At 71.6% G+C, this 55641-nt stretch carries 58 protein-coding genes and 1 pseudogene (2 of these 59 cut by a window edge); 21 read left to right on the top strand and 38 right to left on the bottom strand.

Features of this window, described 5'->3' with window-relative positions; genetic code table 11:
• On the top strand, positions 1-1905 hold the 3' portion of the coding sequence (locus QM779_RS16710; RefSeq protein ID WP_428537592.1) for an RNA degradosome polyphosphate kinase. Its footprint begins 213 nt before the window's first position; 1905 of the gene's 2118 nt are visible here — the last part of the coding sequence; the start codon falls outside the window, past its left edge; its stop codon occupies positions 1903-1905.
• Positions 1906-1908: 3 nt separating this feature from the next.
• Positions 1909-2799, top strand: coding sequence for an NUDIX hydrolase (locus tag QM779_RS16705; protein WP_428537589.1), 891 nt, complete (start codon positions 1909-1911; stop codon positions 2797-2799).
• Between the two features lie 424 nt (positions 2800-3223).
• On the opposite strand, the gene QM779_RS16700 is transcribed toward QM779_RS16705, so the two are convergent.
• On the bottom strand, positions 3224-4255 hold the full coding sequence (locus tag QM779_RS16700) for a LacI family DNA-binding transcriptional regulator (RefSeq protein WP_428537586.1): 1032 nt from the start codon (positions 4253-4255) through the stop codon (positions 3224-3226).
• A 171-nt stretch (positions 4256-4426) separates the two neighbouring features.
• Between QM779_RS16700 and pstS the strand changes: the two genes are divergently transcribed.
• The 5 genes from pstS to QM779_RS16675 all read left to right on the top strand — a co-directional run bounded on the left by pstS (position 4427) and on the right by QM779_RS16675 (position 9564).
• A complete protein-coding gene (pstS, locus tag QM779_RS16695; protein WP_428537583.1) occupies positions 4427-5515 on the top strand; it encodes a phosphate ABC transporter substrate-binding protein PstS in 1089 nt (362 codons plus the stop codon).
• A 100-nt stretch (positions 5516-5615) separates the two neighbouring features.
• Positions 5616-6602, top strand: a complete 987-nt coding sequence (pstC, locus tag QM779_RS16690; protein ID WP_428537580.1) for a phosphate ABC transporter permease subunit PstC — start codon at positions 5616-5618, stop codon at positions 6600-6602.
• Complete coding sequence (gene pstA / locus QM779_RS16685) at positions 6602-7666, top strand: phosphate ABC transporter permease PstA (RefSeq protein ID WP_428537577.1); 1065 nt, start codon at positions 6602-6604, stop codon at positions 7664-7666. The genes pstC and pstA overlap by 1 nt, the downstream gene beginning before the upstream one ends.
• A gap of 12 nt (positions 7667-7678) precedes the next feature.
• The gene (gene pstB, locus QM779_RS16680) at positions 7679-8458 is read left to right on the top strand and encodes a phosphate ABC transporter ATP-binding protein PstB (RefSeq protein ID WP_428537574.1); all 780 of its coding nucleotides are present in this window, start codon (positions 7679-7681) and stop codon (positions 8456-8458) included.
• 149 nt (positions 8459-8607) lie between these two features.
• A complete protein-coding gene (locus tag QM779_RS16675) occupies positions 8608-9564 on the top strand; it encodes a DUF2510 domain-containing protein (RefSeq protein WP_428537571.1) in 957 nt (318 codons plus the stop codon).
• Between the two features lie 442 nt (positions 9565-10006).
• Here QM779_RS16675 and QM779_RS16670 read toward each other — a convergent pair whose 3' ends face one another.
• From QM779_RS16670 to QM779_RS16625, 10 genes are all read right to left on the bottom strand, one after another.
• Positions 10007-11191: a glycoside hydrolase family 3 N-terminal domain-containing protein gene (locus QM779_RS16670; protein ID WP_428537568.1), complete on the bottom strand. Its 1185-nt coding sequence runs from the start codon at positions 11189-11191 to the stop codon at positions 10007-10009.
• A complete protein-coding gene (locus tag QM779_RS16665; RefSeq protein WP_428537565.1) occupies positions 11188-12576 on the bottom strand; it encodes a mycothione reductase in 1389 nt (462 codons plus the stop codon). The genes QM779_RS16670 and QM779_RS16665 overlap by 4 nt, the downstream gene beginning before the upstream one ends.
• A gap of 51 nt (positions 12577-12627) precedes the next feature.
• Positions 12628-13551, bottom strand: coding sequence for a c-type cytochrome biogenesis protein CcsB (gene ccsB, locus QM779_RS16660; RefSeq protein ID WP_428538483.1), 924 nt, complete (start codon positions 13549-13551; stop codon positions 12628-12630).
• Between the two features lie 23 nt (positions 13552-13574).
• Positions 13575-15182, bottom strand: coding sequence for a cytochrome c biogenesis protein ResB (gene resB / locus QM779_RS16655; RefSeq protein WP_428537562.1), 1608 nt, complete (start codon positions 15180-15182; stop codon positions 13575-13577).
• Entirely contained in the window at positions 15182-15937 is a 756-nt protein-coding gene (locus QM779_RS16650; protein WP_428537559.1) for a cytochrome c biogenesis CcdA family protein, read from the bottom strand. Before QM779_RS16650 ends, resB begins: the two co-directional genes overlap by 1 nt.
• Positions 15934-16506 carry a TlpA family protein disulfide reductase gene (locus tag QM779_RS16645; protein ID WP_428537556.1) on the bottom strand — a complete coding sequence of 191 codons (573 nt, stop codon included), beginning with the start codon at positions 16504-16506 and terminating at the stop codon, positions 15934-15936. The genes QM779_RS16650 and QM779_RS16645 overlap by 4 nt, the downstream gene beginning before the upstream one ends.
• Positions 16506-17147, bottom strand: a complete 642-nt coding sequence (locus tag QM779_RS16640) for a histidine phosphatase family protein (protein ID WP_428537553.1) — start codon at positions 17145-17147, stop codon at positions 16506-16508. The genes QM779_RS16645 and QM779_RS16640 overlap by 1 nt, the downstream gene beginning before the upstream one ends.
• Before the next feature lie 49 nt (positions 17148-17196).
• A complete protein-coding gene (locus QM779_RS16635; protein WP_428537550.1) occupies positions 17197-17451 on the bottom strand; it encodes a glutaredoxin family protein in 255 nt (84 codons plus the stop codon).
• A 20-nt stretch (positions 17452-17471) separates the two neighbouring features.
• Complete coding sequence (locus QM779_RS16630; protein ID WP_042842924.1) at positions 17472-17573, bottom strand: 30S ribosomal protein bS22; 102 nt, start codon at positions 17571-17573, stop codon at positions 17472-17474.
• 143 nt (positions 17574-17716) lie between these two features.
• Positions 17717-17920, bottom strand: a complete 204-nt coding sequence (locus tag QM779_RS16625; RefSeq protein ID WP_415154241.1) for a helix-turn-helix domain-containing protein — start codon at positions 17918-17920, stop codon at positions 17717-17719.
• Positions 17921-18150: 230 nt separating this feature from the next.
• Here QM779_RS16625 and QM779_RS16620 point away from each other — a divergent pair, with 230 nt between their 5' ends.
• The 4 genes from QM779_RS16620 to QM779_RS16605 are packed head-to-tail and all read left to right on the top strand — an operon-like array spanning position 18151 to position 21316.
• On the top strand, positions 18151-18906 hold the full coding sequence (locus QM779_RS16620; protein WP_428537544.1) for a LamB/YcsF family protein: 756 nt from the start codon (positions 18151-18153) through the stop codon (positions 18904-18906).
• A 54-nt stretch (positions 18907-18960) separates the two neighbouring features.
• The gene (locus QM779_RS16615) at positions 18961-19845 is read left to right on the top strand and encodes a DNA-3-methyladenine glycosylase family protein (RefSeq protein ID WP_428537541.1); all 885 of its coding nucleotides are present in this window, start codon (positions 18961-18963) and stop codon (positions 19843-19845) included.
• Positions 19842-20465 carry a 5-oxoprolinase subunit B family protein gene (locus QM779_RS16610; protein ID WP_428537538.1) on the top strand — a complete coding sequence of 208 codons (624 nt, stop codon included), beginning with the start codon at positions 19842-19844 and terminating at the stop codon, positions 20463-20465. Before QM779_RS16615 ends, QM779_RS16610 begins: the two co-directional genes overlap by 4 nt.
• Complete coding sequence (locus tag QM779_RS16605; RefSeq protein WP_428537535.1) at positions 20462-21316, top strand: biotin-dependent carboxyltransferase family protein; 855 nt, start codon at positions 20462-20464, stop codon at positions 21314-21316. Before QM779_RS16610 ends, QM779_RS16605 begins: the two co-directional genes overlap by 4 nt.
• Before the next feature lie 91 nt (positions 21317-21407).
• On the opposite strand, the gene QM779_RS16600 is transcribed toward QM779_RS16605, so the two are convergent.
• The 6 genes from QM779_RS16600 to QM779_RS16575 all read right to left on the bottom strand — a co-directional run bounded on the left by QM779_RS16600 (position 21408) and on the right by QM779_RS16575 (position 26690).
• Positions 21408-22334 carry a PfkB family carbohydrate kinase gene (locus QM779_RS16600; protein ID WP_428537532.1) on the bottom strand — a complete coding sequence of 309 codons (927 nt, stop codon included), beginning with the start codon at positions 22332-22334 and terminating at the stop codon, positions 21408-21410.
• Positions 22331-23050: a VOC family protein gene (locus tag QM779_RS16595; RefSeq protein ID WP_428537529.1), complete on the bottom strand. Its 720-nt coding sequence runs from the start codon at positions 23048-23050 to the stop codon at positions 22331-22333. The genes QM779_RS16600 and QM779_RS16595 overlap by 4 nt, the downstream gene beginning before the upstream one ends.
• Before the next feature lie 40 nt (positions 23051-23090).
• Positions 23091-23888: a pyrroline-5-carboxylate reductase gene (gene proC / locus QM779_RS16590; protein WP_428537526.1), complete on the bottom strand. Its 798-nt coding sequence runs from the start codon at positions 23886-23888 to the stop codon at positions 23091-23093.
• Positions 23885-24916, bottom strand: coding sequence for an aspartate-semialdehyde dehydrogenase (locus QM779_RS16585; RefSeq protein ID WP_428537523.1), 1032 nt, complete (start codon positions 24914-24916; stop codon positions 23885-23887). Before QM779_RS16585 ends, proC begins: the two co-directional genes overlap by 4 nt.
• 161 nt (positions 24917-25077) lie before the next feature.
• Positions 25078-25875 (bottom strand): CPBP family intramembrane glutamic endopeptidase, encoded by a 798-nt coding sequence (locus QM779_RS16580; RefSeq protein WP_428537520.1) that lies wholly within the window; start codon positions 25873-25875, stop codon positions 25078-25080.
• Positions 25875-26690: a sugar phosphate isomerase/epimerase family protein gene (locus QM779_RS16575; protein WP_428537517.1), complete on the bottom strand. Its 816-nt coding sequence runs from the start codon at positions 26688-26690 to the stop codon at positions 25875-25877. The genes QM779_RS16580 and QM779_RS16575 overlap by 1 nt, the downstream gene beginning before the upstream one ends.
• Before the next feature lie 100 nt (positions 26691-26790).
• Between QM779_RS16575 and QM779_RS16570 the strand changes: the two genes are divergently transcribed.
• From QM779_RS16570 to radA, 3 genes are all read left to right on the top strand, one after another.
• The gene (locus QM779_RS16570) at positions 26791-27426 is read left to right on the top strand and encodes a VOC family protein (RefSeq protein WP_428537514.1); all 636 of its coding nucleotides are present in this window, start codon (positions 26791-26793) and stop codon (positions 27424-27426) included.
• Positions 27427-27493: 67 nt separating this feature from the next.
• Positions 27494-28126, top strand: a complete 633-nt coding sequence (locus QM779_RS16565) for a DUF998 domain-containing protein (protein WP_428537507.1) — start codon at positions 27494-27496, stop codon at positions 28124-28126.
• Positions 28127-28168: 42 nt separating this feature from the next.
• Complete coding sequence (radA, locus tag QM779_RS16560; protein ID WP_428537504.1) at positions 28169-29605, top strand: DNA repair protein RadA; 1437 nt, start codon at positions 28169-28171, stop codon at positions 29603-29605.
• 9 nt (positions 29606-29614) lie between these two features.
• Here the strand turns inward: radA and QM779_RS16555 are convergent, their stop codons facing one another.
• Positions 29615-30250 (bottom strand): hypothetical protein, encoded by a 636-nt coding sequence (locus tag QM779_RS16555; protein WP_428537501.1) that lies wholly within the window; start codon positions 30248-30250, stop codon positions 29615-29617.
• 123 nt (positions 30251-30373) lie between these two features.
• Here QM779_RS16555 and QM779_RS16550 point away from each other — a divergent pair, with 123 nt between their 5' ends.
• The gene (locus QM779_RS16550; RefSeq protein ID WP_428537498.1) at positions 30374-31237 is read left to right on the top strand and encodes a DUF4190 domain-containing protein; all 864 of its coding nucleotides are present in this window, start codon (positions 30374-30376) and stop codon (positions 31235-31237) included.
• Positions 31238-31294: 57 nt separating this feature from the next.
• Here the strand turns inward: QM779_RS16550 and QM779_RS16545 are convergent, their stop codons facing one another.
• From QM779_RS16545 to folP, 7 genes are all read right to left on the bottom strand, one after another.
• Positions 31295-33793 carry an ATP-dependent Clp protease ATP-binding subunit gene (locus QM779_RS16545; protein WP_428537495.1) on the bottom strand — a complete coding sequence of 833 codons (2499 nt, stop codon included), beginning with the start codon at positions 33791-33793 and terminating at the stop codon, positions 31295-31297.
• A 208-nt stretch (positions 33794-34001) separates the two neighbouring features.
• Entirely contained in the window at positions 34002-34331 is a 330-nt protein-coding gene (locus QM779_RS16540; RefSeq protein WP_428537492.1) for a histone-like nucleoid-structuring protein Lsr2, read from the bottom strand.
• Between the two features lie 270 nt (positions 34332-34601).
• On the bottom strand, positions 34602-35186 hold the full coding sequence (locus QM779_RS16535; RefSeq protein ID WP_428537488.1) for a hypothetical protein: 585 nt from the start codon (positions 35184-35186) through the stop codon (positions 34602-34604).
• Between the two features lie 10 nt (positions 35187-35196).
• Positions 35197-35718: a DUF3180 domain-containing protein gene (locus tag QM779_RS16530; protein WP_428537485.1), complete on the bottom strand. Its 522-nt coding sequence runs from the start codon at positions 35716-35718 to the stop codon at positions 35197-35199.
• The gene (folK, locus tag QM779_RS16525) at positions 35718-36254 is read right to left on the bottom strand and encodes a 2-amino-4-hydroxy-6-hydroxymethyldihydropteridine diphosphokinase (protein WP_428537482.1); all 537 of its coding nucleotides are present in this window, start codon (positions 36252-36254) and stop codon (positions 35718-35720) included. The genes QM779_RS16530 and folK overlap by 1 nt, the downstream gene beginning before the upstream one ends.
• Positions 36251-36646, bottom strand: a complete 396-nt coding sequence (gene folB, locus QM779_RS16520; protein WP_428537479.1) for a dihydroneopterin aldolase — start codon at positions 36644-36646, stop codon at positions 36251-36253. Before folB ends, folK begins: the two co-directional genes overlap by 4 nt.
• Positions 36647-36670: 24 nt before the next feature.
• Positions 36671-37480: a dihydropteroate synthase gene (gene folP, locus QM779_RS16515; RefSeq protein WP_428538480.1), complete on the bottom strand. Its 810-nt coding sequence runs from the start codon at positions 37478-37480 to the stop codon at positions 36671-36673.
• A gap of 866 nt (positions 37481-38346) precedes the next feature.
• On the opposite strand from folP, the gene QM779_RS16510 reads away from it, so the two are divergent.
• On the top strand, positions 38347-39273 hold the full coding sequence (locus tag QM779_RS16510) for a hypothetical protein (RefSeq protein ID WP_428537476.1): 927 nt from the start codon (positions 38347-38349) through the stop codon (positions 39271-39273).
• 111 nt (positions 39274-39384) lie between these two features.
• Here QM779_RS16510 and folE read toward each other — a convergent pair whose 3' ends face one another.
• The 6 genes and pseudogenes from folE to dacB all read right to left on the bottom strand — a co-directional run bounded on the left by folE (position 39385) and on the right by dacB (position 46378).
• Positions 39385-39945, bottom strand: coding sequence for a GTP cyclohydrolase I FolE (gene folE, locus QM779_RS16505; RefSeq protein WP_428537473.1), 561 nt, complete (start codon positions 39943-39945; stop codon positions 39385-39387).
• 144 nt (positions 39946-40089) lie between these two features.
• Positions 40090-42207, bottom strand: a pseudogene (gene ftsH / locus QM779_RS16500) (ATP-dependent zinc metalloprotease FtsH); the annotation flags it as partial.
• Positions 42208-42362: 155 nt separating this feature from the next.
• A complete protein-coding gene (gene hpt / locus QM779_RS16495; RefSeq protein WP_428537470.1) occupies positions 42363-42914 on the bottom strand; it encodes a hypoxanthine phosphoribosyltransferase in 552 nt (183 codons plus the stop codon).
• Between the two features lie 11 nt (positions 42915-42925).
• Entirely contained in the window at positions 42926-43903 is a 978-nt protein-coding gene (gene tilS / locus QM779_RS16490; RefSeq protein ID WP_428537467.1) for a tRNA lysidine(34) synthetase TilS, read from the bottom strand.
• A 5-nt stretch (positions 43904-43908) separates the two neighbouring features.
• Positions 43909-44880, bottom strand: coding sequence for a zinc-dependent metalloprotease (locus QM779_RS16485; protein ID WP_428537464.1), 972 nt, complete (start codon positions 44878-44880; stop codon positions 43909-43911).
• 253 nt (positions 44881-45133) lie between these two features.
• A complete protein-coding gene (gene dacB, locus QM779_RS16480) occupies positions 45134-46378 on the bottom strand; it encodes a D-alanyl-D-alanine carboxypeptidase/D-alanyl-D-alanine endopeptidase (protein ID WP_428537461.1) in 1245 nt (414 codons plus the stop codon).
• Positions 46379-46569: 191 nt separating this feature from the next.
• Here dacB and QM779_RS16475 point away from each other — a divergent pair, with 191 nt between their 5' ends.
• Genes QM779_RS16475 through QM779_RS16465 form a run of 3 tightly spaced genes read left to right on the top strand, consistent with a single transcriptional unit; the run spans position 46570 to position 48564 of the window.
• Positions 46570-47130: an inorganic diphosphatase gene (locus QM779_RS16475; RefSeq protein WP_428537458.1), complete on the top strand. Its 561-nt coding sequence runs from the start codon at positions 46570-46572 to the stop codon at positions 47128-47130.
• A 37-nt stretch (positions 47131-47167) separates the two neighbouring features.
• Positions 47168-47674 (top strand): SixA phosphatase family protein, encoded by a 507-nt coding sequence (locus QM779_RS16470; protein ID WP_428537455.1) that lies wholly within the window; start codon positions 47168-47170, stop codon positions 47672-47674.
• A 23-nt stretch (positions 47675-47697) separates the two neighbouring features.
• On the top strand, positions 47698-48564 hold the full coding sequence (locus QM779_RS16465) for a metallophosphoesterase (protein WP_428537452.1): 867 nt from the start codon (positions 47698-47700) through the stop codon (positions 48562-48564).
• Positions 48565-48579: 15 nt separating this feature from the next.
• Here the strand turns inward: QM779_RS16465 and QM779_RS16460 are convergent, their stop codons facing one another.
• The 4 genes from QM779_RS16460 to QM779_RS16445 form a co-directional block, all read right to left on the bottom strand.
• On the bottom strand, positions 48580-48843 hold the full coding sequence (locus QM779_RS16460; protein WP_428537449.1) for a metal-sensitive transcriptional regulator: 264 nt from the start codon (positions 48841-48843) through the stop codon (positions 48580-48582).
• Between the two features lie 65 nt (positions 48844-48908).
• Positions 48909-49286 (bottom strand): thioredoxin, encoded by a 378-nt coding sequence (gene trxA, locus QM779_RS16455; RefSeq protein WP_428537446.1) that lies wholly within the window; start codon positions 49284-49286, stop codon positions 48909-48911.
• 55 nt (positions 49287-49341) lie between these two features.
• A complete protein-coding gene (locus QM779_RS16450) occupies positions 49342-50706 on the bottom strand; it encodes a sensor histidine kinase (protein ID WP_428537443.1) in 1365 nt (454 codons plus the stop codon).
• Between the two features lie 28 nt (positions 50707-50734).
• Positions 50735-51427 carry a response regulator transcription factor gene (locus QM779_RS16445; RefSeq protein ID WP_428537440.1) on the bottom strand — a complete coding sequence of 231 codons (693 nt, stop codon included), beginning with the start codon at positions 51425-51427 and terminating at the stop codon, positions 50735-50737.
• Positions 51428-51565: 138 nt separating this feature from the next.
• On the opposite strand from QM779_RS16445, the gene QM779_RS16440 reads away from it, so the two are divergent.
• Positions 51566-52051 (top strand): hypothetical protein, encoded by a 486-nt coding sequence (locus tag QM779_RS16440; protein WP_428537437.1) that lies wholly within the window; start codon positions 51566-51568, stop codon positions 52049-52051.
• A 366-nt stretch (positions 52052-52417) separates the two neighbouring features.
• Here QM779_RS16440 and QM779_RS16435 read toward each other — a convergent pair whose 3' ends face one another.
• Genes QM779_RS16435 through QM779_RS16425 form a run of 3 tightly spaced genes read right to left on the bottom strand, consistent with a single transcriptional unit; the run spans position 52418 to position 55209 of the window.
• On the bottom strand, positions 52418-53350 hold the full coding sequence (locus QM779_RS16435; protein ID WP_428537434.1) for a sugar phosphate isomerase/epimerase family protein: 933 nt from the start codon (positions 53348-53350) through the stop codon (positions 52418-52420).
• A 30-nt stretch (positions 53351-53380) separates the two neighbouring features.
• Positions 53381-54481, bottom strand: coding sequence for a Gfo/Idh/MocA family protein (locus QM779_RS16430; RefSeq protein ID WP_428537431.1), 1101 nt, complete (start codon positions 54479-54481; stop codon positions 53381-53383).
• Complete coding sequence (locus QM779_RS16425; protein WP_428537428.1) at positions 54478-55209, bottom strand: sugar phosphate isomerase/epimerase family protein; 732 nt, start codon at positions 55207-55209, stop codon at positions 54478-54480. Before QM779_RS16425 ends, QM779_RS16430 begins: the two co-directional genes overlap by 4 nt.
• A gap of 130 nt (positions 55210-55339) precedes the next feature.
• On the opposite strand from QM779_RS16425, the gene QM779_RS16420 reads away from it, so the two are divergent.
• A protein-coding gene (locus QM779_RS16420) for a Gfo/Idh/MocA family protein (protein ID WP_428537425.1) crosses the window boundary here: on the top strand, positions 55340-55641 show its beginning. 778 nt of this gene lie beyond the right edge of the window; only the first 302 of its 1080 coding nucleotides appear in the window; its start codon is at positions 55340-55342; the stop codon falls past the right edge of the window.

Genomic DNA, 55641 nt, shown 5'->3' with positions numbered 1-55641 from the left:
GCCGGTCTCAAGCGACGCCTCGCCGCCGGTGTGGCCGTGGCCAGCAGTTCCGGCCTGCTGCCCAGGGAGCTGCACGACGCGATCCTCTCCCGCACCCGCGAGCTGGTCACCGAGCAGGCACGCGTGTTCGCGGACGAGATCCGGCCGGCACTGGCCGAGCACGACATCCGGATCCTGCGCTGGGACGAGCTCACCGAGGACGAACGCCGGCAGATGACCGACCTGTTCGAGAACCGGATCTTCCCCGTCCTCACCCCGCTGGCCGTCGACCCGTCGCACCCCTTCCCGTACATCTCCGGCCTGAGCGTGAACCTCGCCGTCCTGCTGCGGAACCCGGTCACGGGGGTGCGACAGTTCGCCAGGGTGAAGGTGCCCACGATCCTGTCCCGGTTCGTGCCGCTGGGCGGGGGCCGGTTCGTCCCGCTCGAGGACGTGATCGCGCGCCACCTCGACCAGCTGTTCTCCGGCATGCAGATCCTCGGCCACAGCACCTTCCGCGTCACCCGCAACGAGGACGTGGAGGTCGAGGAGGACGACGCGGAGAACCTGCTCTTCGCCCTCGAGAAGGAGCTGCTCCGCCGCAAGATCGGACGCCCTCCGGTGCGCCTCGAGGTCGAGGACGACATCGACGAGGTGATGCTCGACCTGCTGGTCAGCGAGCTCGACATCAGCGAGAAGGAGGTCTTCCGGCTGCCCAGCCCGCTCGACCTGCGCGGGCTGTTCTCGATCGCCGACCTGGACCGGGAAGCGCTGCTGTACCCGTCGTTCCTGCCCAAGACCCATCCCGAACTGGCCGAGGTCGAGACCGCCCAGCCCGCGGACCTGTTCGCCGCACTGAAGAACCGCGAGGTGCTGCTGCACCACCCGTACGACTCGTTCGCGACCTCCGTCCAGCGGTTCATCGAGCAGGCTGCCGCCGATCCCGCGGTGCTGGCGATCAAGCAGACGCTGTACCGCACGTCCGGCGACAGTCCGATCATCGACGCCCTGATCGAGGCCTCGCAGGCGGGCAAGCAGGTGCTGGCCCTGGTCGAGATCAAGGCCCGTTTCGACGAGCAGGCCAACATCGCGTGGGCGCGCAAGCTGGAGAAGGCCGGCTGCCACGTGGTCTACGGCATGCTCGGGCTGAAGACCCACTGCAAGCTGTCCCTGGTCGTCCGCGAGGAGCCGGCGGGGCTGCGCCGCTACGCCCACATCGGCACCGGCAACTACAACCCCAAGACCGCCCGGATGTACGAGGACATGGGCCTGCTCACCTCGAACACCGTGATCACCGACGACGTCGCCCGGCTGTTCAACCACCTGTCCGGGATGGCGCAGGAGACCCACTACAAGCGGCTGCTGGTGGCGCCGCACGGCGTCCGGCGCGGGCTGGTCGAGAACATCAACACCGAGATCCTCAACCACAGGAAGGGTCTGCCTGCCGGCGTCCGGATCAAGGTCAACTCGGTCGTCGACGAGGCGGTGACGGACGCGCTGTACCGGGCGTCCCAGGCCGGCGTGCCGGTCGACCTGTGGGTGCGCGGCATCTGCTCGGTGCGTCCGGGCGTGCCGGGGCTCAGCGAGAACATCCGGGTACGCAGCATCCTGGGCCGCTTCCTCGAGCACAGCAGGCTGTTCTGGTTCGCGAACGGCGGCGACCCACGGGTCGGGATCGGCTCGTCCGACCTCATGCACCGCAACCTCGACCGCCGGGTCGAAGTGGTCGTGGGGCTGAACAACCCCAAGCACATCGCCCAGATCGAGGGCCTGTTCGACCTCGCCTTCGACGAGGGCACCGCGTCGTGGTGGCTCGAGGGCGACACGTGGACGCAGCGCACGCTGGACGCCGGGGGCGAGCCGCTGCTGGACATCCAGGAGCACCTGATCGCCACCATGGGCCAGCGCCGGGCCGTCGAGCGGTAGGCGATGGCGAGCACTCCGACGAAGCGGATCACCGCCGCCGGCACGGTCACGCTGCGCACCGGTGCGGACGGCGGGCAGGAAGTGCTGCTCGTGCACCGTCCGCAGTACCGCGACTGGAGCCTGCCCAAGGGCAAGATCATGGCCGACGAGTACCTGCCGGGCTGCGCGGTGCGGGAGACCCGCGAGGAGACCGCGGTCTCGGTCGACCTCGGCGTGCCGCTGGACCCGATCAGCTATCCCGTCGACAGCGGAGCCAAGAAGGTCTACTACTGGCGGGCGTCCGCGGTGAAGGAGCGTCCGCACACCCCCGACGACGAGGTCGACGAGGTCGCCTGGCTGCCGGTCGCACTCGCCATGGACGTGATCACCTACCACGACGAGCGGCCGGTGCTGCAGCAGGCGCTGGAGCTGCCGACATCCACGCCGCTGATCGTGGTGCGGCACGCGAAGGCGATGCTGCGTTCGAACTGGTCGGGACGCGACCAGGCCCGTCCGCTGGACGAGCGGGGACGGCGACAGAGCCGGCTGCTCGTCCCGCTGCTGGAGGCCTACGGGGTGCGCAAGCTTGCGTCCTCGACCTCGGTGCGGTGCCAGAAGACGCTGCAGCCGTACGCGAAGGCGCAGCGGCTCGAGGTCGACGGCTGGACGACGCTGTCGGAGGAACAAGCGGCCAAGGACGCCAAGGCCGTCTCGACGCTGATGAAGCGGCTGGTGAAGCAGACCGCGACCGGCGGCGTGCCGACGGCGATCTGCGGCCACCGTCCGGTGCTCCCGCTGATGCTGGAGGCGATCGGGGTGCCCTGGCGCTCGCTCCAGCCCGGGGCGGCCGTCGTCGCGCACCTCGGCCCCGACGCCGACGTCGTCGCCGTGGAGTTCCACAAGCCCCGGATCTGAGGTTCCCCCACTCGGTGGGTGGAGTTGCACGGTCCCTGAGGAGCGGTGGGGCGAGGAACGAGCCCCGCCGCGTCACGAAGGGCCGCCGCCGGGATGACGCCCCTCCCTGTCATCCCGGGCTTGACCCGGTATCCCCGGAAGAACACCGTCCGCACCCGACAACGAGATCCCGGCCTTCGCCGGGATGACGGGGTGGAGGTCGTTGCGGGATCCCGGCCGCCGCCGGGATGACGTCCCCTCCCTGTCATCCCGGGCTTGACCCGGGATCCCCGGAAGAGCACCGTCCGCACACACCACGAGATCCCGGCCTTCGCCGGGATGACGGGGTGAAAGTCGTTGCGGGATCCCGGCCGCCGCCCGGATGACGTCCCCTCCCTGTCATCCCGGGCTTGACCCGGGATCTCCGCGTCCGGGCCGAGCGTCCTCAGGCGGACGGAGCGGCGGCGCTGGCCCGGACGACCAGGCGGGGCTCCAGGACCAGGTGTTGCGTGGACGGGGCCCCGGTCTCGATGAGGTCGAGGAGCAGGCCGACGCTGAGCCGTCCGATCTCGTCGAAGTCCTGGCGGATCGTGGTCAGGCCCGGGCTGAAGAACTCCGCCTCGGGGTCGTCGTCGAAGCCGACCAGGCTGACGTCCTCCGGGCAGCGCAGGCCGAGTTCGTGCATCGCGTGCAGCGTCCCCAGCGCCATCGCGTCGTTCGCGACGAAGATCGCGGTCACACCGGGGTGGGCCAGCACCTCGCGCGCCGCGGCGTACCCGGACGCGGCGGACCAGTCGCCGGCGACCACCGGCGTCTCGGACGCCCCCGCGGCGACCAGCGCCTCCCGCCAGCCAGCGACGCGTTCCGCGCTCTCGTACCAGTCCTCGGGACCGGAGATGTGCCACACCGTCCGGTGCCCCAGCTCGAGCAGGTGCGCGGTCGCCTGGCGCGCACCCCTGCGGTTGTCGACCGTCACCAGCGGGTACTGCCCCGGGACGCCGGCATGGATCGCCACCAGCGGCAGGTCAGGTGAGCGGTCGAACAGGGCCGCCTCCGACATCAGCGGCTGGAGCAGGATCACGCCGTCCGTCGAGCGCGATCGCAGCAGGCTCACCCCGGTCTCCACCGCGGTCCGGTCAGGGTGGGTCAGGTGGGTGATCGTGACCGAGTAGTCCCGGGCGCTCGCAGCCTTCTCGATCCCGCCCAGCGCCGCCCTCGGCCCGTACAGCGTCGTGTCGACCGTGAGGACGCCGATGCTGCGGGACCGACCGCTCGCCAGGCCGCGCGCCAGCATGTTCGGCCGGTAGTCGAGGGCTGCCATCGCCTCGTGGACGCGGGCCCGCGTCTCGGCGGCCACCTTCGCGTGCCCGTTGATCACGCGGGAGACCGTCATCGTGGAAACCCCGGCCATGCGTGCGACGTCCGTGAGCGTCGCTGCCCGGTTCCCCGAAACGCCGCCCGCAACGACGTCGTTCATGGGTGTTAGCGTATTACACCGCGTCGCCGACCACCCGGGACCGGCGCGCACGGAACCCTCCTCCTGCGTTCACCCTGCGTTCACCCGGCAGTACCGGTCAGGTCAGTTTGCGTCCCTACCCTCGGCCCCAGAGCAACCGCTCGTGTGTGTACTCGAACGCGAAGGAAAAGCGTGAACATCAAGTCGATCGCCGCTGCCGCCCTGGTCACGGCCACCGCCCTGGCATTCGCCGGCTGTGCAAGCAACGAGACCCCGGCCGCCGCCGGCGGCGGGTCCGCCTCCGGCGGCGCCCAGACCCTCACCGCTGTCGGCGCCAGCTCGCAGAAGGCCGCCCAGGAGAAGTGGGTCGCCGAGTTCCAGACCAAGAACCCGAACATCACCGTGAACTACTCCCCCGACGGCTCCGGCGCCGGACGCTCGGCCTTCAGCGCCGGCGCGGCGGCCTTCGCAGGCTCGGACCGTCCGTTCAAGGACGAGGAGATGGGCGCAGGCAAGTTCGCCGGCTGCGCCGCGGACTCCAACGCGCTGAACCTCCCGGTCTACATCTCCCCGATCGCGGTCATCTTCAACATCGACGGCGTGAAGGAGCTCACGCTCGACCCCGACACGCTGGCCGGCATCTTCGCGGGCAAGATCACGAAGTGGAACGACCCGGCGATCGCCAAGACCAACCCGGACGCCTCCCTGCCGGACGCAGCGATCACCGCCGTGCACCGCGCTGACGACTCGGGCACCACCAACAACTTCACCGACACGCTGAACAAGATCGCCCCGACGGTGTGGACGCAGGCCGCGGCCGACACCTTCCCCGGCGACTTCGGTGGCGAGGCGGCGAACGGCACCTCCGGCGTCGTCCAGGCCGTGACCAGTGGCAAGAACACGATCGGCTACGCGGACGAGTCGGCCGCAGGGGACCTCGGCAAGGCCGGCATCCTGATCGGTGGCAAGACGCTCCTGCCCACCGCAGAAGCGGGCACGGCGATCCTCGACCACTCCAAGACCATCGCCGGCCGCGACGCCAACGACCTGGCGTACACCCTCGACCGCAACGTCGACGGTGTCTACCCGGCCGTCCTCGTCTCCTACGCGATCGTCTGCCAGACCTACAAGGACTCCGCCACCGCCCAGCTGGTGAAGGACTACGTGGGCTACATCGCCTCCGCCGACGGCCAGTCCGCCGCGGCCTCCGCCGCCGGCTCCGCGCCGCTGTCGGCGGACCTGCAGGCCAAGGTGAAGACCGCCATCGACTCCATCAAGTGAGTCGGGACACGTGACGGTATCCGTGGGCGGCGCCGGTGACTCCACCGGCGCCGCCCCGCCGCGTAGCCTGTCCGCACCCGGCAGAAAGCAGGACTCCCCGATGACCGAGAAGCTCGACCGGGACCCCGTGACCGCGCCCGGCCAACCCGAGGGCCCGGACGCCCCGCGTCCCGACCCGCGCCGACCGGGCGAGGCTGTGTTCCGCGGGTTCGCCGTCGGCGCCGGCATCCTGATCCTGCTCATCCTGGCCGCGGTGGCCGCGTTCCTGCTGATCCAGGGCGCCCCGGCACTGTTCGCGGACCCTGCCAAGCTGATCAGCCAGGGCTACGGCGAGTTCCTCCCGTGGGTGCTGCCCTACGCGTTCGGCACGATCTGGTCCGCGGTACTCGCCCTGCTGATGGCCGTCCCGGTCTCGATCGGGATCGCCCTGTTCATCTCGCACTACGCGCCCCGACGGCTCGCCCAGCCCCTCGGCTACGTGATCGACCTGCTGGCCGCCGTCCCGTCCGTCGTCTTCGGCCTGTGGGGCTCAATGGTCCTCGCCACCGCCGTCCAGTCGCTCTATGCGTGGCTGAACGCCCACCTCGGCTTCATCCCGCTGTTCTCCGGCCAGGTCTCAGGCACCGGCCGTACGATCCTCACCGCCGCCATGGTGCTCGCCACGATGGTGCTGCCGATCATCACCAGCCTCTGCCGCGAGGTGTTCCTCCAAGCGCCCAAGCTGCACGAGGAGGCCGCGCTCGCCCTCGGCGCCACCCGCTGGGAGATGATCAAGATGGCCGTCTTCCCGTTCGCCCGCCCCGGGATCATCGCCGCGGTGATGCTGGGACTGGGCCGCGCGCTCGGCGAGACGATGGCGGTCTCGATGGTGCTCTCCGGCGGACGCAACATCACCTTCCAGGTGCTCACGTCCGAGAACCCCAACTCCATCGCCGCACAGATCGCCCAGAACTTCGCCGAGGCGTACGGGCTGAAGAACAACCAGCTCATCGCCGCCGGCCTGGTGCTGTTCCTGATCACCCTGGTGGTGAACATGATCGCCCGCTGGATCGTGGCCCGCCGCGCCGAGTACTCAGGAGCCAACTGATGACCACGCTCACCCAGACCCTGCCCGCCGAGGCCCTGACCTCCGGACGGCTGCCCCGCTACACGGTTCCGGTCGCCGCCGTGGCCGGCGTCCTGGTCGGCCTGGCCGTCGCGACGCTGGCGGCCGGCGGCAACATCGGCCTGGCCGCCGCGCTCGCCTTCGTCCTCTACCTGGTGATCATGGAAGTGGCCGCCCGCGTGGTCGAGGGGGCGCGCCAGGCGTCGGACCGTCGCGCCACCAACCTCGTCACCGGCGCGTTCCTGCTGGCGCTCCTCCCGCTGGTCTCCGTCTCGTGGGAGGCCGTCAGCAAGGGCCTGGCCCGGTTCGACGCCACCTTCTTCAGCTCGTCGATGCGCAACATCGTCGGCGCCGGCGGCGGCGCCGTCCATGCCATCTACGGGACGTTGTGGGTCACCGGCATCGCGAGCCTGATCTCGGTCCCGATCGGCCTGCTCACCTCCATCTACCTCTCCGAGTACGGACGCGGCGGACGCCTGGCGAAGGCGATCACGTTCTTCGTGGACGTGATGACCGGCATCCCTTCCATCGTCGCCGGCCTGGCCGCGTACTCCCTGATGGGCATCCTGGCCGGCCCCGGCTGGAAGTCGGGCCTCTCCGGAAGCCTGGCGCTGTCGATCCTGATGATCCCGGTGGTGGTGCGCTCCAGCGAGGAGATCCTGCGGCTGGTGCCGAACGAGCTCCGCGAGGCCTCGCTCGCCCTCGGCGTCCCGAAGTGGCTGACGATCGCGAGGGTCGTCATCCCGACGGCGATCTCGGGTCTGGTCTCCGCCGTGATCCTCGCCGTGGCGCGGGTGATCGGAGAGACGGCCCCCCTGCTGATCGCGGCCGGCTTCACGGCGTCCCTGAACAACAACCCGCTCGCCAACCCGATGATGACCCTCCCAGTCTTCGTCTACGACTCCTACGCGCGCCCCGGCACCGAGGTGCAGGCGTACTGGGACCGCGCGTGGGCGGGCGCGCTGACCCTCATCCTGATCGTGATGATCCTGAACCTGATCGGACGGCTGGTCGCCCGCCGCTTCGCTCCCAAGACCGGACGCTGAGAAAAGAGCACGATGTCCAAGCGCATTGAAACCACCGACCTGAACGTCTACTACGGCACCTTCCGTGCCGTGGAGGACGTCACCATCACCATCGAGCCGCGCTCGGTGACCGCCTTCATCGGCCCGTCCGGCTGCGGGAAGTCGACCTTCCTGCGGACGCTGAACCGCATGCACGAGGTGATCCCCGGCGCACACGTGGAGGGCGAGGTGCTGCTGGACGGGGAGAACCTGTACGGCCCGGGCGTCGACCCGGTGCGGGTGCGGCGGCAGGTCGGGATGGTGTTCCAGCGTCCGAACCCGTTCCCGACGATGTCGATCAAGGAGAACGTGCTGGCCGGCATCAACCTGAACAACAAGCGGATGCCTGCCTCGGAGAAGGACGACCTCGCCGAGCGCGCCCTGCGCGGCGCCAACCTGTGGGAGGAGGTCAAGAACCGGCTCAGCCTCCCCGGCTCCGGACTGTCCGGCGGCCAGCAGCAGCGGCTCTGCATCGCCCGCGCGATCGCCATGCAGCCGCAGGTGCTGCTGATGGACGAGCCGTGCTCCGCCCTCGATCCGATCTCGACGCTGGCCATCGAGGACCTGATCAGCCAGCTCAAGGAGCAGTACACGATCGTGATCGTGACCCACAACATGCAGCAGGCGGCCCGTGTCTCCGACGTGACCGCGTTCTTCAACATCGCCGGCACCGGGTCGCCGGGCAAGCTGATCGAGTCGGGCCCGACCGACAAGATCTTCTCCGCCCCCGATGTGCAGGCGACCGAGGACTACATCTCCGGCCGCTTCGGCTGAGCCGACGCTCCGGCTGGTCACCCGTCAGGGCGGCACGATAGGAACCGTCCCCATCGTTCCCCCGGCACGATGGGGACGGTTCCTATCGTGCCGTTTCCCTCGCGGGTGCGCTGGTGAGGGCTCACAAGGACGTCGCCTAAGATCGGCGCGTGAGCAGCAGCGCAGGGTGGTATCCGGATCCGGGCGGCCAGCCCGGCCTGTACCGGTGGTGGACGGGAAGCGCGTGGACGGCGTCCGTCACCCCCAACCCACAGGGGACGCCGCCTCCGGACGCGACGGGCGCGACGCCGCCCGGCGCGCCGATGTCGGGGCAGCAGAACCCGTACCTGGCGGGCCAGCAGAACCCGTACCAGGCGACCGGTGCGCAGAGCTCGTACCAGGCGACCGGCACCCAGACCCGTCGTCGGGCCACCGGTTGGTGGGTGGCCGGCGGGGCGGCGCTCCTCGCTGTCGTCGTCGCGATTGTCCTGGTCATCCAGAGCATGGGCGGCAGCGTCCCCGGGATCCCCGACATCACCGGCAACAACCCGACCAGCACGAGCTCGCCCAACATCTGCCCGCCCGCGTCCGACAGCACCCCGACCGCGACGGCGGACCCTGACTCCGGCTGGATCTCCGGCGGAAAGCTCGCCTACCCCGCGCTCGGCTCGCCGTGGGAGACCGGGTGGGACGACCGGGTCCCGTGGGGCTCGCTGGCGACGATCCAGCAGGTCACCGACCAGGACAACTACGACGGGCAGGGCCACAGCTGGGTCGCCAGCATCCTGGTCAGCGACCTGTACGTCGGTGACGGCTTCGCCAGCACGAAGGTGGCGGCCGAGACGGTGCTCAAGTGCGTTCTCGGCACCTACTACGCCGACACCGTCGTGACCTCGAAGCCGGTCAGCAGCGCCCAGCACGACGTCGACGGCCACACCGGCTGGCTGATCGAGACCCAGCTCAGCTTCGACATCAAGGGCCTGAACGCGAAGGGTGAGCGGGTGCTCCTCCTGGTCGTCCAGACCGGCGACGACGACTACAGCCTGTTCTACGCCTCCGTCCCGGACACGCTCCCCGAGCTCGTCCCGGACGCCAGGCAGGCGCTGTCCGAGTTGCGGGTGCAGTAGCTCCGAGCCCCACCGACGACCACACGGCACCAACACGGAGATCCCGGGTCAAGCCCGGGATGACAACCTGACGGCCCTGTCATCCCGGCGAAAGCCGGGATCTCGGCCCACCGCCGACCGCACCGACCCCACCCCTCGCCCCTGTCATCCCAGCGAAAGCCGGGATCTCGGCCCACCGCCGACCCCACCAACACGGAGATCCCGGGTCAAGCCCGGGATGACAACGTGACGGCCCTGTCATCCCGGCGAAAGCCGGGATCCCGGGACACAACCGACCCCACCAACGCGGAGATCCCGGGTCAAGCCCGGGATGACAACCTGACGGCCCTGTCATCCCGGCGAAAGCCGGGATCTCGGAGACACCGCCGACCGCATCGACGCGGAGGTCCCGGGTCGGGCCCGGGATGACAAGGGGTGGTTGAGCTGCCAACCGCCGCAAGGCTCAGGCGCAGGTGGTGAGGCCGAGGGACGCCTTCAGGGCGAGGACGCGGGCGGCCGACTCGGTGACGCGGGCGGCGAGGTCGGGATCGGCGGCCGCGGCCTTGCGCAGGCCGACGGCCATCGGTCCCGCGGTCGACGCGTCGACCGTCAGCGCGAGGTCACCGCCGGCCCTCACGAAGCGGACGGCGCGCTCGCCGACCGGGACGCTGCTCAACGCCGCGGCCGCGCCCACGTCGTCGCTGACCACCACGCCCTCGAACCCCCAGTCCCGCAGGAGCCCGACGACCGTCGGCGAGAACATCGCGGGCCGCTTCGCGTCCAGCTTCGTGTAGTACGCGGAGGAGACCATCACGGCGGACGCTCCGCCGGAGACGGCGTCCTCGAACGGTTGCAGCAGCGGGCTGTCGGCGGTCGTGGTCGAGTCGACGACCTTCGTGGCGAAGTCGGTGTTCCCCGTCACGGCGCCCAGGCCAGGGAAGTGCTTGACCGCGACCGCGACGCCCGCCGCCTCCATCCCCTCGCTGAACGCCGCAACCTTCGCCGAGACGACCTCCGGGTCGGAGCCGTACCCGCGCCCGAGCCGGGCGATCGGCTGGTTGGTGGAGCGGTACTTCGCCGGGACGACGTCCGCGACCGGCGCGAGGTTCAGGCGCACCCCCGCCCTCGCCATCTCCTTCCCCCACGACCTCGCACGGGCGGTCAGTTCCTCGGTGCCCATCCGGGCCTGCTGCGCGGCGGAGGGGATGGTCCGGAACCCCTCGCCCTGGAGCCGCTGGACGAGCCCGCCCTCCTGGTCCGCGGCAACCAGCATCCCGGTGTCGCCGCCCAACTTCGTCAGCCGCGCGCTCAGGGACGCGACCTTCGCGACGCCGCCGGTGGTGGTGGATCCCATCACGATCGCGGACCCGAGGTGGTACTTCGTGATCGCGGAACGCTGCGCAGCCGTCAGGTCGACACCCACCCCGACCATCACGAGCTGCCCGACCTGCTCCGAGAGCGACAGCGCCGCCGCCTCGGCCGTGCACGGCGCCGCGACGGCCGTCTCCGTCGGAGCGGGCGTGGGGTCGGAGGCGGAGGCCGTCGCCACCGGGGAGAGGGTCGGCGTCGGCGAGGTCGGGACGGACGGCGCCACCGCGCTGCACCCCGACAGCAGGAGCGCGACGGCGAGGCCGGCGAGACGCCTCACGCGTCCAGCTCCACGGCGAGCAGGGCGTTCTCGACGACCTCTGCCAGCGCGGGGTGGATCCAGTACTGGCCGCGGGCCATCGCCCGCACGTCGAGGCCGAAGCTCATCGCCTGGATCAGCGGCTGGATGAGGTTCGGCGCGTCCGGGCCGATGATGTGCGCACCGAGGAGCTGTCCTGTCGCCGGATCGGCGATCACCTTGGCGAAGTGGTCGGTGTCCTCCAGCGCCCAGCCGTAGGCCACCGCGCCGTAGTCCCGGACGCCGACCGCGTGGCGAAGACCCCGCCCGCGGCACTCCTGCTCGGTGAGCCCGACGGTCGCCACCTGCGGTCCGCTGAACACGGCCTGCGGGACGAACCGGTGGTCGCTGGCGACGAGGTCATCGGGGTGCAGCAGGTTGTGCTGGACGACCCTCGCCTCGTGGTTCGCCACGTGCTTGAGCTGCCAGCGGCCCGACAGGTCGCCGAGCGCCCAGATGCCGTCGGCGGTGGTGCGCTGGAACTCGTCGACGACCACCACGCCGTCCTCATCCACGTCCACACCGGTGGCCGCCAGGTCGAGGGTGTCGGAGTTGGGGACGCGCCCGGTGGCGATCAGCACCTGCTCGGCCTCGAAGAAGTACTCGATGCCGTCGTCGTCGGTCGTCCCGACCTCGACCCGGCCGCCGGACTCCCCCACGGACGCGAGGTGCTGGCCGAGCCGCAGGACGACCCGGCGGCTGAGCAGGTCGGTGAACCGCGAGGAGACGTCGTCGTCCATGTACTTCAGCAGGCGCGACCCCCGGTGGAGCACGGTGACCTGGGTGCCGTAGGCGGCGAAGATGTGCGCGAACTCGACCGCGACCAGTCCGCCGCCGACGATGATCAGCGAGGCGGGCAGGGCGTCCAGCCGCATGATCGAGTCGGAGGTGTGGACGCGACCGGCCAGCGCGGGATCGTCCATCCCCGGCACGTCGGGCAGCCGGGGACGCGAACCGGCGGCCAGCACGAACCGGTCCGCGGTGAACTGCTCGTCGCCGACGCGCAGCATCTTCGGCGCGACGAAGTGCCCGTAGTCGCGGTACAACGCCACGTTCGCGCTGTCGCGACGCCACGCCTCGCCGCCGACCGCGATCGGGTCGATCCGCCCGAACACCCGGTCGCGGATGTCCTGCCACCGGACCTGTACGTCACCGACGTCGACACCGAGCCGCCCGGCGTGCCGGGCGTCCTCGACGACATCGGCGGGGTGGGCGAACATCTTGGTCGGGATGCAGCCGACGTTCAGGCACGTGCCGCCGAACCACTCCTGGCCATCGACCATCGCCACCGACCAGTCCGCGAACCGCTCGTCGACGATGGAGTTCCCGCTGCCGGAGCCGATCACGCACAGGTCGAAGTGCCGCATGCCCCGATTGTGGCACGGCGAGGTGACGCGTCCGTGCGCAGCCGCCCCGGCTCAGATGCCCGCGTAGGAGTGCAGGCCCGAGACCAGCAGGTTGATCCCCACGAAGTTGAACCAGAAGCTGGCCAGGCCGATCACGGCGACGACGGCGGCGCGGCGTCCCTTCCAGCCGGCGGTCGCCCGGGCGTGCAGGTAGCCGGCGTAGATGATCCAGGTCACCAGCGACCAGGTCTCCTTGGGGTCCCAGCCCCAGAACCGTCCCCACGCGTACTGCGCCCAGATCGCGCCGGCGGCGATCGTGAACGTCCACAGCGGGAAGGCGAACGCGTGGAACCGGTAGCTGACCCGGTCGAGGGTCTCCGAGGCCGGGATCCGCGCGAGGTAGCCGCGGACGCGGCCGCGCTCCTCCGCCCGGGAGCGGATCAGGTAGAGGATCGCCGCGATGCCGCCGATGTTGAGCGCCGCGCCGGCGGTGGCCGCCGCGATGATGTGGATGACGAACCAGACCGAGTGCAGCGCGGGCATCAGGTCGGACACCGCCACGTAGAAGACGGTGACCGCCAGACCCTGCCCGATCGTCAGCAGCAGCGTGACCGGCAGTCCCAGCCAGCGCATGCCGTACCTCAGCGCGAGCACGAGGTAGGCGATCGCAGCGATCGCCAGTGAGGTCGTGATGAACTCGTACATGTTGCCCCACGGGGCCCTACCGGCGGCGATCCCGCGCAGCACGACCCCCGTGACGTGGGTGAGGACGGCGACCACGGTGATCGCCAGTCCCGCGCGGCCGAGCGCGTCGGTGCGGCGGCTGGGCACGGGACGCTCCACCGGGGGCACCGCTTCGGTCGGCCCGGCGGACGCGGCGCCGCCCGCGCCGACGGTCGCCAGCTCCGGTTCGGCCACCTTCACCGTCCGGGCGCTGGCCCATTCCGCGGCGTGCAGGGTCATCGCGAGCAGGTACAGGACTGCCGAGGTGACCATGGCCAGGCTGGAGTAGTAGGCGATCACTGCTGCTCCTCGTCTTCGGTCGTCGTCAGCGTAGCCCCGATCCCGCAGGCCTCCGCCAGTGCGGACACCTCGGCGGTGAGACCGCCGCGTCCGTCGACCCGGTCGAGGCCGGCGACGGAGACGGTGGTGGGCGGACGTTCCGGCGGCCCTTCGTGACCCGGCAGGGCTGGTTCCCCGCCCTTCCGCTCCTCAGGGACCGTGGGCTCCCCGCCTTCGGTGGAGACGCGGACGTAGAGGCGCCGCGGACGGACGGTCAGCGAGACGGCCATGCCGATCACGGCAAGCATCACCGAGCCGAGCACCATCCAGCCGCCGGGGGTGTTGGAGATCTGGAGCTTGGTCCAGCGCTTCCAGCCGTCGAACGTGATCGAGCCCTGCCCGTCCGGCAGCTTGTAGCCGGTGCCCATCGTCAGGCCCACGCTCACCGGCGAGCCGTCGTCGGTGGTGAGCTGGGTGAGGCCGGTCTTGTCGAGGGAGTAGACGTTCTCCGGCACCCCCGTCTCCACCTTGGGGTCGCCCGTCCACACGTTCAGCAGCAGTTCGGGGTTCAGGGCGTCCGGGAACGCGGAGACCATGCCGTTGGCGCCGTCCGCGGTGGCCGTGGGCAGGAAGACACCCTCGAACGCGAGCCGCTTCGGCCGGGCGTCCGGCGCCTTGATCACCCCGCTGGAGCGGAAGTTGGCGTCCTCGGGCAGGAACACGACCGGCCCGGAGAACACCACGTCGCCGTTCCCGTCGCGCACGGTGACGACCGGCGCGTAGCCGTGGCCGAGCAGGTGGACGCTGTCGCCGCCGATCTGGAGGGGCGCGTTCACCTGCAGGCTCTCCGTGACGTCCGCCTGGCCCGGCCGGCTGACCGTGACGTGGGCGTTGAACTCGCGCGCGGCGCCGGTCTGGACGGGTCCGGTCTCGAAGCGGACGTCGAAGGAGTTCAGCGTGATCGTGAACGGCGACAGCTGGGACGAGCTGAACGCCGCCCCGGACCCGAACTCGTCGTACTGGGTGAGGGTGTTCGAGAACGCCTGGCCCTCCACAACCACCGCCGTCCCCTTGAAGCTGAACAGCGACCCCCACGCCAGCCCGACCAGGGTGGCGACGAGGCAGATGTGGAAGACGAGGTTGCCGGCCTCGCGGAGCCGGCCGCGCTCTGCGGAGATCGAGTCGGCCTCGCGCCGGACGAGATAGCGCCGCGACCGCAGGTGGGCCTCGGCCGCGTCCAGCACCTCGGTCGGCGTGCGTCCGACGGTCGCCGTGGTGTGGCCGGCGAGCCGCGACAGCCGCCCGGGAGCGCGAGGGGGCTGCGCCCTCAACTCGCGGGCGAAGGTCGCCGTGCGCGGGATGATGCAGCCGATCAGGCTGATGAACAGCAGCAGGTAGATGGCGGCGAACCAGGCCGAGCCGAACACGTCGAAGAAGCCGAGCCGGTCGAGCCACGGGCCGTAGTCGGGGTGTGCGGTGAGGTAGGTGGCCACGCCCACCGGGTTGGTCGGACGCTGCGGCAGCAGCGACCCGGGGATGGCCGCGACCCCGAGCACGAACAGCAGGATCAGCGCCGTGCGCATGGACGTGAGGGTGCTCCAGAAGAAGCGCAGCCAGCCGATCATCAGATCACCGCCGTGAAGCCGGCGCCCCAGGCGACGAGTTGCGCCATCAGCGCGTCCCACCAGCCGCTGACCAGCAGCACGCCGACGACGATCATCGCGACCCCTCCGACGACCTGGATCGCCCGGTGGTGGCGCTGCGCCCAGGCCACGGTGCCGGAGAACCGGTCGAACGCGAGGCCTGCGACCACGAACGGCAGGCCCAGGCCCAGTGCATAGGCGAGGGCGAGGACGCCGCCACGCAGCGCGGTCGCCTCGTTCAGGGCCAGGGACAGGACGACGGAGAGGGCCGGGCCGATGCACGGCGTCCAGCCCAGGGCGAAGACGATCCCGAGCAGCGGAGACGCGGCGACGCCCAGGCGGGGCGTGAGGTTCGGCCGCCACGACGGCTGAAAGGGCAGCCAGCCGGTGAACAGCAGCCCGAGGAGGATGGCGAGCAGTCCTGCGACGACCGACAGCGGACGCCGCCACTCCAGCAGGGCGCCGCCGATGCCTCCGGCGAGCGCTCCCGTGGTCACGAACACCAGCGCGAGGCCGGCGACGAACCCGAGCGTCCCGGCCAGCACCCGCCGGCGGTTGCGTCCCCCGTCCTGCCCCGCGGTGATCTCCGCCGCGCCCAGCCCGGTGGCGTACGAGAGGTAGCCCGGGAGCAGCGGCAGCACGCACGGGGAGAAGAAGGAGACGAGCCCCGCGAGGAGGGCCACCGGCAGCGCCAGCAGCACCGAGCCACCGACCGCCTGCTGCACCCAATCGCTCACTTGCCGGCCGCCAGGTCCTGGACGAGGCCGACCAGGGTGGCCTCGGTGGTCTCGCCGATCACGCGGGCGGCGACGCGGCCCTGCGGGTCGACCAGCAGGGTGCTGGGGATCGCGCTGGCCGGCAGCTGGCCGGAGAACTTCAGCAGCAGCGCGCCGTCGGGGTCGTACAGGTTGGTGTACGGCACGTCGAACGCGCGGACGAAGGCCTGCGGCGCTGCGGTGTCGAGGTCGCGGGTGTTCAGGCCGATGAACACCGCCTTGCCCTGCGTCGCCCTGCTGGCCGCGACCAGGCCGGGCGCCTCCGCCCGGCAGGGCGCGCACCAGGAGCCCCACACGTTGTAGACGATGACGGTCCCGGCGGCGCCCTCGCTGCTCCAGGCCTTGCCGTCGAGGGTGGTGCCGGAGATCACCGGGGCGGGCTGCCGCTGGTCGACGGGGATCTGCGTGAGCGTCCCGTCCCCTCCGACGAACCCGGACGTGCTGGTCGCCCCCGAGCTGCACCCGGCCAGAGCGAGCGCCAGCACCATCGCAGCGAGCACCCCGACGACCCGCATCGCACCGGCGCGCATCAGGCTCCCGGACGGAACTTCTTCACCTTGACCGGCACGAGGTCTGCACACGGTTCGGCGTAGTCGACACGGACGAGGCGGCGGCCGTCGAACGTGAAGGTGGTCACGCTGGCCAACCGAGCCTGCCGCTTGCGGGGATCGTGGACGAGGGAGCGCCCCTCCGCCCAGCTCCGGGCCATCCAGATCGGGAGCTCGTGGGAGACGATCAGGGACTCCCCGTCGATCGCGTGGACGGCCGCGTCCTCCAGGGCGGCCCGCATCCGGGCGACGATGGAGGTGTACGCCTCGCCCCAGGACGGCTTGAGCGGGTTGCGCAGGTGCCACCAGCTGCCGGGCTTCAGCAGGATCTCGTTGCGCGCACCGAAGGACTTGCCCTCGAAGACGTTCGCGGCCTCGATGACCCGGTCGTCGATGTGGACCTCGAGGTCGGGGTGCCGGGCGGCGATCGGCGCCATCGTCTCCTGCGCGCGCTGGAGCGGCGAACTGACCAGGTGCACGAGCGGGGCGTCGGCGAAGTACTCGCCGAGGCGATCGGCCATCCGCCGGCCGAGGTCGGAGAGCCCGAAGCCGGGCACCCGCCCGTAGAGGACGCCCTCGGGGTTGTGCACCTGCCCGTGGCGCACCACGTGGACGACGTTCATCGGCCTCCCTCTCTCCTCGCCTGCGACTATACGCAGCGCACCTGTCGGATCAGCCCGCGGACCCGGCCGAGAGCGCACGGCGCAGCGCGGTCCCGTCCACGAACCAGATGGCGTGGCGGACCCCGTCCACGAAGGTCACGGGGACGTGGTCGGAATACTCCGCATGCAGGGCCGGATCGGCGTCCACGTCCTGGACGGCCCAGGTGTCGCCGGTCTCCGTGCAGACAGCACGGACGACGGCCACCGCCTCTTCACAGAGGTGGCAGCCGTCTCGGACCAACAGCACGACCCGGGCGTCCGTCATCGGCTCGGGCGGACGGTGGCTTACTTGCCGGCGCGGCGACGCTGGATGCGCGTGCGCTTCAGCAGCTTGCGGTGCTTCTTCTTCGCCATCCGCTTGCGACGCTTCTTGATGACCGAACCCACGAATCAGACCTCTCGACGACCGTCCCCACCGGACGGCAGGCACGTAGTTCGGGCTGGTGCCAGCCCGGAAGGACACGGCTGGTCAGCCCAGCCGAAGCACGCCGATCCTACCGGCCCCGCCCGCGCTGGGCGAAATCAGCCGGTCAGCCCGCGTGGTAGAAGGACTCCCGCAGGTAGGCGTTCACCGCGTGCTCGGGCACCCGGAAGTTGCGTCCGAACCGGACGGCCTCCAGGTCGCCGGAGTGGATCAGCCGGTAGACCGACATCCGCGACACCCGCAGCGCTGCTGCGACCTCGGCAACCTTCAGAAACCGGACCGTTCCCAACGGTGTGACCGGGTCGCTCATGCTGTTGTTCCTGCCCGCCCTGAGGGCTGCCCCTGCGGCAGCCGCTTCTGGCTACCTTAGTGCCCGGAAGCGTCTCGCGGGACCACCGGGACGAAGTTGTCAACGCGACTCGCCGGATGACCCCTCACTCACCGAATCGGCGACGGCGATCTCGACCGGAGGTCGAGCGGTGGGTGCCCGATCGGCCCAGGGGGCTCGACCCGCGCCCGCCGATCGGCCAGCCTTGGTCCGTGCGCATCGACCTGAATGCCGACCTCGGCGAGTCCTACGGGGCGTGGTCGATGGGGGACGACGCCGCGCTGCTGGAGGTGGTCACCAGCGCCAACATCGCCTGCGGTTTCCACGCCGGCGATCCGCTCACGATGGCCCGTACCGTCGCCCTCGCCGCCGAGCGAGGGGTCGTGGTCGGGGCGCACGTCGGCTACCGCGACCGGGACGGGTTCGGACGCCGCTTCATCGACGTCGACCCCGAGGAACTGCGCGCCGAGACCGTCTACCAGCTGGGTGCCCTGGCCGGCGCGTGCCGGGCCGCCGGTACCACGTTGAACTACGTCAAGCCGCACGGCGCGCTGTACCACGCGATCGCCACCCACGCCGGACAGGCCCAGGCCGTGGTGTCCGCGATCATCTCGTTCGATCCATCGCTCGCACTGCTCGGCCTCCCCGACACCATCGCGACCCGGCTCGCCAGGGAGGCCGGCCTGCGCACGGTCGCGGAGGCCTTCGCCGACCGCGCCTACGCCGCCGACGGCGGCCTGGTGCCGCGCGGTGTGCCGGGGGCGGTGCTGCACGACCCTGCCCAGGTCGCGTCCCGGATCGTCGGGCTGGTTACCACGGGGACGATCGAGGCGGTGGACGGGACCCGCGTCGCGGTGGCGGCCGACTCGGTCTGCGTGCACGGTGACTCCCCCGGCGCCGTCGACATGGCCCGCGCTGTCCGGGCCGCCCTCGAGCAGGCGGGAGTGGAGCTGCGCCCGTTCGCGTGAGACGGGACGGGGCCGGGCTTGCCGCCCGCTCCGGCGCGGTCGACGATGGGTGCCGTGACCGAGGTCGAGATCCAGCTCCCCACCCGCGGACCGTTCTCCCTGCGCGAGCTCGCGCTGTTCGGCTTCGGCCACAGGGCCGAGTCCGACTTCGACGGCGTGATGCGGCTCGCCTTCTGCCTCGACGACGACTTCGCCACGCCGGTCGCGGCCGCGGTCACGCAGTCCGGCGAGGAACTCAGCGTGCGGTTCCAGGGCGTCGACGACGATGCCGGAGTGGAAGCCGCCGCCGCACAGGTGGCGCGCGTCCTCTCCGTCGACCACGACGGCCTCGCGTTCCTCGAGGTCGGGCGCCGCGACCCCGTGATCGGACGGCTCCAGGCGGTCGCGCCCGGCCTGCGTCCCCCGCTGTTCTACTCCCCCTACGAGGCTGCGGTCTGGTCCGTGCTCAGCTTCCGGCGTCCACGCGCCCAGGGGATCCGGCTGCGTGAGGCACTCAACGCCGCGCACGGCACCACCTTCGACGTCGCGGGGCGGGCCACCAGCGCGCTCCCCACCCCGACCGCCCTCCTGGAAGTGGACCGTCTCCCCGGGCTGCCCGCCGACCGCATCCCACGCCTGCACGCGGTCGCGCAAGCCGCGCTCGAGGGCCGGCTCTCCGTCCCGCACCTCACCGCCCTCACGCCGGAGGAGGCGATGGCGGAGGTGCAGGAGCTGCCGGGGATCGGGCCGTTCTACAGCGCCCTGATCGTGATCAGGGCGTGCGGACTCGCCGACGTGCTGGCGCTGGGCGAGCCCCGCGCCCGCGAGCTCGTCGGGGAGCTGTACGGGATCGCCGGGCCGCTGGACGACCGACGCTACGCCGAGCTCGCCGAGCAGTGGCGTCCGTTCCGGACGTGGGCGACGGTGCTGATCCGCGCGGCCGCCGGGCGCCTCCCGTGACGGCGACGCCTGAGGCGCCGCGGTTCCTTCCCTGCGGCGAGCGGGCGTTCCTGATCGAGTACCACGACCCCGGCGCGGTGCGGGCGGCGCTGGAGGCCGCCGACCTCCGTGCCGAGCTGGTGCCGGCGGCCCGGACCGTGCTGGTCCGGGTCGCTCACCCCGGGGCACTCGACGGCGTGCGCGGACAGGCGGAGCGGCTCCTCGCCGGACCGCCGGCACCCGTGCCCGCGGAGGCCTCGCGGACGGTGGTCGTCCCCGTCCGCTACACCGGCGAGGACCTCGCGAACGTCGCCGAACTCACCGGCCTGACCACGGCGGAGGTCGTCGCGGCCCACACCGCCCGCCCGTGGCGGGTGGCGTTCGGTGGCTTCGCGCCCGGGTTCGCCTACCTCGACGGCGGCGACCCCCGGCTGGCCGTCCCGCGGAGGGCATCGCCGCGCACGGAGGTGCCGGCCGGGTCGGTCGGACTCGCCGGGGAGTACTCCGGCGTCTACCCGCGGGCCTCCCCGGGCGGCTGGCAGCTGATCGGCCGCACCGAGGTGGTGCTGTGGGATGCGGCGCGCACGCCGCCGGCGCTGCTGCGTCCGGGTTGCTGGGTGCGGTTCGAGGAGGTCCGGTGAGCCTGGTGGTCGTGCGTCCCGGGCCGCTGTCGCTGGTCGAGGACCTCGGGCGGCCGGGCTACGCCGCGGTCGGCGTCAGCGCATCGGGCGCCTTCGACAGGGCTGCCCACCGGACGGCTGCCGGTCTGGTCGGCAACGACCCTCGGCTGGCCGGGGTCGAGGTCACGCTCGGCGGACTGGCTGTGCGCACCACCGCCGAGGTGATGGTCGCCCTCGCCGGCGCGGAGTGCCCGGCCTCCACCCCCGACGGCAGCGCCCCCTGGGACGCGGCGTTCGTGCTCCCCGCCGGCGCCGAACTGCGGCTCGGGCTGCCGGTGGCCGGCCTGCGCAGCTACCTGGCCGTGGCGGGCGGGCTGGTCGTGCCCGCCACGCTCGGTTCGGCGTCCGCCGACCTGCTGTCCGGACTGGGTCCGGCCCGGCTGGCAGCGGGCGACGTCCTGGCCGTGGGCCGCGCCGACTACTCCCGCTGGGAACCCGCTCCGGTACCCACCGACCACCGCAGCATCACCCTCGACCTGCTGCCGGGGCCGCGTACCGACTGGCTGTTCGACCCTCGGCTCGTCGCGGGCGAGTGGACGGTGTCTCCGGACAGCAACCGGATCGGCGTCCGCCTCATCGGGCCGGCACTGCTCCGCGTACCGCAACGCGAGGGGTCCGAGCTCCCCAGCGAGCCGCTGGTCCGTGGTGCCGTCCAGCTGCCGCCGTCGGGCCAGCCCGTCCTGTTCGGCCCCGACCACCCCACGACCGGTGGCTACCCCGTGGTCGCCGTCCTCACCGAGGAGAGTTCGGACCGCCTCGCCCAGTGCCGTCCGGGAGCGGCCGTCACCCTGCGCTGGGTGCCCGAAGCCTGACCCCACCGGGCACCCGTGAGAGGAATCGCACTGTCTGTGCCCGTTCCGTCGGCGTATCGAGCCGATCCGGCCATCTACGGGGCAATTCCGCTCAGCCCTGCGCGAGCGAACTCCGCCAGGCGAACGGGCCGAGGTGGCGAACGCGCTCGGTCGCCACGCCCACAGCGGCCTCGAGGGCTTCGAGCCGGGGCAGCCCGGACGCCAGCCCGTAGCAGTACGCGCCGTGCAGGACATCCCCTGCGCCGACGGTGTCGACGACCTCCACTGATTTGGGCGTGATCGCTCCGTGCGAGGAGGGCGTCCACCAGGCGAGCGGATCGCCGCCGTGGCTCACCGCCACCAGTTCGGGGCCGAGCGCGAGCAACTCCGCGGGGCCGAGGCCCCCTGGGTGGACGTAGTCGGCCGAGCAGATGACGTCCGTGGCGAACGGAAGGATGTCGTCGAACACCGGCTTGTGGGAGCCCGCGTCCACGACGACGGGAATCGCCCCACCCACAGCGGACGCGCGAGCGCCACCGGCCACCCCACCCACCCTGTCATCCCGGGCCTGACCCGGGATCCCGCCCTCCACCGCCGCCAGCACCGCCGAGCGGGCCAGCGGCGCGTGGTGGCCGTCCACGAGCACCACGTCGACGCCGGCCAGATCCGGCCCGGCGATCTTCCCGAAGGCGGGGGCGTTCCCGGACCCGCTGACGACGGCCCGCTCCCCCGTCGACGCGTCCAGCAGCACGGTCGAGACCGCCAGTTCGAACCCCGGCGGGGCCACATCCACGACCTCCACCCCCGCACCGGCCAGGTCGGACGCGGCCAGCCGGGCCGCCGGCGAAGGCCCGAGCGCCGTCCACAGCCGGGCCCGTCCCCCCAGCGCCGCGAAGGTGATCGCTGCGACCGCCGCCGGGCCACCGGCGGCGAGCCATGACGACCGCGCGATGGTCTTCTCGTTCGGGGCGGGCAGCCGGTCGACCTGCTGGACCACGTCCAGCGTGGCCAGTCCGACGAACAGCCCGGTCGGGATCACGCGAGGGCCGCAGCCTCGAGCGCGACCACGCACAGCACCATCCCGCCGGGAGACTCCAGGATCGCCTTGCTGGTCCGGACCGCGCGACGCCGCGCACCCAGATCGACCAGCCGGTCGACCTCCGCAGCCAGGTCGTCGGTGATCACGTGCAGGTGCGTGCTGACCTCCGAGGCGAACTCGGCCGGTTGCAGCCGCACGTCGAGAGGCAGCTCACCAGCCGGGCGCAGCGCGGTCTCCGGCTCCGACAGCTCCCTCCAGTCGCCCCCGAGCACCTGCCGGGCGAAGGCCACCTCAGCGGCGTAGCGCTTGCGGGGCACGTCCAGGCAGAACCGGCTCACCCGACTGCGGTGGCCGGACTCCCACCGCGCCACCGGGGGAACGACGGACGCGGGCTGCGAGACCAGGCAGAAGGTGAAGCCGGCCGGGGAGCGCAGCACGACGTAGCTGTGCCGCGTCTCGTCGACCAGCACCGCCCCGGCACGCTCGGCAGCCTCCGCCGCCGCCCACGGGTCGGGGACGTGGACGTCAAGGTGCAGCCGGGTGAGGCCGGCACCCAGCCGCTGCACCTTCAGGTAGTCGTCGCCGCCGGTCGGCACGAGCGTGGCGAACTCCGAGGCCGCGCCGCGGAACGGGGAGAGCCCGTAGCCGGTCGCGGCACGCCAGAAGGCCGTCCCCGCGCCGAACTCGTCGGGGGCGAAATCGAGGAACGCGGTCAACCAGAAAGGCCTGGCCCCGTCCCGGGGCGGGCCAGCCATGTCAGGAGCTGGCCAGCGCCCGGCTGCGGTCGCGGGCCGCCTCCATGGCCGTCATGAACGCCGCCTTCACGCGGTGGTCCTCCAGTTCGCGCAGCGCCGCGGCCGTCGTGCCGCCGGGCGAGGTGACCCGCTCGCGCAGCACGGTCGGGTGCTCCCCCGAGTCGGACAGCAGCTTCGCCGACCCGTACATCGTCTGCACGACGAGGGTGGTCGAGATGTCCCTGGGCAGGCCGAGCATCACGCCGGCGTCGACCATCGCCTCCACGACGAAGAACAGGTACGCCGGGCCGGAACCGGAGATCGCCGTGACCGCGTCCTGGTACTTCTCCGGGACGGTCACCGCCTTGCCCACGGCCGTCATAAGCCCAGTGACGTGCTCGAGATGGGCCGCCGTCGCGGCCGCACCCGCGGAGATGGCGGCCATCCCCTCGTCGACCTGCGCCGGGGTGTTCGGCATCACCCGCACCACCGGGGTGCCCTCGGGCATCGACTCCTCGATCCGGGACGTGCTCAGGCCCGCGCACAGTGACACCACCAGGGTGCCGGGACGGATCGCGCTGCCCACGACCGGCAGCACCTCGCCCGCGTCCTGCGGCTTGACCACCACCACGACCGTGTCGGCCCCGGCCGCGGCCTCCGCCGTCCCGGCGACCCCGATGCCGTGACGGGCCTCCATCTCGGCCAGACGGGGGGCGTGCCGGTCGGCCGCGGTGATGTCCCCGGGAGCCCAGCCGGCGCGCAGCAGCCCGGCGATGAGGGTCTCCCCCATCACGCCGGCGCCGATCACGGCGAGTTTCATCGCCCGGCCACCACCACTTCGGCGATCTGGACGGCGTTGAGCGCCGCGCCCTTGCGCAGGTTGTCGTTGGAGACGAACAGGACCAGCCCGCGTCCGCCCGGCACCGACTGGTCGGAGCGGATCCGGCCGACGTAGCTCGGGTCGGTGCCCGCGGCCTCCCGCGGGGTGGGGACGTCAACGAGCTGGACGCCGGGGGCCGTGGCCAGCAGGCCGGTGGCCCTGGTCACGCTGATCTCCTCCGCGAACTCGGCGTGGATGCTGAGCGAGTGCCCGGTGAAGACGGGGACGCGGACGCAGGTGCCGGCGACCAGCAGGTCGGGGATGTGCAGGATCTTGCGCGACTCGTGGCGCAGCTTCTGCTCCTCGTCGGTCTCGAGCAGGCCGTCGTCGACGATCGAGCCGGCCAGCGGCACGACGTTGAACGCGATCGGCTTCACGTACGGCGCCGGGTCACCGGCGGGCACGGCCGTGCCGTCGAGGGCGAGCTGGGCCGCGTCGTGCGCGACCGCGTCCGCGGCCTGGCCTGCGAGGGCCAGGACGCCCTTGGCCCCCGACCCGGACACGGCCTGGTACGTGGCCACCACGAGGCGCTGCAGGTGGGCGGCGTCGTGCAGCGGCTTCAGCACCGGCATCGCGGCCATCGTCGTGCAGTTCGGGTTGGCGATGATGCCCTTGGGCGGGCTGACCGCGTCCTCGGGGTTCACCTCGGAGACGACCAGCGGCACCTCGGGGTCCTTGCGCCACGCCGAGGAGTTGTCGATGACGATCGCCCCCGCCGCAGCCACCTTCGGCGCGAACTCGCGCGACATCGTCGCGCCCGCAGAGAACAGGGCGAGGTCGAGGCCGGCGAAGTCGGCGGTCGCGGTGTCCTCCACGATCACCTCGCCACCGCCCCAGGCCAGCGCCTGCCCGGCCGACCGGGCCGAGGAGAAGAACCGGATGTCATCCACGGGGAACTGACGCTCGGCGAGCAGCGTCCTCATCACGCCACCGACCTGACCCGTCGCTCCGAACACACCAACACGCATGGCCCGCAGCCTACCGAAGCCCGCCCGTGCCGGGCCGGACGCGTCCCACCGTTGCCCCCGGCCGACCCCTCGAGACGCCCCGACAGCCGGACGGTTCCGCGCCGTTTGCTCCCGAAGGATGGGACGGGTGGGACGGGCCGGCGGCCCGGCTCAGTCCAGCGTCAGGAGCCCTGCAACCAGGGGAGGTACGGCGCGGCCAGCGAGTACCCGACGAACGCGACGAAGTCGATCAGGAAGTGGGTGACCACCAGCGGCCCGATCCGTTTCACCTTCAGGTAGACGAGCCCGAACACCAGACCCATCACGATGTTGCCGAGGAAGCCGCCGAAGCCCTGGTACAGGTGGTAGCTGCCCCGCACCAGCGCGGACGACACCACCACGACCCACACCGGCCAGGCGAGTTGCCGGGCCCTGGTGAACCAGAAGCCGATCATCACGACCTCTTCGAGGATGGCGTTCATCGCCGCGAGCCCGACCAGCACGGGCACCGTCCACCAGTTTTCGGAGAGGTTGGCCGGCGAGACGGTCGTGTTGAAGCCCAGCGCCCGCGCGGCAAGGTAGAACGCCAGTCCGGGGATGCCGATGCCCGCGGCGAGCGCGAACCCCCAGCCGATGTCGAACTGCGGCCTGCGCAGGTCGAAGCCGATCGTCCTGCGGTCTCCCGTGCGCTGCAGGAAGTACAGCGCCAGCATCGCCGGGACGAGCGGGAAGACGATCCCTGCGACCTGGTAGGCGAGGTCGAGCCAGGGTCGGTCGGGCGTCACCGAGTTGTTGATCGTCGTGGTCTGCTGGTTCAGCGGGACGTTGCGGGTGAGCTTCTCGGCGATCGAGAGCACCGAGTAGATCGCCGACTGGCCCAGGGACACCCCGAGGACGAGCAGGAGCTCGATGCCGGGGCGCGCGCGGGACGCGTCCGGAAGTACGGCCTGCGGCACAGGAGCAGGGGACGGGTCCGCCATCAGCCGTGCGGCTCCGCCGGCACCGCCAGGTGCGCGCGGGTGAACGCGAGGCTCGCGGCGAGGGCCTCCGCGCGCTGGGCGCGGGACAGCCCGCGCGTCTTCACCTCGACGCTGACGTGGCCGGTGTAGCCGGTCGCGACGAGTTCCGCGAGCACGCCGGCCGCGTCCTGGTCGCCCTCGCCCGGCAGCAGGTGCTCGTCCGCGAGGCCGTCCGTCCCGTCGGTGAGGTGGACGTGGCGCAGTCGCTCGCCCCAGTCCCTGACCAGCTGCAGCGAGGAGAGCCGGGACGTCGCGGCGTGCGACAGGTCGAGCGTGAGGTGGTCGACGTCCAGCGCCGCGCAGTCCCAACTCGGGGAGTAGGCGCGCACCTCGCCCCCACCGGGCCCGCGCCAGGGGAACATGTTCTCCACGGCGAAGGTGAGGCCCGTCGTCTCCTCGAGCCGGCGAATTCCCTCGGTGAAGCCGGACGCGTAGCTGCGCTGCCAGCGGAACGGCGGGTGCACCACGACGACGTCGGCGCCCAGCTGGTGGGCCGCCATCGCCGCACGGTCGAGCTTCTCCCACGGGTCCGGGCCCCAGACGCGCTGGGTGAGCAGCAGGGTGGGGGCGTGGATCGCGAGCACCGGCACCTCGTGGTACTCGCTGAGCCGTGCCACCGAGTCGACGTCGGCGGACGCGGGGTCGACGCCCACCATGATCTCGATGCCGTCGTAGCCGAGCTCGCGCGTGAGGGCGAACCCGGCGGCCGTCGACTCCGGATAGACCGACGATGTCGAGAGCACCACCCGGGGGGCGACAGCTGGTTGTGGCGGCACGGGACCATGGTAGGCGACACCTTCCGGGGCCCGGCAGTGCGCATTCGTCCGGATGCGGCCCGATTCGCGTCCGTAACACCAGATCGCCACAATGGGGGTCATGCATGTCGATCATCTGACCTTCGCGGTCGGGTCGGCCGGGCTCAAGTCGGAGTCCGACCGGCTCGGAACGCTCCTCGGTGAGCGCTTCCGCGACGGCGGGTTCCACCCCAGGTTCGGCACCCGCAACCACATCCTTCCGCTGGCCGACGAGCGCTACCTGGAGGTCGTCGAGGTGCTCGAGCACCCGGCGGCCGAGAAGGCGCCGTTCGGGCAGGCCGTCCGGGCCCGCTCGGAGATGGGCGGTGGCTGGCTGGGTTGGGTCGTCTCTGTGGACGACCTCGCCCCGTACGAGACGCGGCTCGAGCGCGAGGCCGTCCGCGGCTCCCGACACTTCCCCGACGGACGACTGCTCGAATGGGAGCAGATCGGCGTCAAGGGCCTGATCAGCGATCCGCAATTGCCGTACTTCATCAAGTGGGAATCCGACCCGACGGTGCTGCCCAGCGCGCTGCACGGCGACATCCACCTGGACCGCATCGAGATCGCCGGCACCCGCTCCCGCGTGGAGGACTGGCTCGGCGTCGACCTCGGTGAGGTGTTCGACGGCGTGAAGCTCAAGTTCAGCTCGGAGTACGGGCAGCCCGGCCTGCTCTCGGCGACCTTCTCGACCCCGCGGGGCAAGGTCAAGATCTGATCGGACGCCGTCCGGGGCCACCCGGACGCGCGCGCTCCGCCACGACGACGGTGTCGGGGAGGCAGGGATGTCCACGACGAGGCCAGGCCTGGTCGCCGGCGTGGCCGGACCGTCCCTGTTCGTCGTCGTCCTCCTTCTCGAGGGCTGGCTGAGGCCCGGCTACTCCCCGCTCGCCGAATACGTCAGTGCGCTGTCGCTCGGCCCGCGCGGGTGGATCCAGGTCGTCAGCTTCGTCGTCACCGGCGCGTGCCTGCTCTGGTTCGCGGCCGCCCTCGCCCGGGAGTTCCCGACCGGAGCGGCCTCCCGGGCCGGCCCCGTCCTGGTCGGGATCATCGGGGCGTGCCTGCTGCTGTCCGGGCCGTTCGTGATGGACCCGGCCGGCACCCCGACCGGTGCGATGACGACCCACGGCCTCGTGCACGGCATCCTCGGCGCCATCGTCTTCCTGCTCATGCCGGTCGTCCCGTTCGTCCTCCTGCGCCGGCTCGGACGCGAGCCCACGCTGCACGGGCTGTGGTGGCCCACCCTCGTCCTCGGCGTGTTCATCGCCGTGGCGGACGTCGTCTTCACCGTCGCGACCAAGGTTCCCACGCTGGCCGCGGCCACAGCGCCGTGGGCCGGCCTGCTGCAACGCCTCGTCCTGGTGCCGTTCATGGCCTGGGTGTTGCTGCTGGCGACCGGCCTGCTCCGCCGCGCGTGACCCGCAGGGGGACGTGTCGGAGGCGCCGCGTACGTTGTCGCCATGGCCAGGAACACCGCTGATCCCTACCGCTGCTCCGATTGCGGGTGGACGACACCGCGCTGGGTCGGCCGGTGCGGCGAGTGCCAGGCGTGGGGCAGCGTCGGGCAGTCCGCGACGACGTCCGCGAGGGTGAGTTCCGCCGCGCCGACCGAGCCCGCACTGCCGATCAGCCGGGTGCCGCTCGACTCCGCACGGTCGATCCCGACCCGGATCGGCGAGCTCGACCGCGTCCTCGGCACCGGCATCACCCCCGGCGCGGTGGTCCTGCTGGCCGGTGAGCCGGGGGTGGGCAAGTCCACCCTCCTGCTCGAGGTGGCGAACCGCTGGGCACGCACCGGGCGTCGCACGCTCTACATCAGCGCGGAGGAGTCCGCCGCGCAGGTGCGGCTGCGCGCGGAGCGCACGTCCGCCGTGGTGGAGGGCCTGTACCTGGCCGCGGAGGAGGACCTCGGCACCGTGCTGGGCCACATCGAGCAGCTTGCCCCCGAACTCCTGGTCCTCGACTCGGTGCAGGCCGTGCAGGTGCCGGGGACGAACACGGCCGCCGGCGGGGTCGCGCAGGTGAAGGAGGTCACCGCCGCGCTCGTCAGGGTGGCCAAGCAGCGCGCGATGCCGGTGATGATCATCGGCCACGTCACCAAGGACGGGAACATCGCGGGCCCGCGCACCCTCGAACACCTGGTCGACGTCGTGTTGACCTTCGAGGGCGACCGTGGCAGCGGCTTCCGGATGCTGCGGGCGGCGAAGAACCGGTTCGGCCCTGCCGACGAGGTGGGCTGCTTCGAGATGGTGGAGTCCGGAATCCGCGAGGTCACCGATCCGAGCGGCCTGTTCACCTCCCGCCACGCCGAGCCGACCCCGGGCACCTGCCTGACGATCTCGCTGGCGGGGCGACGCCCGCTGCTGACCGAGGTGCAGGCGCTCGTCGCGCCAAGCCCCGCTCCGGTGCCGCGGCGGGTCACGCACGGCGTCGAGGGCAGCCGGGTCGCCATGGTGCTGGCCGTCCTCCAGCGGCGCGCCGGGCTCCGCCTGCACTCCCGCGAGGTCTATGTCTCCACGGTCGGCGGGGCCCGGATCAGCGATCCCGCCACCGACCTGGCGACCGCGATCGCCGTCGCCTCCGCAGCGGAGGACCGCGCCTTCGCGCGTCCGGTGGTGGCGCTCGGTGAGGTCGGGCTGTCCGGCGAGCTGCGACGCGTCCCCGGCATCGACCGGCGCCTGGCCGAGGCGGCCCGGCTCGGGTTCGAGATCGCCCTCGTTCCTGCCGGCAGCACAACCAAGGTGCGGGACCTGAGGGTGGTCGAGGTCGCGAGCGTCGCCGGCGCGCTCGACGTCCTCCAGCTGCGCAGGAAGAAGCGCCAGGACGAGGACGGACGGGCCCGGCCACGATTCACGGTCGTCGACGGCGGCTGGGAGGTCGACGAGCCGTCCGCCTGAGTTCGGCTCTCAGCCCGCCTTCGTCACCACGAACACCTGGCGCGCCTTGGCGTCCTCGGCGAAGGTGGCGTTCGCGACGTAGGTGCCCTCCCCGAGGACGGACGTCGACGTCTTGCAGCCAGTCGAGGACCGTGCCACCGGCCAGGCGATCGTGAACTCGTACGCCGCGCCGGCCTTCAGCTTCTCCGACGCCGTCGGCACCCACTTCTCGCAGTCGTCGGTGGTCCAGATCCGGTCGGACCCGCTCACCACGGTGAGGCTGAACGTGGACTGCTTCAGGGTCAGCACACAGGTCGCGTCGCCGCGGTTGGTGATGCTGACCTTGAAGGACTGCTTGCCGTCCTGCGCGACCTTCTGGTAGCCGGCCAGCGCGAGGTCGGTGTTGCTCGCGTCACAGGCGAGCGGGCCGGTCGGGGTCGGCGACGCCGAGGGGCTCGCCGAGTCCGTCGGCTCGGCGGACGGGGTCGTGGCGGTCGGTGTGACCGACGCGGACGCGGGCTGGGCGGTGACGACCGGTTCGGGCTGGGGGCGGAAGACGAAGGCGAGCGCTGCGACGACGAGGACGACCGCGAGTACCACGGCACCGCGCCGTGCCCAGTAGACGCCCGGCGGCTGGGAGCCGACCGGATGGAGCAGCGAATCCATGCCCTCAGGCTAGGTCGACGGGGGCGGAGCCCGGACGCACCACGCCGGGCGGGGGGCGGAGCGGTTGCCCACCGGGTAGCGTGGGGTGCCAGACCAGCACGAGCATTTCCCGGAGGCGCAGCCATGACCGACCCCCACGCCGGCCCGACGGTTCCGGGTGCGGCGGACCAGACGATTCCGCTCGTGCCGGAAGCGGGGTTCGCACCGGCCGCGCAGCGTCCGTTCGAGGAGACCCTGGTCGACCCGCTCGGCCTGTCCACCAGCCCGTGGTCCTCCGGGCCCGGGATCGGCGACGCCGACCCCACCGCACTGACCCAGCCGATCGGGCCGGCCCCGACCGTCCCCCTCGTCTCGTCGACCCCCACCGCGCCAGCGCCAGCGGCACCGGTACCGACCGCCCCGATCCCGCAGCCGGACCCGGCGGCGCCGCCGTACCCGTCGGCTCCGATTCCTCAGGCCCGCCCGTACGACCAGCAGGCCTCGACCCACCCCGCGTACGGCGCGGCGCCGACCACCGCCGGGTACCCGGCTCCCGCACCGGCACGACCGGCGCCCGCGCCCGCCCCCCAGCCCGCCGCGCAGCACTACGACCTCTACCCGGAGCCGACGGCGCCGGCGTACGCGCCGGCCTCGCCGTACCAGACCTGGGCGCCGGCCACCGCGCCGAACCAGCAGTGGCCCGCGATCTCCGACCCGGTGGCGTACGACTACGGCTACAGCCTCGCTCCGGCACGGTCCACCCACCCCAACGCCGCGACCTCGATGGTCCTCGGGATCCTGGGCGTCACCGTGTTCCTGCCGCTCGCCCCGGTCGCCTGGTACCTGGCGGCGAAGGGCCGCCGTGAGACCGGTGCCGATCCCTACCGCTGGCAGCCCAGCGGCATGCTCACCGCCGGTCTGGTCCTCGGCATCATCGGGACGGCGATGATCGGCCTGTTCGTGATGTTCATGCTGCTCATGATGATGGTGGCCTTCACGGGGTTCTGACCCGCAGACGCGACGAGGGCCCGACCGGATCGGTCGGGCCCTCGTCGTGTGTTCGGCTCAGGAGGTCTGGTCGAGTGCCGCCGTCGTCTCCGGCAGCGGCGCCTTCGCGACGCCCTCGAAGGTGAACGGCGTCTCGGATCCCTCCGGCGCCACGTCCACCACGACGATCTCGCCGGGGTGGATGTCGGCGAACAGGATCTTCTCCGCCAGGACGTCCTCGATGTCGCGCTGGATCGCCCTCCGCAGCGGGCGGGCCCCCAGCACCGGGTCGAAACCGCGCTTGGCGATCAACGACTTCGCCGCCGGCGTGAGCTCGATGCCCATGTCCCGGTCGCGCAGCCGCACCTCGATCTCGGACACCATCAGGTCGACGATGTGCTCGATGTCGGAACTGGTGAGTTGGTGGAACACGACGATCTCGTCGACGCGATTCAGGAATTCCGGACGGAAGTGCTGCTTCAACTCGTCCGAGACCTTGGCCTTCATCTTTTCGTAGCTGCCGGCCTCGTCGGACGACTGGCTGAAGCCGAGGTTCACCGACTTCGAAATGTCACGCGTGCCGAGGTTGGTGGTCATCACGATCACGGTGTTCTTGAAGTCCACCACTCGACCCTGCGCATCGGTCAACCGGCCCTCGTCGAGGATCTGCAACAGCGAGTTGAAGATGTCCGGGTGCGCCTTTTCGATCTCGTCGAACAGCACCACGCTGAACGGCTTCCTGCGCACCTTCTCGGTGAGCTGGCCGCCCTCCTCGTAACCCACATACCCGGGCGGCGAACCGAACATCCGGGAAGCGGTGTGCTTCTCGGAGTATTCGCTCATGTCGAGCGTGATCAGGGCGTCCTCGTCACCGAACAGGAACTCGGTGAGCGCCTTGGTGAGCTCGGTCTTGCCGACGCCGGACGGGCCGGCGAAGATGAACGAGCCGCTGGGGCGCTTCGGGTCCTTCAGCCCCGCGCGGGTGCGCCGGATCGACCGGGACAGCGCCTTCACGGCGTCGTACTGGCCGATGTAGCGCTTGCCGATCTCCTCCTCCATCCGCATCAGCCGCGAGGACTCCTCCTCGGTGAGCTTGAAGACGGGGATGCCGGTAGAGCTGGACAGCACCTCGGCGATCGCCTCCTCGTCGACCTCGGCCGGCACGTCGGAGTCGCCGACTTTCCAGGCCTCCTCCTTCTCGGCCCGCGCGATCGTGAGCTTGCGCTCGTCATCCCGCAGCCGGGCAGCGAGTTCGAAGTCCTGGGCGTCGATCGCCGCCTCCTTGTTCAGCCGGACGGCGGCGATCCGCTCGTCGAACTCACGCAGGTCGGGCGGCGCGGTCATGCGACGGATCCGCAGCCGGGCGCCCGCCTCGTCGATCAGGTCGATCGCCTTGTCGGGCAGGAACCGGTCGGAGATGTACCGGTCGGCCATCTGGGCGGCGGCGGTCAGCGCGCCGTCGGTGATGGTGATCCGGTGGTGGGCCTCGTACCGGTCGCGCAGGCCGCGCAGGATGTCGATCGTGAGGGCGATGGACGGCTCGGCGACCTGGATGGGCTGGAACCGGCGCTCCAGCGCGGCGTCCTTCTCGATGTACTTGCGGTACTCGTCGAGGGTGGTCGCGCCAATGGTCTGCAGCTCGCCGCGGGCCAGCATCGGCTTCAGGATGGACGCCGCGTCGATCGCGCCCTCGGCGGCACCCGCACCGACCAGGGTGTGGATCTCGTCGATGAACAGGACCACGTCGCCGCGGGTCTTGATCTCCTTGAGCACCTTCTTCAGGCGCTCCTCGAAGTCGCCACGGTAGCGGGAGCCGGCCACGAGCGCGCCCAGGTCGAGCGTGTAGATCTGCTTGTCGCGCAGCGTTTCCGGGACATCGCCCCGGACGATCGCCTGGCTCAGGCCTTCGACGACGGCGGTCTTGCCGACGCCCGGCTCGCCGATCAGGACCGGGTTGTTCTTGGTGCGACGGGACAGGACCGTCATCACCCGCTCGATCTCCTTCTCGCGTCCGATCACCGGGTCGAGCTTGTTCTCCCGGGCGGCCTGGGTGAGGTTGCGGCCGAACTGGTCGAGGATCGTCGCGGCGGCCTGGGCCTGGCCGGACTCCGGCGCACCGGCGGTCGCGGCCTCCTTGCCCTGGTAGCCGCTGAGCAGCTGCAGGACCTGGTTACGGACGCGGTTCAGGTCGGCGCCGAGCTTGATCAGCACCTGGGCGGCCACACCCTCGCCCTCGCGGATCAGGCCGAGCAGGATGTGCTCGGTGCCGATGTAGGGGTGGTTGATCTGCAGCGCCTCGCGCATCGAGAACTCGAGCACCTTCTTCGCGCGGGGCGTGAAGGGGATGTGCCCGGTGGGGGCCTGCTGGCCCTGGCCGATGATCTCCTCGACCTGTTCGCGCACCGCCTCCAGGGAGATCCCCAGCGACTCCAGCGCCTTCGCCGCGACGCCCTCACCCTCGTGGATGAGGCCCAGCAGCAGGTGCTCGGTCCCGATGTAGTTGTGGTTGAGCATGCGCGCCTCGTCCTGCGCGAGCACGATCACTCGCCTGGCGCGGTCGGTGAACCGATCGAACATGCGGGGAACTCCTAACCTCCGACGGCTGCGTTCACGTCCCGGGTGGGCCCGGATTCCCTGAAGCGCTCCTTCAGCTTAGTCAACGCCGCCCGTCCGCCGATCCCTTCCCCTGTTCGCCCGCGGCTCAATCGGGCGCCGCGGACGCAGCACGCCCCCGGGTCCGTGCGGACGCCGGGGGCGCGGGGGTGGCTGCGATGGCTGAGCCGGCTCAGCTGTGCGCGCGCTCGTAGGCCTCGCGCACCTCGGCGGAGACCCGGCCGCGGGAGGACACCTGCATGCCCTCGGCGGCAGCCCACGCGCGGATGTCGGTGGCGGCGGTACCACTCGACTTGCGGCGGGAGGTGGTGGTGCGGCGCGACGTGCTGCGATCACGTTCACCGGCCGCGATGTAGGGCGCGAACGCGTCCCGCAACTTCTTCGCATTGGCACTCGACAGGTCGATCGAGTAGTTGATTCCGTCCAGTGCGAATGCGATCGTCTCGGCAGCTTCGCTGCCGTCGATGTCGTCGGTGTGGATCACCTGAACTCGCTTGGCCATCCTGGTCCTTTCAATGTCGTCGTCGCAGCGCGACAGTATTGGCTCCCCCAATGACTAGGAAGCATATACCCCGGCCTCCGGCCAGCAAACCCGAGAGTTCTTTCGCAATAATGTGCACCCGATTGATGTGGACGCGATCCGGGCGTCGACCACGATTGCCCGGCGAGGGTACCGCCGATTATCCCTGAACGCACGAATCGGGCAGCCCGGCGGGGAACAGTGCATCAGCACTATTGCACCGCGGGACCGCCCGAATCGTGTGCGATCTGGTCAGGCGTGCCGGCGTTCGCTGGCCGGATAAACCGGCGGATTCGCGAGGGCCTGCAACTCGACGACGGTCGGAGCGCCGTCGCCGTCCCACAGGTCGACCCCGTCACCGCGTCCCGAGACCCGGCGCGGCAGCGCCAGCACCTCGGCCTCCGCAGCGGCGGTGTGCTCGGCCAGTTCGACCTGGAGGGCAGCCTTGTCGCCGCGCAACTGGGCGGCTTCCTGGGACAACCGGGCAGCCTCGGCCCGGGACGTGTTCAGCTTGCTGCGCAGGTCGCCGTTGCGTCCCTGGAGCACCTGAAGGAGCCGAACGTGCTGAAGACGTTCAGCGTGCAGTTTCTCCCCCGTCCGCCGGGAATCGGCGGCCTGCTGGGCCATCATCGTGGTTCGGGTGACCCGGACTTCGCGCCAGGCGAAGCCGCAGGCCACGATGCCGCCGATCACGGCGACCGCGACACCCGCACGGGCCAACCAGACCCCTCCGAATGCAACGGCAACTGCGATGACGGCCGATGAGAGCAACGAGAGCCACGCGTAACGGCGCAGCGGGGAAGGATTCGCTTTTCTCGGTGTGACGGCGGTATTCACGTCGTGGAGTCTAGTCAGCCGCGTCGTCAGTTCCGGGATGCGCGGGCGGCGTGGCGTCCTCGTCCGGGTGACGCGGAATTCTGCAGGCTCGCTCGAGAAAGGCCCCGGCGACGCCCAGCGCGGCGCTCGCCACCATCGCGACAACGGAACCGAAGAGCCGCTCGGTGGGGAGGTTCAACGGCAACCGGAGGGCGAGGTAGACCGAGATCGCTGCGTACGCGCCGGCGAGCGCGGTTCCTCCGACGAGGCTGGTCCTGCCGAGCACCAGCAGAGCGACGGCGCGGCGCGGCGCGATCGGGTGCCGCTGCACCTGCACCAGCCGGTGCGTTCGCCAGGCCTGCACCGCGACCGCTCCGGCCATCAGGGCGATCACTCCGGCCACCACCACGGGGAGCTGCGGGGTGTCGCCGGTGAACCGGTCGAGGGCGGTGAACAGGGACCAGCCCAGACCGGCCCCCACCACGAACGCCACGGCGACGGACTGCCAGCCGATCGGCGTGACGGTCCCGGTCGGCTCCGGACGTTCCGGCATCACTCCACCCCCAGGTCGGTGCGCCGCACCCCGGTGGCGTCCAGGCCGGCGAGCAGGTCAGCCACGCGACCGTGCCCGACCAGGACGGCGTCCGGATCGACCTCCAGCCAGGGCACCAGCACGAAGGCGCGCTCGTGGGCGCGGGGGTGCGGCAGCGTCAGGTCCTTGCCGTCGAGCACGCGGTCCCCCACCGCGATGAGGTCGACGTCCACCGTCCGGGGGCCCCAGTGGACGCTGCGCACGCGCGCATAGGCGTCCTCGATCGCCAGCGCGCGCTCCAGCATCACCATGGAGGCGAGGGTCGACTCGGTGACGACGACGAGGTTCAGGAAGTCGGGCTGGTCGACCAGCCCGACCGGCGTGGTCTCGTAGACCGACGAGATGCCCGTGATCTTGAGCCCGGGCGTGGCCCGCAGGGCGTTGGTCGCTCCCTGGAGGTACTCGAGGCGGTCGCCGAGGTTGGAGCCGAGCGAGAACGTGGCGACCCGGAGCGGCGCCATCCCCGAAAGGGTGTCGACGTCGAGGAAGCCGGTCATGACGCCCTCCTCGTGATCGTGACGGCGACGTCGGCGACCGGGACGGGCAGCGGGGCCTGTGGCTTGTGGACGGTGACCTCCACCTCGGCGATCCGCGGGTCGGCCAGGCAGGTCCGGCTGATCCGTTCGGCGAGGGTCTCGATCAGGTCGACCGGGGCACCGGTCGCCGCGGCTGCCACCCGCGACGCGAGGGCGGCGTAGTCGACGGTGGTGGCGAGGTCGTCGCTGTCGGGGCGTGGCCGCAGGCTGCAGACCAGGTCGATCACGAAGCGCTGCGGCGTGAGCTTCTCCTCGGCGTAGACGCCGTGGATCGCGTCCACCTCGAGCCCGGTCAGCCGGACCCGGTCCGCGGCCGGGCCGGGCCCCTGCGGGATCAGAGCGTCGAGCGACATCCGGGCACCTCCTCTGCGCCGACCCTACCCTGCGTCCCGACCGTCCCGGGCGGCGAGGCGGTGGGCGGCGGCGATCGCATCCCGGTGCGGACGCGCGGTGTGCGTCCGCACCCCCCACACGTGCTGCGCGGCGACCAGCGCGGTGATCGCGACGCCGGCGTCCTCCCGCTCCCGGACCGGACGCGGGCCGTCCTCGTCGGCGAGGAGTTCGCCGAGGAAACGCTTGCGGGAAGCGCCGACCAGCAGCGGCCGGCCGAGCGTGGCCAGCGTGTCCAGGCGACGGAGGAGCTCCCAGTTGTGGGCAGCCGTCTTGGCGAAGCCGAGGCCGGGATCGAGGATGATCCGATCCTTCGCGATGCCGGCGGCCAGGGCGGCGTCGAGCCGGTCGGAGAGCTCGCTGCACACCTCCGCCACGACGTCGGCGTAGGAGGCCAGGCCGACCATGCGGTCGGAGTGCCCGCGCCAGTGCATGGCGACGTAGTCGACGTCGGCGCCCGCGACGGCGGCCAGCATGTCGGGGTCGGCGAGGCCACCGGACACGTCGTTCACCAGGCCGGCTCCCGCAGCGACGGCCGCCATCGCCACGTCCGCCCGCATGGTGTCGACCGACACGGGGACACCGGCCGCGGTGAGCTGCTCGACCACGGGGACGACCCGGTCGCGCTCGGTCCGCGGGTCGGCGCGCAGGGCCCCGGGACGCGTGGACTCGCCGCCCACGTCCACGATGTCTGCGCCCTCGGCGTGCAGGGCCAGCCCGTGCGCGACGGCCGCGTCGAGGTCGAGGTACTCCCCGCCGTCGGAGAACGAGTCGGGCGTGACGTTGAGGATGCCCATCACCAGCGTGCGGTCCAGCTGCGGCAGTCGGCTCACCCGCGCAGCCTAACCAACGGTGGCCACGTCCGCCGGACCGCGCTCGCCACGACCCGCGGCCTCGGACCGGTTTCTGGTTGCCTGGAGGCCCGCGCAGCCGCAGGCGTTCTCCCCGACAGCCACCCTTCACCGCCCAGAGCCACCCCTTCCCGCCCACCCCTCCTTCGCGCCCAGACACCACCGCCCGCACCCAGGGCCACCGCCCGTCGAGGGCCACCGCTCATCGCCCATAGCCACCGCTCCCGTCGAGAGCCACCGTCCAGACAAGAGCCCTCGACGCGACGGATGGCCCTCGACTCCGAAGGGAGGCTCTCAGCGCACGACACTGGCCCTCGATGAGACTGGGCTGCTCACCACCGAAAGCCCCCCGGCCCAGGGCCCCGTCCGCGCTCAGAACCCCCACCCCATCGAGGGCCACCGCTCATCGCCCACAGCCACCGCTCCCGTCGAGAGCCACCGTCCAGACAAGAGCCCTCGACGCGACGGATGGCCCTCGACTCCGAAGGGAGGCTCTCAGCGCACGACACTGGCCCTCGATGAGACTGGGCTGCTCACCACCGAAAGCCCCCCGGCCCAGGGCCCCGTCCGCGCTCAGAACCCCCACCCCATCGAGGGCCACCGCTCATCGCCCACAGCCACCGCTCCCGTCGAGAGCCACCTCCCAGACAAGAGCCCTCGACGCGAAGAGAGGCCCTCAGCGCCGGACGCTGGCCCTCGACGCACGCTTCTCCCGCGCGGACCGGCACACGGGCCTGTGGATAACCCCGGAGCGCCGAAAGAGGCCTGTGGGCAAGTGACCGGTGCGCGGGTGTGCTGCCGAGGATGCAGCCATGACGGTGATCAGCTATCACGAATGGTTCGAGTCCGGACGCACGCGCCAGGACCTTCGAAACGAACTCGCCAGCGGCTCGGTCCGAAAGGTGCGCCGCAGCATGCTCACGGATGTCCCGGCATCGGCAGGACCGCGCGAGCAGCACCTCGCGCGGGTTCGCGCCGCCGCACGCTTCCTGGGGCCAAGGACCTACTTCTCCCGCTTCTCCGCCGCGGCCATCCACGGGCTGCCGCTGATGAACCGCCGCTACGAGGAGGTCACGGTCTACCGCGCGGGCGGAGGCCATGGCTCGGTCGCTCCGACCATTCACGCACGCCGGGCCGCGCTGTCTCCCGACGACGTCACGGAACTGGACGGCCTGCCGGTGACGAGCCTCGCCAGGACGGTGGCCGACCTCATCCGCGAGCTTCCCTTCGCCGAAGCGGTCATGGTGGCCGACGCCGCACTCGGTCGCAAGGTCCCGCGGCTCGAGATCGGCGAACTGATCTCAGACGGGCGCGGCTGCCGGCTCGCCGCGACAGCGCTGGCCTTCGCCGACGGGGATGCCGAGAGCCCCGGCGAGTCGCTGAGCCGAGTAAGGATGTGGGAGGGCGGCCTCGTGATGCCCGTCCTGCAGCACGTGGTCGTCGACCACGACGGCACGTTCCTCGGCCGCACCGACTTCTACTGGGAGCACTGCGACACCGCCGGTGAGTTCGACGGGGAGGCGAAGTACGGAGAACTGGCGGGCGGACGCTCCCCGACAGAGGTGATCATGGAGGAGAAGCGCCGGCAGGGCCGGATCGGGGACGTGGTCAACCACCTCACGCGCTGGACCTGGCCGGAGATCGACAACGGCGTCATGGTGCGCCGACTGGCCGGTCGGGTCGGGTTCAGGCAGGGGCGACGAATCGTCCTGCCCGGCGAGGGCCACCGTTGGCGTTGAGGGCCCTTGTCCGGACACAGGCCCTCAACGGGAGGGGTGGCCCTCGGCGACAGTCTGGGACCGGTCGGGATGAGTTTGGGACCTCGCGCCGAACCCGGCTGCGGCGAGGAGTCAGCCGATGATCAGGCTCATCGCCTCGGCGCGGGTCGCGGGGCTCGCCATCACCCCACGGACGGCGCTGGTCACGGTCTTGGCTCCCGGCTTGCGGACGCCGCGCATGGTCATGCACAGGTGCTCGCACTCGATGACCACGATGACGCCCTGCGGGTGGAGGTGCTCGACGAGTGCGTCCGCGACCTCGGACGTGAGCCGCTCCTGCACCTGCGGGCGCTTCGCGTAGGCGTCCACGAGGCGCGCCAGCTTGCTCAGCCCCGTGATCCGTCCCTTCGCAGGGATGTAGCCGACATGGGCCACGCCCGTGAACGGGAGGAGGTGGTGCTCGCAGGTGCTCCACACCTCGATGTCCCGCACGAGGACCATCTCGTCGTGGCCCAGGTCGAACGTGGTCGAGAGGATCTCGGCGGGGTCGGCCCGCAGGCCGTCGAACATCTCCGCGTACGCGCGCGCGACCCGCTGGGGGGTGTCACGGAGGCCGTCACGGTCGGGGTCCTCCCCGACGCCGATCAGGATCTCGCGGACGGCCGCGGCCACGCGGTCGAGGTCGACAGCCACGCCTCAGCCCTCCGGCTTGTCCCGGCCCTGCTCGCCCTGCCCCTGCGGCGTGCCGGTCGGCGGCACCTGCTGCGGCGGCGGGGCGAACACCTGGCCGGTGTTCTCCTGCGGGTACTGCCCGTCCGGGTACGGCTGCCCGTAGGGCGGGTACGGCTGGCCGTACGGCTGGGACGGGTAGGGGCCCGGGTACGGCTGGCCGTAGGGCTGCGGGTACGGCGGCTGGCCGTAGGGCGGCATCGGCTGCCCGCCGTAGGGCGGCTGCTGGCCGTAGCCCGGCTGGCCGAACGACGGCGGCAGCAACTGCTCGGGGCCACCGGCCGGCACGGGAACCGGGCCCGGCTCGGGCGGCAGCACGCGCTCGGGCGGCTCCACCGGCGGGATGTCACTCGGCTTGCGGGTGTCCGACCCCGTCCAGGCCGGACGCTTCGGCCAGCGCTTCAGCGGCTCGAAGATTTTGGCGACCTGGTCCTTGTCGAGGGTCTCCTTCTCGAACAGCTGGCGAACCAGCTCGTCCAGCACGTCACGGTTGGTCTCGAGGACGTCGAACGCCTCCTGGTGGGCCGCGGCAATCAGCTTGGACACCTCCGCGTCCACCTTCGCCGCGACGGCCTCGGAGTACTCGCGTGCCGAACCGGCTCCGTAGCCCATGCCGAGGAACGGCTCCTGGTCGCCCGAGCCCAGCTTCACCGCGCCCAGCGCCTCGGTCATGCCGTACTCGGTGACCATCGCCCTGGCCACCTTGGTCGCCTTCTCGATGTCGTTGCCCGCGCCGGTGGTCGGGTCGTGGAAGACCAGCTCCTCCGCGGCGCGTCCACCCATCATGTAGGCGAGCTGGTCGAGCAGCTCCCCCCGGGTCTGGGAGTACTTGTCGTCGTCGGGCATCACCATCGTGTAGCCCAGCGCCCGCCCCCGGGGAAGGATCGTCACCTTCTGCACAGGGTCGGTGCCTGGCATCGCCGCGGCGACCAGGGCGTGGCCGCCCTCGTGGTAGGCGGTGATCAGCAGTTCGCGCTCGTTCATCACCCGGCTGCGCTTCTGCGGGCCGCCGATCACACGATCGATGGCCTCGTCCAGCTGCGGCTTGGCGATGAACCGGAGGTTCATCCTGGCGGTGAGCAGGGCCGCCTCGTTCAGGACGTTCGCCAGGTCGGCGCCGGTGAAGCCGGGCGTCCGCTTGGCGACGCTGGACAGGTCGACGTCGGGCGCCATCGGCTTGTTGGCCGCGTGGACGCGAAGGATCTGCAGTCGTCCCTTCATGTCGGGGGCCTCGACCGGGATCTGCCGGTCGAAGCGGCCGGGCCGCAGCAGGGCGGGGTCGAGCACGTCGGGACGGTTGGTGGCGGCGATCAGCACCACGCCGCCGTGGACGTCGAAGCCGTCCATCTCGACCAGCAGCTGGTTCAGGGTCTGCTCGCGCTCGTCGTGGCCGCCACCCAGGCCCGCGCCGCGGTGGCGTCCCACGGCGTCGATCTCGTCGATGAACACGATCGCGGGCGCGGCCTCCTTGGCCTGCTCGAACAGGTCGCGGACGCGGGACGCGCCGACACCCACGAACATCTCGACGAAGTCCGAGCCGGAGATCGAGAAGAACGGGACGCCCGCCTCGCCGGCAACCGCGCGGGCGAGCAGCGTCTTGCCGGTGCCGGGCGGGCCGTAGAGCAGGACACCCTTGGGGATCTTCGCCCCGACGGCGGTGAACTTGGCCGGTTCGGACAGGAACTCGCGGATCTCCTGGAGCTCCTCGATCGCCTCCTCACAGCCGGCGACGTCGCTGAAGGTGGTCTTCGGGGTGTCCTTGCTGGCCAGCTTCGCCTTCGACTTGCCGAAGCCGAGGACGCGGTTGCCCCCGCCCTGGGCGTTGTTGAACATGACGAAGAAGAGGATGCCGATGATCAGGAACGGCAGGATGCTGAACAGGAACGTGCTCCAGATCGACGGCTGCGGGTTCTCCCCGGACCAGCTGTCGAGGGTGCCGGCGGCCTGCCGCTGGTTCAGCCGCTCGATGATCGTGTCCACCTGGTCGCCGATCCAGTAGGACCGCAGCTTCTGCCCGTCCTTGGTGGTGACCTTGATGGTCTGGTCGCCGTCGGTGAGCACCACCTCGGCCAGCGGGGTGTTGCTGTTGATCAGCGCGACGATCTCGGAGGTCGGCTTGTCGACGTAGCCGCTCACGTTCCCGACGGTCTCGAAGATCAGTGCGATGGCAAGGAAGCCGAGCACAATCCACAGGAGGGGGGATCGGAAGAACCCTTTTGGTTTCATTACCTGCCTTTGTCAGCCGTCGCTGGAGCTACCAAACGACGATACCGAAGCGCGCAACCGTTCCACGCGCGCGTCCCGCCGCCCGTGCCGCGCTCCGCTGTGGGCGTAACGCGTCCCCCGGTCGCCGCCGAGTGGGACAGGTCGTCCGGAGCGGGTCAGCTGTACACGTGCGGGGCGAGGATGCCCACGTCGGTGAGGTTGCGGTAGCGGCCCGCGTAGTCGAGTCCGTACCCGACGACGAACTGGTTGGGCAGGTCGAAGCCGATGTACTTCACGTCGATCTCTGCCTTCATCGCGTCCGGCTTGCGGAACATGGCCATGATCTCGAGGCTCGCCGGGTTACGGGACGCGAGGTTCTGCATCAGGTAGGTCAGCGTGAGGCCGGTGTCGATGATGTCCTCGACGACCAGGACGTGGCGTCCCTCGAGGTCGGTGGACAGGTCCTTCAGGATCCGCACGACGCCGGACGACTGGGTGCCCATGCCGTAGGAGGAGATCGCCATCCAGTCCATCGCGCAGTCGATGTGCAGTGCGCGGGACAGGTCGGCCATGACCATGACGGCACCGTTGAGGACGCCGACCAGCAACGGGTTCTTCCCCTCGTAGTCGTGGTCGACCTGCGCGGCGACCTCGGCCAGTCGGGCCTCGATCTGCGACCTCGTGAACAGGACCTCGGACAGGTCGCCGGCAATGTCAGTGGCATCCACGGGCGCAGAGTTTACCCCCGCCCGGACCCCGTCCCCGACCCGGCCGCCGGGGGCAGGACGCGCAGCAGCGACCCCGTCCGCACCACTCGCAGGCCGGGCACGTCGATGCCGGCCTGGCCGTGCCAGTCGGTCACCAGTGCCGTGACTGCCCGTAGGTGGGCGGCCGAGAGGTCGGACGCGCCGGCGCCCCGCAGCCAGTCCCGCAGCACCCGACTGCGCAGTGCCGCGGGCAGCGCGAGCAGCCGCGCGCCGTCGAGGTCGGGGGACGGGTGCCCGGCAGCCTCCTCTGCCGCGAGCCGGTCGAGCAGGTCGGCGTCCTCCCTGGCGAGCTCGGCCGAGCGCGCGAGCGCCTCGACCACTCCGGGGCCGAGTTCGGCCTCCAGCACGGGCAGCAGCCGGTTCCGCACCCGGACGCGGGTGAAGCGGGCCTCGTCGTTGTGCGGGTCGGTCCATGGCGACAGCCCGAGCTCGGCGCACGCCTGCCGCGTGGTCGAGGCGCGCAGCCCCAGCAGCGGACGGACGAACCGGCCGCGGCGGTCGGGCATACCCGCCAAGGACCGCGTCCCCGAACCGCGGGCCAGTCCCAGCAGCACGGTCTCGGCCTGGTCGTCGAGCGTGTGCCCGAGCAGGACCAGCTCGTCCGGCGCTGCGTGCGCCTCCAGCGCCGCGTACCGGGCGCGCCGGGCCGCGGCCTCCACGCCGTCCCCGGCCGGTTCGACGGCGACGGTGAGCACCTGCGCCGCCAGCCCGAGGCCGGACAGCTGGTCGACCACGAGGGACGCCTGCGCGGCCGATCCGTCCTGCAGGCCGTGATCGACGACGGCCGCGCGGACGGCCTGACCCGTGCGGCGGGCGACGACGGCCGCGGCGGCCGCGAGCGCGAGGGAGTCCGGCCCGCCGGAGCAGGCGACGACCGCGGGCGCGTCGAGGACGGCGTCCACGGCCCGGACGACGAGAAGGGTCGCCGGGCCCAGCGCCCTGCGTGCCACGGGTCCTAGATCCGGTGCAGCCACAGCTGCGGGTCGTGGATCTCGGCCAGGGTCGGGAGCAGGCCGGGAGCGCTGAACGCACGGTTGAGCGTGGGCACGCCGGCCGCGTCGATGACCTGCCGAGAGAACTCCGCACCGTCCCTGTACTGCTCGCGCTTGAGGTCGAGCCCGAGCAGGCGGCGCAGCCAGGCGCCCCAGCCCTGGCTGTCGCGGCGGCCTTCGAACGCCTTCCGGATCGAGGGGTAGCTGGGCACGACGGCGGTGCCGACCCGGTCCATCATGACGTCGGCGTGGCCCTCCATCAGCGACATCACGGCGGTGACCTGGTCGAACGCCTCGCGTTGGGCCGGGTTGTTGATGAGGTCGCGGACGCTGGCGGGCCGCCCGCCCCGCGGCCAGCCGAACTGGAGTTCCTCCCCGGCGATGAGCTCGCCGAACAGCCCCAGCAGGTGGCTGCGCAGCCACGGCGCCTCCCCGAACTGGAACCGGTGGGTCTCCTCGTGGAGGCAGACCCAGAGCCGGAAGTCGGAGGGGACGGCGCGCAGCTCGCGCTCCACCGCGACGACGTTGGGCGCGACCAGCAGCAGCCGCGGGGCAGCGACGAACGGGTCGAACTGGCCGAGGATGCGCTGGGCGAGGATGGCGAACACTCCCCCCGCCTGCGCCCCGAGCGCCTTGGCGCGGGCACCATCGAGGGACGAGCCGGCCTCGGTCGCGCCCACTCCCTCGAGCATGGCGCGGGAGGACTCGCAGATGCTGCGGATCCAGGTGGAGCGGTCCACGACCAGCACGTCGGCCGGTGCGGGGCGTTCGAGCAGCGTGACCGCCGCCACGTGTTCCTCGGCGCGCGCGGCGGCGTCCCTCAGTTCGGCGACGACGGCGTCGATCTCCGCCGGCACGAGCTCCGGGCCCGGCGGGACGAGCGACCGTCCGGTCATCGCCGCGAAGGCCCAGTCGACGGCCGGCAGGTGCTCCATGCCGACAACACTACGGCCCGACCGCAGCCGTCCGTCGGCGAGGGACGAGGCCCCGTGCGGCGGCACGCGGGGACGGTTCTCTCCGGTCCGGGCGAGGAGATCCCGGGTCAAGCCCGGGATGACAGTGGGGGGTTGGGCAGGCCCGGGATGACAGTGGTGGGGTGGGCGGGCCCGGGATGACAGTGTCGGATGCGAGGTCCGCGACGCGAGGGCGGGGGTGGGCCGGCCCGCGGGCAGGTGCGGGAGGCGCCGGTCAGGCCGCGCAGCCGCAGCGGACGAGGGCGGCGGCGGTGCGGTCGAGGAAGTTCTGCGTGGTCGTCTGGCCGACCCCGTCGTTGGCCATCACGGCGAACACCAGTCGGGTGCCGTCCTGCGTGGTCAGGTAGCCGGCGAGCGCCCCGATCCCGGGCAGCGTCCCGGTCTTGGCGTGGACGTTGCCTCGTCCGATCCGCTCGGACGCGTCGTTGAAGCGGTCCTTGAGCGTGCCGGACTTCCCCGCGACCGGGAGCGAGGCCGCGACGCTCGCGAGGCTCTCGGTGTCGAGCGAGAGCGCCACCGCCCTGGCGAGCACGGACGGGGTGACCCGCGACCTGCTCGACAGGCCGCTGCCGTCGACGAGCCGCATGCCGTCGTCCCACAGGTCGTGGGCGACCAGCCAGGCCTTCACCGCGCTGGTCGCCCCGGTGAAGCTCGGCTCCTCACCGGCGGCGATGGCCACGTGGCGCGCGAGCACCTCGGCCGCGTGGTTGTCGCTGAGCCGCAGCGTCCGCGCGACGATCGTGGACAGCGGCGCCGACTGGACGCTCGCCAGTTCCGTGGCGGCGTCGGACGCTGTGGCGGGCGCCACCTTCGTCACCGTGATCCCCCGCGCCTCCAGGCGCTGCGCGAACGCGTCCGCCGCCGTCCTGGCCGGCTTCTGGTCGGCCTGCCACGGGTTGTAGAGCCCCTCCCCGACGGTCAGCGGGCTGACTCGGGCGAGGAACGTGTGCCACTTCTTCGTCCAGGCCGGATTGAAGTCCGGACCCGTGAACAGGGAGTCGTCGTAGCCGAGACTGACCTTCTTCACACCGGACGCCTTCAACGCGGCCGCCGTCGTCCTCGCCAGCGCCTCGAGCGAGGCCGGCTGGGCGACCGACGTCGACGCCTTGTCGGTGAGGAGCGGGTCGCCGCCGCCGACCAGCACCACGCGTCCGCCCGGTTCCCGCACCACCTTCGTCGAGAACGTGTGGTCGGCGCCGAGGGTGTCGAGGGCAGCCAGAGTGGTCAGGATCTTCATCGTTGAGGCCGGAGCGAGCGCCTTCCCCGATCCGCGCCCTGCGACGGTCGCGCCGGTCTCGGTGACCACGGCGACGCCGCTGGAGCCGATGCCCTGTCGCGAGATCCCAGCGATCCGCTTCGCCACCGCATCGGCATCGATTCCGACCGTCGTGCCGGTCGGGCTGGGTGTGGCCGACGCGGAGGTCTCCACCGCCGTCGGGGACGTGGTCGCCACGCTCACGGGCGCTGGCGACGACTCGCCCGCGGACGCGGCCGTACACCCGGTGAGCAGCGTCGTGACAAGCAGGGAGAGCAGCGTCGCACGGGCTCCCCTGCGGGTCCCGACAGCGCTCGACCGCCGCCTTGATCGGTCGGCGGATGGCGATAGGCTCGGCTCAGACATCGAGGATCCATCATGACAGAGAGGCAGCTATGACCCCGACGGATCGGCCTTCCTTCGCCCGGCCCAAGATCCAGCCCAGCCTGCACTTCGACGTCACGATCGAGATTCCCAAGGGCACCAAGAACAAGTACGAGATGGACCACCACACGGGTCGGATCCGGCTCGACCGGACGCTGTTCACGTCCACCCAGTACCCGAACGACTACGGGTTCATCGAGGGCACGCTCGGCCAGGACGGCGATCCGCTGGACGCGATGGTGCTGATCCCCGAGCCGACGTTCCCCGGTGCCCTGGTCGAGTGCAGGGCGATCGGCATGTTCCGGATGCAGGACGAGATGGGCGGTGACGACAAGGTGCTGTGCATCCCGGTCGCCGACCAGCGCCAGACCACCATCAAGGAACTCACGGACCTGCCCAACCTGACCCTGCTCGAGATCGAGCACTTCTTCAGCGTCTACAAGGACCTCGAGCCCGGCAAGTCCGTAGAGGGCGCCGTGTGGGTGGGCCACGCCGAGGCCGAGATGGAGATCAAGAACAGCTGGAACCGCGCGCGAGGCACGTCCTACGAGAACGAGTTCACGAAGGACTGAGCGCCCGCCCGAGAAGGACTGAACCCGGCGACTCCCCATGGCCACCCGCGGCGAACCGAAGGCCCACCGGCTGTACCTGTTGCGCCACGCGGAGGCGGCGAACACGGGGACGGACTGGCGCGACATCACCCGTGAGCTCACGCCGCGCGGACGCACCCAGGCGCGTCAGGTCGGCGAGGTGCTCGCGTCCCAGCGGGTCGAACTCGTGTTGTGCTCGACGGCCACGCGGGCCCGCCAGACGGCCGACCTGCTGCACCTGAACGCGCCGATCCGTTTCCTCGACCGGCTCTACAACGCGGGTTCGCGACAGTTGCTCGCCGAACTGTCCGGAGTCGAGGACCGCGTCCGCACCGTTCTGGTGGTCGGCCACGCCCCCGGCATCCCCGCGCTCGCCGACAACCTGGCGGACCGGCAGCACTCCAGCGCCGAGGCGCTGACCCTGATCCGGTACAACTACCCGCCAGCCACGCTCGTCGGGCTGGAGTTCTTCGACGGGTGGTCGGCGCTGGCCGAGGCCCGGCTGTTCACCGCTCGGCACGGCTGAGCCGACGCCGCTAGCGTGCTCCCGTGCGCACCGCCGAGTACCCCCGTCCTTCGCGGGTGATCGCCCACTTCAGCGACACCCACCTGCGCGATCCCGCTGACCCGCTCGTCCGGGGCGTGGTCGACCCGCGCCCCCACCTCGTCGCGGCGCTGGACGCGGCGGCCGCCCACGCGCCGGAAGCGATCGTCCTCACCGGCGACCTGTCCGACGACGGCTCGTTCGCGTCGTACCTTGAACTACGCCGGATCGTCGAGCCGGCGGCCGACCGGATGGGCGCCCAGGTGATCTGGGTGAACGGCAACCACGACGACAGGGAGGCGTTCAGCGAGGTCCTGCTCGGAGGCTCCACGCGCGAGCCCCTGCACCAGGCGCACCACCTCGGCGGCCTGCGGGTGCTGTGCCTCGACACCACCGTGCCGGGAGAGGACGCGGGTGAGGTCACGGCGGAGTCGCTGGCCTGGCTCGCCGACCAGCTCGCGCAGCCGGCGCCGGAGGGCACGATCCTGGCGATGCACCACGCGCCCCTCCCGGTCGTGCAGGACCTGGCCGCGAGCTGGGAGCTCCACGGTCAGACCACGCTGTCCGCGGTGCTCGCGGGGTCGGACGTCCGTGCGATCCTGGCCGGGCACTTCCACCAGTCGGGGTTCGGGACGCTGGCCGGCGTCCCCGTCCACGCCGCGACCTCGCTGTGCTACACCCAGGACCTGGCCACCGGACGCGGCCTGCGCGGCACCGACGGCGCTCAGGCCTGGCACCTCGTCCGGGTCCACGCCCACACCGTCACCTCGACGGTGGCCCCGCTCGGCCACCACCCCACGGTGGTCGCTGAGCGCTCCGCCGAGGAGTCCGCCGCCGAACTCACCCGCCGCGGGATCCGCATCGAGGGGTGATCGGGGCCTCCGGCGTCAGGCGAGGGAGAGGAAGAGCTTCTCCAGCGAGGAGGTGTCGACGCCCTCGCCGGACGGGTCCTCGGTGAGACACTGGCGCAGGCCGGCGGCGATCACGGCGAAACCGGCCCGGTCGAGCGCCTTCGACACGGCGGCGAGCTGGGTGACCACGTCCTGGCAGTCGCGGCCCTCCTCGATCATCCGGATGATGCCGCCGATCTGGCCCTGCGCACGCTTCAGGCGCTTCAGCACCCCGTCCAGCTGGTCGGCGTCGAGTTGCACGGTCCGGGCCCCCTCTGCGTTCTGGTCAGGCGAAAGCATACGGCCCACGTCCTGTGGCGCCCCGGTCACGCCGTCGGCTCCGCCGCCTCCTGCTCGGCGAGCTCGGCGCGGACGTCGTCCATGTCGGCAGCCCGCACGGCAGCGATCAGTTCCTCCAGCGGCTGGGCCGGCATCGCGCCCGGCTGGGCGTAGAGGAGGATCCCCTCGCGGAACACCATCAGGGTCGGGATCGACATGATGTTCGCCGCCGCAGCGAGTTCGCGTTCCGCCTCGGTGTCGACCTTGCCGAAGACCAGGTCCAGGTGCTTTTCGGACGCAGCCTCGTACACCGGTGCGAACATCCGGCACGGACCGCACCACGACGCCCAGAAGTCGACGAGGACGATGTCGTGGTCCCGCACCGTCTGCTCGAAGTCGGCAGCCGTCAATTCCGTGGTGGCCATGGCGGCTCCCTTCGTCAGCAATACCCCCGAGGGTATCACTCCCCCGCTCCTGGACTCAGGATGCCACGGCTGCGGTGGGGACCTCGATCCAGAAGGTGGAGCCGACCCCGGGTGCCGAGTCCACGCCGCAGCGGCCGCCGTGCGCGGACACGATCGCCGCGACGATGGCCAGGCCGAGCCCCGAGCCCCTCGCCGCGCCGCGAGACGTCCCCGTCTCCTGCACCCGGTAGAAGCGGTCGAACACCCTGGGCAGGTCCGCCGCCGCGATCCCCCGGCCCCGGTCGGTGACCAGCAGTCGCACCATCGGCCCCCTGTCCTCGGCCGCCAGGCTGATCGGGCTGTCGTCGGCGGAGTACTTGACGGCGTTCGCGACCAGGGCGGTCATCGCCTGGCGGAGTCGGTCGGGATCCGCGACGACCCGGCAGGGAGCGGCGTGCACGGCCACCGTCCGCCGGGGTTCGCGGACGCGGAGGTCCGCGGCGAGGTGCTCGAGCTCGACCCCGACGTCGACGGCCCTCAGGTCGAGGGCAGCCGGGTCGCCGAGGGCGGTGAGGTCGAGCAGGTCGTCGACGATGCGGCCCATCCGGGTCGCCTCGGCGTTGATCCGTCCCATCGCGTCGGCCACCTGCTCGTCGGTGGCCAGCCCGCCGGCCGCGTAGAGGGACGAGTAACCCCGGAGGGTGGTCAACGGCGTGCGCAGTTCGTGGCTCGCGTCGGCGACGAACCGGCGCAGCTCCTCCTGCCCTGCGGCCGTGGTGGCGACCATGGCGTTGAACGCGGAGCCCAGCCGGCCCGCCTCCGTCCCGGGTTCGCCGGCGTCCACCTGGACGGGCGCCCTGCCGCCGGTCGCCGTGACGTGCTCGGCCGCCGCGGTGATCCGGGCGATCGGACGCAGCCCGAGCCGCTCCACCCAGCCCGCGACGAGCAGCGTGACCAGGGCGATCGCCAGCCACGCGAGCCCCAGCGACAGCAGCAACCGGCGGAACGAGGCTTCCACCCCGGTCATCGACAGGGCGACCACCACGCTGCGCCGGGCGCCGACCGCCACCTCGACGAGGCGGACCCGGGACCCTCCGCCGGCGACGGCGCGGGTGACCGGGCCGGCCCCCGCCTCCCCGCCGACGAGGACCGGCACCAGCGAGGGCTCGCTGTCGGGCGCGAGCACGGTGGTCAGGACGCCGTCGGCGCGCACGACCCCCACGTAGACGTCGGTCAGCAGGGTGGCCGCCGTCGGGTTGCCCGCGTCGGCGCGGTTGGCGATGGCGACCAGGGCGGCGCCGTTCGCCGTCAACGACTCGAGGCGCTCGTCGAGTTGCGCGGTGAGGGACGCGCGCTGCGACAGCGCGACGCCGGCGAAGGCCAGCGCCACCACGACGAGCAGGCCGGTCGCCGCGAGCAGCAGCCGTCGGCGCAGGCTCATGGGGTAGTCCCCGGATCCCGTGGGGTGTTCATCCCGGTTCCCGCACCGCGTAGCCGACACCGCGCACGGTGTGGATCAGCCGAGGCTCGTCGGCGTCCACCTTGCGCCGAAGGCTGGAGATGAACGACTCGATGATCGCCGACTCGCCGCCGAAGTCGTACTGCCACACCTCGTCGAGGATCTGGCCGCGGGTGACGACCCGCCCCGCGTTGGCCATCAGGCAGGCGAGCAGCCGGAACTCGGTCGCGGACAGGTTCGCCTCGTGCGGGCCGCGCCAGACCCGGTGCGCGTCGGCGTCCAGGACCAGGTCCGCGACCTGCCATCGCTGCGAGGGCGCGGGTTGTTCTCCGCCGCGGCGCAGGGCGACCTGGACGCGCGCGACGAGTTCCTCCAGCGCGAAGGGCTTCACCACGTAGTCGTCGCCGCCGGACGTGAGCCCGCGGACGCGGTCGCCGGTCGTCCCCCTGGCGGTCAGGAAGATCACCGCGGCCCTGCTGCCCGCCGCCCGCAGCCGCCGCAGCACCTCGTAACCGTCGAGGTCGGGCAGCTGGATGTCGAGCACCACGACCTGAGGGTCGAGTGCTCCCGCCACGCCCAGCGCGTCCGCCCCGGTGGCCGCGGTCTCGACCCGGTACCCCTGCAGGCGCAGCGCGGAACCGACGAGGAAGGAGATGTTCTCCTCGTCGTCCACCACCAGCACCCGGGGCGCCGCCGTGTCCACGGCGTCAACGATGCCAGCAGGGGACGCCACGGCTCGACCCGCGCGCCGCAGCTTCCAGCAGATCTCCAGCTTTCGTTCATGGTGTCTCCAGCGGCGCCCGGGAGAGTCGGGCCATCATCCACAGAAGAGGAGACCCCGATGAGGCTCATCCGATCGATCACCGCCGGCGTGGCTGCGCTGGGCGTCGCCGGCGTCATCTACGCAGGCACCGCCGCCGCCGACCCGGCCACCCCGGACCCGGCGCCGTCTGCGACGGCCACGACCACCTCGGACGCCGCCAGGGACGCCCGGATCGTCTGGTTCTACACCGCGCTGACCGACGTCCAGCGGACGTGCCTCGCCGACGCGGCCGTGCAGCGTCCCGCGGGCCGGCTGACCAGCGCGCAGCGCAAGGAGCTCAGGACCGAGGTGCGCGCGGCCCTCACGACGTGCGGGGTGACCCTGCCGGCGCGGGCACTCGACCGACCGCGACTGGGGTTCGGCTGGGCTGCGCTCAGCACGGACCAGCAGCACTGCCTGGCGGCCGCGCACCTGACGCGTCCGGTCGGCCGGCTGACCGCCGAGCAGCGCGCCGCCGTACGGCAGTCGGAGCTGGACGCCGCGGCCGCGTGCGGTGTCGGCTGAGCGCGACCACGAATCCGGCCCCGGGCAAGGCTGTGGCGGGGCGCCGAACCTGCAGGGGAGAGGTTCGGCGCCCGGCCGTGTGGCCCGGTCGGCTAACGCCGACGACCGGTCTCCGCTACGCGGACGGGAACGGGTTGCAGCTGCGCCGGGCTGTCACCGGCGCGCGTGCGACCGCGCTGCCGGGACGGCGTCCGGCGTGTGGCCCAGAGAGCCACCAGGGCGAATCCGGTCAGGACCACCCACTCCCACGCCACCACCGCATCCATCACGTTCTCCGTCCGCGTCCCGTTCGTCCCGGGCCGTGCATCCATGTTCGGTGCCGAACCTGTGTGCAGGGTGTGAATCGGCGCCGAACATCCTGAGCGCCTACAGGTCAACGTCCCCGATCAGCGGACGCAGCGTGCCGTAGGCGATCCGCAGGCCCTCGACGACCTTCTCCGGGGTGCCGCCCCACAGCGGGTCCTCGTGCTCGACGGACAGGGTGCCGGTGAAGCCGACCTCGTAGAGGCGGTCGACCACGCGCGGCCAGTCGACCTGGCCACGGCCGGGCACCCGGAAGCGCCACCAGCCCATCTCCCACGGGTTGCCGCCCTTGTCGACGACGCCGAAGAAGCCGTACTGGTTGCGCTTCTCGGGGAACAGTTCGAGGTCCTTGGCCTGCGCATGCGCGATGTACTTCGCGAACGGACGGATCGTCTCCACCGGGTCGATCCCGATCCAGGTGAGGTGGGACGGGTCCCAGTTCAGGTACAGGCCGAGCTTCGTGGTCAGCCACTCCCACAGCTCCGGGGAGTACGCGAGGTTGGCCGGGTAGCCGTCCGGGTGCCAGCCCTCCATCACGCAGTTCTCGATGACGATCTTGACGCCACGCTCGCCGGCGTAGTCGACCAGCTCGGGGAAGATCCGCTCGGCCTCGGCCATGTTGTCGACGACCGACTTCGTGACGTCGCGGCCGACGAACGTGCCGACCGTCTCGACGCCGAGCGATTGCGCAGCATCGATGCACGCCTTGACGTGCGTCCGGATCTCCTCGCGACGGGCGAGGTCGCCGATCAGGTTGTTCTCGTAGAACGCCAGCGAGCTGATCTCCAGGCCCGTGCGCTCCAGCAGCGCCTTGGTCTTCTCGACCTCCTCGCCGTTCCAGCGCGCCACCGGCAGGTGGGACGCCTCGAACGGACGCCCGGGGCCGCCCGGCCAGCAGGCGACCTCGAGGCACTGGTAGCCCTGGCCGGACGCGTAGTCGGCGATCTGCTCCAGCGACCAGGACGGCAGGCAGGCCGTCAGCATGCCCAGTTTCATGGTGTTCCTTTCGTTGTTGGGAGCCCCGGATCAGGTCCGGGACGAGGCGACCAGCGGGTTCCACTCCACCGGCAGAGGTGCGGGGATCGGAGGGACGGAGTCGACGCCGACCGGCCTGCCGGAGGCGATCGACTCCTCGATGGCGAGCATCACGTCGAGGACGTGGAAGGCCAGTTCACCGTCCGCGCGTGGCGGCGTGCCCGCGGCGAGCGAGCGGACGAGGTCCACCACGCCGATCCCCCGACCCCTGCCGGCGGCGTCGACGTCGATCTCGCGGGCGAGCTCGCCGCCGACGTGGGTGGCGACCGTGCCGCCGAAGTAGTTGGGGTCGGGCGCGACGATCGTGCCGCCGACGCCCTGGAACTCCAGCACGCCCGAGCGGGCCAGCCCGGAGTCGAAGGAGAACAGGCAGACCGAGGACGCGCCGTCCGCGTGCCGCAGCAGCACGTTGGCCGTGGTCGGCACCTCGACCTCCATCAGGCTGCCCGCCCGTGGACCGGCGAGGATCGGGCGCTGGTCGCGGGCCCGCCCGCCCCCGGCGACGACCTCGACCACCGGTCCGAGCCCGCACACCAGCGCGGTCAGGTAGTAGGGGCCCATGTCGAACACCGGCCCGCCCCCGGCGAGGTAGAAGAACTCAGGGCTCGGATGCCAGGCGTCCGGCCCCGGGCCCTGCAGGATGGCCAGCGCTGCCAGCGGACGTCCGACCTCACCGGCGGCCAGCGCCCGCAGGGTGGCCTGGACGCCCGGCCCGAGCACGGTGTCGGGAGCACAGCACACGCGGACGCCCGCGGCCGCGGCCTCGCCCAGCAGCGCCCGGGCGGAGGCCCGGTCGAGGCCGAGGGGCTTCTCGCTCCAGACGTGCCGACCGGCCCGCACCGCCCGCGTGGAGAGCTCCACGTGGGCGGCCGGCACGGTCAGGTTCACGACGACCTCGACGTCGGGGTGCGTGAGCACCGCATCCACCCCGCCGTGCGAGGGGACGCCGAACGCCTCGGCCTGCGCGGCGGCGCGTTCGGCGTCCAGGTCACCGACCGCGACCACGCGCACATCGGGGTAGGTCGCGAGGTTGGTCAGGTACTGGGTCGAGATGTTGCCGGCACCAACCAGGCCGACACCGACCGGGGTCACCGCGCCTTCAGGTAGGCGACGCTCTCCCGGACCTCCTCGATCGGGTCGACGACGGCGTAGTCGAACTCGGTCACCCAGACCCGGTCGGCCGAGGCGTCGAGGATCGGGGCCAGGTCCATCGAGCCCTTGCCCAGCACGACGTTGGCCGCACCGCTGCGCGACGGCTCCAGAGGACCGTCCTTGATGTGCAGGTGGGTGATCCGGTCGCCGTAGGTGGCCAGCAGCGCGGGGACGTCGCGTCCCCCGGCGGCCGCCCAGTAGCTGTCGACCTCCAGCTTGACGCGGTCGTCGAGCAGCGAGACGAAGTAGTCGTAGGCAGGGGTGCCGTCCACGTCCGGAGCGGTGAACTCGAAGTCGTGGTTGTGGTAGCCGACCGTGACACCGGCGGCCGCCGCCTGGTCCACGACGCCGTTCAGGGCGTCGGCGAGTTCGCGGATACCGTCGGCGGCCAACCACTTCTCCGGCTCCCAGTAGGGCTGGAAGACCTTGGTGACGCCGAGCGCCTGCGCGGCCTCGAGGACCTTGCCCGTCTCGGCCAGCAGGCCGGCGTGGGCGCTGCCGGCCTTCAGGCCGTGGGCGGCGAGGGCGTCGGGGAGCCACTCGAAGTGCTCGATGCCGAAGGGCTCGACCTCGTCCAGGCCCATCGTCGCGAGAGCCGCCAGAGTGGCGTCCCGATCGGACGAGAACTGGTCGCGAAGGGTGTACAGCTGCAAGCTGAGAGTGGCCACGATGCCTCCTGTAGCGGGAAATGAGCGCGCTCTCAGCATAGGGCAGTCCCCCGAGGGTGCGGGTAGTATGAACGCGCTCTCACCGTGCCAGATCGGGATCCGGTGACCTGTCAATGACGAAGGAGTGGACGTGAGCAAATTCCGCGTGGGCATCATCGGGGTGGGTTTCATCGGGACCCTGAAGCACCTCGAGGGCCTGAAGGGCAACGCCGAGCTGTGCGAGATCACCGCCATCTGCGACCTGCTCCCCGAGCGGTCGGAGAAGGCGAGGGCGAACTTCGCGCCGCAGGCCTCCACGACCACCGACTGGCACGACATCGTCAACGACCCCGACATCGACGTCGTCTACGTGTGCACGTGGAACGTCAGCCACTGCGAGATCACCTGCGCGGCGCTCGAGGCGGGCAAGCACGTCATGTGCGAGAAGCCGAT

Source organism: Propionicimonas sp. (genome assembly GCF_049840635.1).
In the GTDB taxonomy this organism is placed as follows: Bacteria; Actinomycetota; Actinomycetes; order Propionibacteriales; family Propionibacteriaceae; genus Propionicimonas.
The sequence above is the reverse complement of the archived record's forward strand: the minus strand, read 5'-3'. Positions and strand labels throughout refer to the sequence as shown.

Coding starts and splice junctions, on each gene's coding strand:
- QM779_RS16530 (WP_428537485.1), bottom strand. CDS start 35,718: ATGCCGGAACGTCCGGAGCCGACCGGGACCGTCACGCCGATCGGCTGG.
- folP (WP_428538480.1), bottom strand. CDS start 37,480: ATGGGCATCCTCAACGTCACGCCCGACTCGTTCTCCGACGGCGGGGAG.
- QM779_RS16700 (WP_428537586.1), bottom strand. CDS start 4,255: ATGAACGACGTCGTTGCGGGCGGCGTTTCGGGGAACCGGGCAGCGACG.
- QM779_RS16580 (WP_428537520.1), bottom strand. CDS start 25,875: ATGGCGGACCCGTCCCCTGCTCCTGTGCCGCAGGCCGTACTTCCGGAC.
- QM779_RS16625 (WP_415154241.1), bottom strand. CDS start 17,920: ATGAGCGACCCGGTCACACCGTTGGGAACGGTCCGGTTTCTGAAGGTT.
- QM779_RS16450 (WP_428537443.1), bottom strand. CDS start 50,706: ATGAGCCTGCGCCGACGGCTGCTGCTCGCGGCGACCGGCCTGCTCGTC.
- QM779_RS16640 (WP_428537553.1), bottom strand. CDS start 17,147: ATGAACGTCGTCCACGTGGTGCGCCACGGGCAGGTGCACAACCCCGAG.
- QM779_RS16545 (WP_428537495.1), bottom strand. CDS start 33,793: ATGTTCGATCGGTTCACCGACCGCGCCAGGCGAGTGATCGTGCTCGCG.
- pstA (WP_428537577.1), top strand. CDS start 6,602: ATGACCACGCTCACCCAGACCCTGCCCGCCGAGGCCCTGACCTCCGGA.
- radA (WP_428537504.1), top strand. CDS start 28,169: ATGGCCAGGAACACCGCTGATCCCTACCGCTGCTCCGATTGCGGGTGG.
- QM779_RS16645 (WP_428537556.1), bottom strand. CDS start 16,506: ATGCGCGCCGGTGCGATGCGGGTCGTCGGGGTGCTCGCTGCGATGGTG.
- QM779_RS16475 (WP_428537458.1), top strand. CDS start 46,570: ATGACCCCGACGGATCGGCCTTCCTTCGCCCGGCCCAAGATCCAGCCC.
- QM779_RS16435 (WP_428537434.1), bottom strand. CDS start 53,350: ATGAAACTGGGCATGCTGACGGCCTGCCTGCCGTCCTGGTCGCTGGAG.
- QM779_RS16510 (WP_428537476.1), top strand. CDS start 38,347: ATGACGGTGATCAGCTATCACGAATGGTTCGAGTCCGGACGCACGCGC.
- pstC (WP_428537580.1), top strand. CDS start 5,616: ATGACCGAGAAGCTCGACCGGGACCCCGTGACCGCGCCCGGCCAACCC.
- QM779_RS16485 (WP_428537464.1), bottom strand. CDS start 44,880: ATGGAGCACCTGCCGGCCGTCGACTGGGCCTTCGCGGCGATGACCGGA.
- QM779_RS16635 (WP_428537550.1), bottom strand. CDS start 17,451: ATGACGGACGCCCGGGTCGTGCTGTTGGTCCGAGACGGCTGCCACCTC.
- QM779_RS16440 (WP_428537437.1), top strand. CDS start 51,566: ATGAGGCTCATCCGATCGATCACCGCCGGCGTGGCTGCGCTGGGCGTC.
- proC (WP_428537526.1), bottom strand. CDS start 23,888: ATGAAACTCGCCGTGATCGGCGCCGGCGTGATGGGGGAGACCCTCATC.
- QM779_RS16470 (WP_428537455.1), top strand. CDS start 47,168: ATGGCCACCCGCGGCGAACCGAAGGCCCACCGGCTGTACCTGTTGCGC.
- QM779_RS16585 (WP_428537523.1), bottom strand. CDS start 24,916: ATGCGTGTTGGTGTGTTCGGAGCGACGGGTCAGGTCGGTGGCGTGATG.
- QM779_RS16550 (WP_428537498.1), top strand. CDS start 30,374: ATGACCGACCCCCACGCCGGCCCGACGGTTCCGGGTGCGGCGGACCAG.
- QM779_RS16565 (WP_428537507.1), top strand. CDS start 27,494: ATGTCCACGACGAGGCCAGGCCTGGTCGCCGGCGTGGCCGGACCGTCC.
- QM779_RS16540 (WP_428537492.1), bottom strand. CDS start 34,331: ATGGCCAAGCGAGTTCAGGTGATCCACACCGACGACATCGACGGCAGC.
- QM779_RS16665 (WP_428537565.1), bottom strand. CDS start 12,576: ATGCGGCACTTCGACCTGTGCGTGATCGGCTCCGGCAGCGGGAACTCC.
- QM779_RS16705 (WP_428537589.1), top strand. CDS start 1,909: ATGGCGAGCACTCCGACGAAGCGGATCACCGCCGCCGGCACGGTCACG.
- trxA (WP_428537446.1), bottom strand. CDS start 49,286: ATGGCCACCACGGAATTGACGGCTGCCGACTTCGAGCAGACGGTGCGG.
- pstB (WP_428537574.1), top strand. CDS start 7,679: ATGTCCAAGCGCATTGAAACCACCGACCTGAACGTCTACTACGGCACC.
- resB (WP_428537562.1), bottom strand. CDS start 15,182: ATGATCGGCTGGCTGCGCTTCTTCTGGAGCACCCTCACGTCCATGCGC.
- QM779_RS16555 (WP_428537501.1), bottom strand. CDS start 30,250: ATGGATTCGCTGCTCCATCCGGTCGGCTCCCAGCCGCCGGGCGTCTAC.
- QM779_RS16570 (WP_428537514.1), top strand. CDS start 26,791: ATGCATGTCGATCATCTGACCTTCGCGGTCGGGTCGGCCGGGCTCAAG.
- folB (WP_428537479.1), bottom strand. CDS start 36,646: ATGTCGCTCGACGCTCTGATCCCGCAGGGGCCCGGCCCGGCCGCGGAC.
- folK (WP_428537482.1), bottom strand. CDS start 36,254: ATGACCGGCTTCCTCGACGTCGACACCCTTTCGGGGATGGCGCCGCTC.
- ccsB (WP_428538483.1), bottom strand. CDS start 13,551: ATGGTCACCTCGGCAGTCCTGTACCTGCTCGCGATGACCCTGCACGCC.